General features: G+C 27.1%; 48 protein-coding genes, 2 tRNA genes and 1 pseudogene (1 of these 51 running past the window's edge). 15 read left to right on the top strand and 36 right to left on the bottom strand.

Annotation, left to right across the window (positions count from 1 at the left end; all coding sequences use genetic code 11):
• On the top strand, window positions 1-682 hold the 3' portion of the coding sequence (locus BFN48_RS04945; protein WP_069649800.1) for a DMT family transporter. Its footprint begins 176 nt before the window's first position; 682 of the gene's 858 nt are visible here — the last part of the coding sequence; the start codon falls outside the window, past its left edge; the stop codon is at window positions 680-682.
• A gap of 32 nt (window positions 683-714) precedes the next feature.
• Here BFN48_RS04945 and yihA read toward each other — a convergent pair whose 3' ends face one another.
• From yihA to BFN48_RS04910, 7 genes are all read right to left on the bottom strand, one after another.
• Complete coding sequence (gene yihA, locus BFN48_RS04940; RefSeq protein ID WP_069649799.1) at window positions 715-1,305, bottom strand: ribosome biogenesis GTP-binding protein YihA/YsxC; 591 nt, start codon at window positions 1,303-1,305, stop codon at window positions 715-717.
• Window positions 1,295-3,649 (bottom strand): endopeptidase La, encoded by a 2,355-nt coding sequence (gene lon, locus BFN48_RS04935; RefSeq protein ID WP_069649798.1) that lies wholly within the window; start codon window positions 3,647-3,649, stop codon window positions 1,295-1,297. The genes yihA and lon overlap by 11 nt, the downstream gene beginning before the upstream one ends.
• A 163-nt stretch (window positions 3,650-3,812) precedes the next feature.
• Window positions 3,813-4,640, bottom strand: a complete 828-nt coding sequence (locus BFN48_RS04930; protein WP_069649797.1) for a CPBP family intramembrane glutamic endopeptidase — start codon at window positions 4,638-4,640, stop codon at window positions 3,813-3,815.
• Window positions 4,641-4,762: 122 nt separating this feature from the next.
• Window positions 4,763-6,040: an ATP-dependent Clp protease ATP-binding subunit ClpX gene (gene clpX / locus BFN48_RS04925; protein ID WP_069649796.1), complete on the bottom strand. Its 1,278-nt coding sequence runs from the start codon at window positions 6,038-6,040 to the stop codon at window positions 4,763-4,765.
• Window positions 6,041-6,059: 19 nt separating this feature from the next.
• The gene (clpP, locus tag BFN48_RS04920) at window positions 6,060-6,644 is read right to left on the bottom strand and encodes an ATP-dependent Clp endopeptidase proteolytic subunit ClpP (protein WP_069649795.1); all 585 of its coding nucleotides are present in this window, start codon (window positions 6,642-6,644) and stop codon (window positions 6,060-6,062) included.
• A 24-nt stretch (window positions 6,645-6,668) separates the two neighbouring features.
• A complete protein-coding gene (gene tig / locus BFN48_RS04915) occupies window positions 6,669-7,955 on the bottom strand; it encodes a trigger factor (RefSeq protein ID WP_069649794.1) in 1,287 nt (428 codons plus the stop codon).
• Window positions 7,956-8,339: 384 nt separating this feature from the next.
• A tRNA-Leu gene (locus BFN48_RS04910) sits at window positions 8,340-8,423 on the bottom strand.
• 344 nt (window positions 8,424-8,767) lie between these two features.
• On the opposite strand from BFN48_RS04910, the gene BFN48_RS04905 reads away from it, so the two are divergent.
• Window positions 8,768-10,051, top strand: coding sequence for a NupC/NupG family nucleoside CNT transporter (locus BFN48_RS04905; protein ID WP_278287306.1), 1,284 nt, complete (start codon window positions 8,768-8,770; stop codon window positions 10,049-10,051).
• A gap of 198 nt (window positions 10,052-10,249) precedes the next feature.
• On the top strand, window positions 10,250-12,334 hold the full coding sequence (locus BFN48_RS04900) for an ATP-dependent helicase (RefSeq protein WP_141706121.1): 2,085 nt from the start codon (window positions 10,250-10,252) through the stop codon (window positions 12,332-12,334).
• 24 nt (window positions 12,335-12,358) lie between these two features.
• On the opposite strand, the gene BFN48_RS04895 is transcribed toward BFN48_RS04900, so the two are convergent.
• From BFN48_RS04895 to BFN48_RS04860, 8 genes are all read right to left on the bottom strand, one after another.
• The gene (locus BFN48_RS04895; protein ID WP_069649792.1) at window positions 12,359-13,324 is read right to left on the bottom strand and encodes an ABC transporter ATP-binding protein; all 966 of its coding nucleotides are present in this window, start codon (window positions 13,322-13,324) and stop codon (window positions 12,359-12,361) included.
• Complete coding sequence (locus tag BFN48_RS04890) at window positions 13,324-14,319, bottom strand: ABC transporter ATP-binding protein (protein WP_069649791.1); 996 nt, start codon at window positions 14,317-14,319, stop codon at window positions 13,324-13,326. The genes BFN48_RS04895 and BFN48_RS04890 overlap by 1 nt, the downstream gene beginning before the upstream one ends.
• A 19-nt stretch (window positions 14,320-14,338) precedes the next feature.
• Window positions 14,339-15,211, bottom strand: coding sequence for an ABC transporter permease (locus BFN48_RS04885; protein WP_069649790.1), 873 nt, complete (start codon window positions 15,209-15,211; stop codon window positions 14,339-14,341).
• Between the two features lie 32 nt (window positions 15,212-15,243).
• Window positions 15,244-16,170 carry a nickel ABC transporter permease gene (gene nikB / locus BFN48_RS04880; RefSeq protein ID WP_069649789.1) on the bottom strand — a complete coding sequence of 309 codons (927 nt, stop codon included), beginning with the start codon at window positions 16,168-16,170 and terminating at the stop codon, window positions 15,244-15,246.
• A gap of 133 nt (window positions 16,171-16,303) precedes the next feature.
• Window positions 16,304-17,833: a glutathione ABC transporter substrate-binding protein gene (locus BFN48_RS04875; RefSeq protein WP_069649788.1), complete on the bottom strand. Its 1,530-nt coding sequence runs from the start codon at window positions 17,831-17,833 to the stop codon at window positions 16,304-16,306.
• Between the two features lie 525 nt (window positions 17,834-18,358).
• Window positions 18,359-19,528, bottom strand: coding sequence for a class I SAM-dependent rRNA methyltransferase (locus BFN48_RS04870; RefSeq protein ID WP_069649787.1), 1,170 nt, complete (start codon window positions 19,526-19,528; stop codon window positions 18,359-18,361).
• A 162-nt stretch (window positions 19,529-19,690) separates the two neighbouring features.
• The gene (locus BFN48_RS04865) at window positions 19,691-20,923 is read right to left on the bottom strand and encodes a dicarboxylate/amino acid:cation symporter (protein ID WP_069649786.1); all 1,233 of its coding nucleotides are present in this window, start codon (window positions 20,921-20,923) and stop codon (window positions 19,691-19,693) included.
• 746 nt (window positions 20,924-21,669) lie between these two features.
• Window positions 21,670-22,377, bottom strand: a complete 708-nt coding sequence (locus BFN48_RS04860) for a DNA alkylation repair protein (protein WP_069649785.1) — start codon at window positions 22,375-22,377, stop codon at window positions 21,670-21,672.
• A 637-nt stretch (window positions 22,378-23,014) separates the two neighbouring features.
• Here BFN48_RS04860 and BFN48_RS04855 point away from each other — a divergent pair.
• Window positions 23,015-24,337 carry a hypothetical protein gene (locus BFN48_RS04855; RefSeq protein ID WP_176718818.1) on the top strand — a complete coding sequence of 441 codons (1,323 nt, stop codon included), beginning with the start codon at window positions 23,015-23,017 and terminating at the stop codon, window positions 24,335-24,337.
• Between the two features lie 59 nt (window positions 24,338-24,396).
• On the opposite strand, the gene BFN48_RS04850 is transcribed toward BFN48_RS04855, so the two are convergent.
• Both BFN48_RS04850 and BFN48_RS04845 read right to left on the bottom strand, forming a co-directional pair.
• Entirely contained in the window at window positions 24,397-25,260 is an 864-nt protein-coding gene (locus BFN48_RS04850) for a CPBP family intramembrane glutamic endopeptidase (RefSeq protein WP_069649783.1), read from the bottom strand.
• An 815-nt stretch (window positions 25,261-26,075) separates the two neighbouring features.
• Window positions 26,076-26,270: a hypothetical protein gene (locus tag BFN48_RS04845; RefSeq protein WP_069649782.1), complete on the bottom strand. Its 195-nt coding sequence runs from the start codon at window positions 26,268-26,270 to the stop codon at window positions 26,076-26,078.
• Between the two features lie 223 nt (window positions 26,271-26,493).
• Between BFN48_RS04845 and BFN48_RS04840 the strand changes: the two genes are divergently transcribed.
• Window positions 26,494-26,778 (top strand): hypothetical protein, encoded by a 285-nt coding sequence (locus BFN48_RS04840; protein ID WP_069649781.1) that lies wholly within the window; start codon window positions 26,494-26,496, stop codon window positions 26,776-26,778.
• A 48-nt stretch (window positions 26,779-26,826) separates the two neighbouring features.
• Here BFN48_RS04840 and BFN48_RS04835 read toward each other — a convergent pair whose 3' ends face one another.
• Window positions 26,827-27,585: a DUF1444 family protein gene (locus BFN48_RS04835; protein ID WP_069649780.1), complete on the bottom strand. Its 759-nt coding sequence runs from the start codon at window positions 27,583-27,585 to the stop codon at window positions 26,827-26,829.
• A 166-nt stretch (window positions 27,586-27,751) separates the two neighbouring features.
• Here BFN48_RS04835 and BFN48_RS04830 point away from each other — a divergent pair, with 166 nt between their 5' ends.
• Together BFN48_RS04830 and BFN48_RS04825 are read left to right on the top strand one after the other, a co-directional pair.
• Window positions 27,752-27,943 carry a hypothetical protein gene (locus BFN48_RS04830; protein ID WP_069649779.1) on the top strand — a complete coding sequence of 64 codons (192 nt, stop codon included), beginning with the start codon at window positions 27,752-27,754 and terminating at the stop codon, window positions 27,941-27,943.
• A gap of 823 nt (window positions 27,944-28,766) precedes the next feature.
• Window positions 28,767-29,045 carry a hypothetical protein gene (locus tag BFN48_RS04825; protein WP_069649778.1) on the top strand — a complete coding sequence of 93 codons (279 nt, stop codon included), beginning with the start codon at window positions 28,767-28,769 and terminating at the stop codon, window positions 29,043-29,045.
• A gap of 174 nt (window positions 29,046-29,219) precedes the next feature.
• Here BFN48_RS04825 and BFN48_RS04820 read toward each other — a convergent pair whose 3' ends face one another.
• From BFN48_RS04820 to BFN48_RS04805, 4 genes are all read right to left on the bottom strand, one after another.
• On the bottom strand, window positions 29,220-30,296 hold the full coding sequence (locus tag BFN48_RS04820; RefSeq protein WP_176718817.1) for a PD-(D/E)XK nuclease family protein: 1,077 nt from the start codon (window positions 30,294-30,296) through the stop codon (window positions 29,220-29,222).
• A 42-nt stretch (window positions 30,297-30,338) separates the two neighbouring features.
• A complete protein-coding gene (locus BFN48_RS04815; protein ID WP_069649776.1) occupies window positions 30,339-31,892 on the bottom strand; it encodes a tetratricopeptide repeat protein in 1,554 nt (517 codons plus the stop codon).
• 104 nt (window positions 31,893-31,996) lie between these two features.
• Window positions 31,997-32,323 carry a hypothetical protein gene (locus BFN48_RS04810; protein WP_069649775.1) on the bottom strand — a complete coding sequence of 109 codons (327 nt, stop codon included), beginning with the start codon at window positions 32,321-32,323 and terminating at the stop codon, window positions 31,997-31,999.
• Window positions 32,324-33,130: 807 nt separating this feature from the next.
• Window positions 33,131-34,717: an ATP-dependent nuclease gene (locus BFN48_RS04805; protein WP_069649774.1), complete on the bottom strand. Its 1,587-nt coding sequence runs from the start codon at window positions 34,715-34,717 to the stop codon at window positions 33,131-33,133.
• 325 nt (window positions 34,718-35,042) lie between these two features.
• Between BFN48_RS04805 and BFN48_RS04800 the strand changes: the two genes are divergently transcribed.
• Window positions 35,043-35,936, top strand: a complete 894-nt coding sequence (locus tag BFN48_RS04800; protein WP_069649773.1) for a tyrosine-type recombinase/integrase — start codon at window positions 35,043-35,045, stop codon at window positions 35,934-35,936.
• A gap of 106 nt (window positions 35,937-36,042) precedes the next feature.
• Here the strand turns inward: BFN48_RS04800 and BFN48_RS04795 are convergent, their stop codons facing one another.
• Window positions 36,043-37,845 carry a hypothetical protein gene (locus BFN48_RS04795; protein ID WP_069649772.1) on the bottom strand — a complete coding sequence of 601 codons (1,803 nt, stop codon included), beginning with the start codon at window positions 37,843-37,845 and terminating at the stop codon, window positions 36,043-36,045.
• Between the two features lie 1,101 nt (window positions 37,846-38,946).
• Window positions 38,947-41,322 carry a Spaf_1101 family AAA-like ATPase gene (locus BFN48_RS04790; RefSeq protein WP_069649771.1) on the bottom strand — a complete coding sequence of 792 codons (2,376 nt, stop codon included), beginning with the start codon at window positions 41,320-41,322 and terminating at the stop codon, window positions 38,947-38,949.
• Between the two features lie 386 nt (window positions 41,323-41,708).
• Here BFN48_RS04790 and BFN48_RS04785 point away from each other — a divergent pair, with 386 nt between their 5' ends.
• From BFN48_RS04785 to BFN48_RS12910, 3 genes are all read left to right on the top strand, one after another.
• Window positions 41,709-43,688 (top strand): hypothetical protein, encoded by a 1,980-nt coding sequence (locus tag BFN48_RS04785; RefSeq protein WP_069649770.1) that lies wholly within the window; start codon window positions 41,709-41,711, stop codon window positions 43,686-43,688.
• An 893-nt stretch (window positions 43,689-44,581) separates the two neighbouring features.
• Window positions 44,582-44,713 carry a hypothetical protein gene (locus BFN48_RS12770; protein ID WP_278287305.1) on the top strand — a complete coding sequence of 44 codons (132 nt, stop codon included), beginning with the start codon at window positions 44,582-44,584 and terminating at the stop codon, window positions 44,711-44,713.
• A 14-nt stretch (window positions 44,714-44,727) separates the two neighbouring features.
• A complete protein-coding gene (locus tag BFN48_RS12910; protein ID WP_242863225.1) occupies window positions 44,728-44,940 on the top strand; it encodes a DUF6262 family protein in 213 nt (70 codons plus the stop codon).
• 169 nt (window positions 44,941-45,109) lie between these two features.
• Here BFN48_RS12910 and BFN48_RS04775 read toward each other — a convergent pair whose 3' ends face one another.
• The 3 genes from BFN48_RS04775 to BFN48_RS04765 form a co-directional block, all read right to left on the bottom strand.
• Window positions 45,110-46,054: a hypothetical protein gene (locus tag BFN48_RS04775; protein ID WP_069649769.1), complete on the bottom strand. Its 945-nt coding sequence runs from the start codon at window positions 46,052-46,054 to the stop codon at window positions 45,110-45,112.
• A gap of 184 nt (window positions 46,055-46,238) precedes the next feature.
• Window positions 46,239-46,595, bottom strand: coding sequence for a hypothetical protein (locus BFN48_RS04770; protein ID WP_069649768.1), 357 nt, complete (start codon window positions 46,593-46,595; stop codon window positions 46,239-46,241).
• 84 nt (window positions 46,596-46,679) lie between these two features.
• The gene (locus BFN48_RS04765; protein WP_069649767.1) at window positions 46,680-47,021 is read right to left on the bottom strand and encodes a hypothetical protein; all 342 of its coding nucleotides are present in this window, start codon (window positions 47,019-47,021) and stop codon (window positions 46,680-46,682) included.
• Window positions 47,022-47,629: 608 nt separating this feature from the next.
• Between BFN48_RS04765 and BFN48_RS04760 the strand changes: the two genes are divergently transcribed.
• On the top strand, window positions 47,630-47,944 hold the full coding sequence (locus tag BFN48_RS04760; protein WP_069649766.1) for a hypothetical protein: 315 nt from the start codon (window positions 47,630-47,632) through the stop codon (window positions 47,942-47,944).
• A gap of 132 nt (window positions 47,945-48,076) precedes the next feature.
• Here the strand turns inward: BFN48_RS04760 and BFN48_RS04755 are convergent, their stop codons facing one another.
• The 3 genes from BFN48_RS04755 to BFN48_RS04745 form a co-directional block, all read right to left on the bottom strand.
• A complete protein-coding gene (locus BFN48_RS04755; protein WP_069649765.1) occupies window positions 48,077-48,373 on the bottom strand; it encodes a hypothetical protein in 297 nt (98 codons plus the stop codon).
• 1 nt (window position 48,374) lies between these two features.
• On the bottom strand, window positions 48,375-49,310 hold the full coding sequence (locus BFN48_RS04750) for a ParM/StbA family protein (RefSeq protein ID WP_069649764.1): 936 nt from the start codon (window positions 49,308-49,310) through the stop codon (window positions 48,375-48,377).
• A gap of 221 nt (window positions 49,311-49,531) precedes the next feature.
• Window positions 49,532-50,473, bottom strand: a complete 942-nt coding sequence (locus BFN48_RS04745) for an MORN repeat-containing protein (RefSeq protein WP_069649763.1) — start codon at window positions 50,471-50,473, stop codon at window positions 49,532-49,534.
• Window positions 50,474-50,855: 382 nt separating this feature from the next.
• Here BFN48_RS04745 and BFN48_RS04740 point away from each other — a divergent pair, with 382 nt between their 5' ends.
• Complete coding sequence (locus BFN48_RS04740) at window positions 50,856-51,149, top strand: hypothetical protein (protein WP_069649762.1); 294 nt, start codon at window positions 50,856-50,858, stop codon at window positions 51,147-51,149.
• Window positions 51,150-52,058: 909 nt separating this feature from the next.
• Window positions 52,059-52,895 (top strand): NYN domain-containing protein, encoded by an 837-nt coding sequence (locus BFN48_RS04735; RefSeq protein WP_069649761.1) that lies wholly within the window; start codon window positions 52,059-52,061, stop codon window positions 52,893-52,895.
• A 602-nt stretch (window positions 52,896-53,497) separates the two neighbouring features.
• On the opposite strand, the gene BFN48_RS04730 is transcribed toward BFN48_RS04735, so the two are convergent.
• The 6 genes and pseudogenes from BFN48_RS04730 to BFN48_RS04715 form a co-directional block, all read right to left on the bottom strand.
• Complete coding sequence (locus BFN48_RS04730; protein WP_242863216.1) at window positions 53,498-53,659, bottom strand: hypothetical protein; 162 nt, start codon at window positions 53,657-53,659, stop codon at window positions 53,498-53,500.
• 389 nt (window positions 53,660-54,048) lie between these two features.
• A pseudogene (locus tag BFN48_RS12090) lies at window positions 54,049-54,231 on the bottom strand (UPF0175 family protein); the annotation flags it as partial.
• A gap of 33 nt (window positions 54,232-54,264) precedes the next feature.
• Window positions 54,265-54,390: a hypothetical protein gene (locus tag BFN48_RS12765; protein ID WP_278287304.1), complete on the bottom strand. Its 126-nt coding sequence runs from the start codon at window positions 54,388-54,390 to the stop codon at window positions 54,265-54,267.
• A gap of 219 nt (window positions 54,391-54,609) precedes the next feature.
• Complete coding sequence (locus BFN48_RS04725) at window positions 54,610-54,945, bottom strand: hypothetical protein (protein ID WP_069649760.1); 336 nt, start codon at window positions 54,943-54,945, stop codon at window positions 54,610-54,612.
• Window positions 54,946-55,128: 183 nt separating this feature from the next.
• On the bottom strand, window positions 55,129-56,076 hold the full coding sequence (locus BFN48_RS04720; protein WP_242863215.1) for a tyrosine-type recombinase/integrase: 948 nt from the start codon (window positions 56,074-56,076) through the stop codon (window positions 55,129-55,131).
• 147 nt (window positions 56,077-56,223) lie between these two features.
• Window positions 56,224-56,300: transfer RNA gene (locus tag BFN48_RS04715), tRNA-Arg, on the bottom strand.
• A gap of 306 nt (window positions 56,301-56,606) precedes the next feature.
• Between BFN48_RS04715 and BFN48_RS04710 the strand changes: the two genes are divergently transcribed.
• The gene (locus tag BFN48_RS04710; RefSeq protein ID WP_069649759.1) at window positions 56,607-57,629 is read left to right on the top strand and encodes an asparaginase; all 1,023 of its coding nucleotides are present in this window, start codon (window positions 56,607-56,609) and stop codon (window positions 57,627-57,629) included.
• Window positions 57,630-57,671 lie beyond the last annotated feature (42 nt).

The following is a 57,671-nucleotide window of genomic DNA, read 5'->3' as shown; positions in this document are numbered from 1 at the left end:
ATTAAATAAAAAAACTTTATTTTTAGGTTCTATTATTGGCATAGTTCTATTTGCTGGTTATGCATTCCAAACTGTTGGTTTATTATATACAACAGCATCTAAATCTGGATTTATAACTGGTTTTTCTGTTGTATTAGTGCCAGTTTTTTCTGCAATTCTGCTAAAAAAAACACCAAATATATCAACTATAATTGGTATATTACTAGCAATACTAGGACTCGGATTTATGACTCTTAATACGAATTTATCTCTCAATATAGGAGACTTTTATACTTTAATATGCGCTTTTGCATTTGCTTTTCATATAATACTAGTTGGAAAATATACAACAGAGGTTGACTCAATAGCTTTAGCCGTTATACAAATAGGAATTGTCGGAATGTTAAGTTTAATTTTTTCTCTATCTACAGAAAACTTCATTATTCCTAAATCTACAGATGTATGGATAGCTATATTTATTACAGGTATTCTAGCTACATCTGGAGCATATATAATTCAAAATACTATGCAAAGATTTACATCGCCTACACATACTGCCTTAATATATACAGCAGAACCTGTTTTTTCTGCTATATTTGCCTATATACTTCTTCATGAAGTTATGACAGCTAAAGCAATTCTAGGGAGTATACTCATTCTTACAGGAATGATTCTTGGTGAAATAAAACTTAACAAAAGTTAAAGAGGGACAATTAAGTCCCTCTTAATTTCTATTTAAGATTCATTTAAAATGTTTTCAACAATCTCCCATATCTTATCTATATTCACCTTTTTAGTTGCAGAAAATGGTATTATCAAATTTCTATCTTCTACTCCTAACTCTTTTGCTATTATTGATATGTGTTTCATCCACTTACCCTTAGCAATTTTATCTGCTTTAGTAGCTATAATTATTCCCTTATAGCCAAAGGATTTTATCCAATTATACATCATCTTATCATGTTCCCCTGGAGCGTGTCTAATATCTAAAAGAAGAAAAACTTCTTTAAGTGATTTTCTACTTGTTAGATAATTTTCTATCATCTTACCCCATTTTTCTCTCTCTTTTACCGAAACCTTAGCATATCCATATCCAGGTAAATCCACTAATCTAAGCTCATCGTTTATACTGTAAAAGTTTATTGTCTGTGTTTTTCCGGGCTGAGAACTAGTCCTTGCAAAATTTCTTCTGTTAATCAATGCATTGATAAGTGAAGACTTTCCTACATTAGACCTTCCTGCTAAAGCTATTTCTGGTACTCCTTCACTTGGATACTGATCCTCATTTACTGCTGTAATTAGTAATTTTACATCTCTAATCTTCATCGCCATCATCCTTTTTCACTAATGCATTTTCTAATACTTCATCCATATTCTTAACCAATACAAATTCTAATTTTCTCTTAACTTTATCAGGTATTTCTTCCATATCCTTTTTATTATCCCAAGGCAATAAAACTTTTTTAATACCTGCTCTGTGTGCTGCTAAAACCTTCTCTTTTATTCCACCTACAGGTAGCACTCTACCTCTTAAAGTAATTTCACCAGTCATGGCTACATCACTTCTAACTGGGATATTTGATAAAGCAGATATTACAGCAGTAGCCATTGTTATACCCGCTGATGGTCCATCTTTAGGAATAGCTCCTTCCGGAACGTGAATGTGTATATCCTTTTCTTTATAAAAATCATCTTCTATGCCTAATTCGCTAACCTTCGACCTAATATAGCTTATACCTGCCATTGCCGATTCCTTCATTACATCTCCAAGCTGTCCTGTAAGCTGCAATTTACCTGTTCCATTCATACAATTAACTTCAATAGATAAAGTTTCTCCACCAAATGCAGTCCAAGCTAGACCTGTTGCTATTCCCACCTGATGCTCCTCGGCCGCTTTTTCATATCTAAATTTAGGAATACCCAAATATTTATGCAAGTTACTACTATTTATTCTTACAGTTTTTACATTATCCTCTACTATCTTTTTAGCGACTTTTCTGCATATATTCGCTATATTTCTTTCAAGATTTCTAACACCAGCTTCTCTTGTATATTTGTTTATAATATCTCTTATAGTATTTTCTGATATTATTATGTTTTCTTTTTTCAAGCCATGCTCTTTCATCTGTTTAGGTAACAGATACTTTACTGCTATCTGTACTTTTTCTTCTTCTGTATAACCAGATATTCTTATAACTTCCATTCTGTCAAGTAATGGTCTTGGAATTGTAGATGTTGTATTCGCTGTTGTTATAAACATAACCTTTGATAAATCAAAAGGTGCTTCTAAATAATGGTCAGTAAATGTACTATTCTGCTCAGGGTCTAAAACCTCCAATAATGCTGATGCTGGATCTCCTCTAAAATCACTACTTAATTTATCTATTTCATCGAATAAAAATACAGGATTTTTTGAACCTACTTTTCTCATTGAAGATATTATTCTACCTGGTATAGCTCCTACATATGTCCTTCTGTGCCCTCTGATTTCTGCTTCATCTCTTACTCCACCAAGAGACATTCTGACAAATTTTCTATTTAAAGACCTAGCTATAGATTTAGCAATTGAAGTCTTTCCAACTCCAGGAGGTCCAACCAAACATAAAATTGGCCCTTTCATATTTTTTGCTAACTGTCTTATAGCTAGATATTCAAGAATTCTCTCTTTAACATCTTTAAGACCATAATGGTCTTCATCCAATATTTCTCTAGATTTCTTAATATCAATTCTATCTTTAGTCTTCTTGTCCCAAGGAAGCTCAATAATCCACTCTAAATAATTTCTTATAACACCAGTCTCTGCTGATGCAGGAGATAATTTTAATAATCTGTCTGCTTCCTTCAATGCCTTTTCTTTTACTTCCTTTGGCATTTTTATTTTATTTATTTTCTCCTTATACTCTTCAACTTCAGCTTCTATTCCATCGTCTTCTCCTAATTCTTTTTGTATAGCCTTTAGCTGCTCTTTAAGATAATATTCCTTCTGCAATTTGTTTATTTGCTTTCTCACTCTTTGATATATCTTTTCTTCAATTTCTAATACTTCTATTTCTTCTTTCAAAATTATGTATAGAGTTTCCAATCTTTCATAAGGGTCAAAAGCTTCCAATATTTTTTGTTTATCCTCTGGTTTCAACTGAATATATGATGCTATAACATCTGCTAATCTTCCTGGTTCATCAATTTCAGAAACTGTAATCACTACATCTGGAGAAACTTTATTACCTACTTTAACATACTCCTCAAAGGCTTCTAATACAAGCCTCATCATAGCCTCTGTTTCTATATCTTTTTCCTTTTCAGTATCGTAAATAAATTCTTCTATCTCTACCTCAAAATATGGGTCTTCTTTTAAAATCTCAGTAATTTTACCTCTATTAATTCCTTCAACTAAAACTCTGATAGCATCTCCTGGAAGCTTTAACATCTGCTTAATCTTACATACTGTTCCTACATGATAAAAATCTTCTGTTGAAGGCATATCTACCTTAGCTTCTTTTTGAGATGTAAGGAAAATAAGTGAATTATTTACCATAGCCTGTTCTAAAGCATTAATAGATTTATCTCTACCAACATCAAAATGCATTACCATATATGGAAATACAGAAAGTCCTCTTAATGGTATAAGAGGTATTACTCTTTTTCTGTTTACTACCTTGTTTTCTTCCATAACATCAACTCCTTTAGGTGTACAAATCAGTAATGTATAACTTACATCTATCTAACTATATTCTTTCTTTTCTGCAAAATTTTTATAATCCATAGAAAATTATTATACCTTATTAAAATTGTAAATATTTAAAAATAATTTTCGTAATGGATTTCAATAAAATTTACCTTGATTTATTTAAATTGAAGATTTTGTTACTCCATAAGAATCTATTTTTCTTTTTCACATTATAGTTTATAACCAATATAGATAGTGAAACTAAAGATACTATAAAGAGATTTTTCCACTCTATATTAATACCTAACATTCCTAAAAATGAATATGTATTAAAAAGCATATGTAAAGTTACTGAACATAAATACCCATAAATATCATAAATAAAACATAATATTACACCTGTTACAAACGTATAAATATATGTTTTATAATCAAAATGAGTAAAAGCAAAAATAGCAGAAGAAAGTAATACTGCAACAATCTTTTTATTAAATAAGTCAGAAAGCCAATTATCGTATATCAATACTCTAAAAGTAAACTCTTCTACTACTGGGGCTATTATAGATGTTAATATAAAAAACGTTAAATAGTCAATAAGTTGTTTTTGATAAATTAAATTATTTCCACTGCTATCTAAAATAAAACTGGTTATCGCTTGGAGTATGAAAAATAAAAATGGTGATATGAAAACAACCTGCAAAATAAACTTAATATTTATATTAAACTTAAGTTTACTAATAGGATAAAAAGTCTTAAATGCCCTATTATCCAATATATTAAATCTATATATTAAAATTAAGAATACAACAACAGAAGGGAATAAGAAAAGCCCATCATAAAAAAGCAGAAGAAAAATTTCAAAAATAGGCAGTACATATTTAAGCAGTTTTCGATTTAATTTATCTAAAAAAATCCACATTTCTACATACTGCTTTAAAAGAATTACTATCAGAAATATTGTAAAAATAAACTTCACATACGATAATACTCCCACATTAATCCCCCCAATGGTATACAATAATATTTTATCAAAAATAATGCAACTTTCAATTAAAAATAAGTTTTATCATTTGGGAAGGGTTTAAAACATGAAAAATGTCCGCATAAGCGGACATTTTATGATACAGATTCTTTATTATCTTGCTTTTTTCTAGTCCTTCTCTTTTTCTTTTCTGCTAAAACAAAAGTAGGTTTAGATTTATTTAAAATAGTATCCTTAGTGATAATGCATTTTTTAATATCATTTCTAGAAGGTATATCATACATAATATCTAGCATGATTTCTTCTAGAATACCTCTTAAACCTCTAGCACCAGTTTTTCTTTCAATAGCTTTTTGAGCCACTACTTCTAATGCTTCTTCATCAAATTCAAGCTCAACATCATCCATTTTGAACAGCTCTTTATACTGCTTAACGATAGCATTTTTAGGCTTAGTAAGAATATCTTTCAAGGCTTCTTTATCAAGCTGTTCTAATGTAACTATAACTGGTATTCTTCCTACAAACTCTGGAATAAGTCCATATTTCAATAAATCTCCTGGCTCAATTTGTTTTAACAGCTCTCCTACATCTTTTACTTCCTTACTTTGTATTTCAGCTCCGAAGCCCATAGACTTCTTACCTATTCTTTTTTGAATTATCTTTTCTATACCGTCAAATGCTCCACCAACTATGAATAGGATGTTAGTAGTATCTATTTGAATAAACTCTTGATGAGGGTGTTTTCTTCCTCCTTGAGGTGGAACACTAGCAATTGTCCCTTCTAAAATTTTAAGAAGTGCTTGCTGAACACCTTCACCACTAACATCTCTAGTAATTGACGGATTATCAGATTTTCTTGCTATCTTATCAATCTCATCTATATAGATAATACCTTTTTCTGCTCTTTCGATATCGTAGTCTGCCGCTTGTATTAATTTAAGCAAAATATTTTCAACATCTTCTCCGACATATCCTGCTTCAGTTAAAGAAGTAGCGTCAGCTATAGCAAAAGGAACGTTTAAGATTTTAGCAAGAGTCTGAGCAAGCAGTGTCTTACCAGAACCTGTAGGACCAATTAGTACAATATTACTCTTTTGTAATTCAACGTCTTGGTCAGTAGTCTTTCTATTTATGCGTTTGTAATGATTATACACTGCAACAGCCAATGCTCTTTTTGCTCTGTCCTGCTTTATTACATACTGGTCTAATATTTCTTTTATTTCTTTTGGCTTAGGAAGTTCATTTAAATCAAACTCCATTATTTCTTCAAATTCTTCATCAATTATTTCTTGGCATAACTCAATACACTCGTCACAAATATACACATTAGGTCCTGCTATTAGTCTTCTAACTTGATCTTGAGTTTTTCCGCAAAAAGAACATTTAAGCTGTTTTTGTTCAAATCTTGACATTATGACACCTCTCTTAATGTTATTTCCTAAAAGTTATTACATCATCTATCAATCCGTATTCCTTTGCTTCATATGCTGACATAAAGAAATCTCTATCTGTATCTCTTGAAATTCTTTCATATGATTGACCTGTTCTTTCGCTTAAAATTTTATTTATCTTCTCTCTCATTTTAATTATTCTCTCAGCATGTATTCTGATATCTTCAGCCTGACCTCTAGTTCCTCCTAAAGGCTGATGTATCATAACTTCAGCATTAGGAAGCGCAAATCTCTTACCTTTAGCTCCAGCTGCAAGTAAGAATGCTCCCATGCTAGCTGCCATTCCTATACATATTGTTGAAACATCAGGCTTAATATACTGCATTGTATCATAAATTGCAAAACCTGCAGTTATAGAACCTCCTGGACTATTTATATAAAGTTGAATATCTTTATCAGGGTCCTCTGCTTCTAAGAATAACAACTGAGCTACTACTAAGCTCGCAGTTGTATCATTGATTTCATCAGTTATGAAAATAATTCTTTCTTTTAATAGTCTGGAATAAATATCGTATGATCTTTCACCTCTATTAGTCTGCTCAACAACAACTGGCACTAATGCCATAGATTATCCCTCCTGGTCAAAAGTTTACTGGAATTTAGCATTTTCTACTAAAAACTCAGCTGTTTTCCTTTTAATTATACCCTCTTTAATGTATTCTAACTCTTCTTCTCTTATGTTTTTCTTAAATTTCTCAAAATCTTGTCCGTATTGTGCAGCAATTTTCTTTAATTCTTCATCTAAATCTTCTTCAGTCTCTTTTATGTTTTCTTTCTTAGCTATTGCTTCTAAAACTAATTCTGTTTTTACTGTCTTTTCAGCTTCTGGTCTAAATTTTTCCTTTAAATCTTCTATCTTAGTATTTGTTAATTCTAAGTATTTATTTAAGTCTAATCCTTGATATCTTAAAGTAAACTCAAAATTTCTTACTTGATAATCTACTTCATTTTCAATCATTACTTCTGGTATATCTACTTCTGCTGCTTCTACAACTTTTTCTATTACCTTATTTTCTTTTTCAGCTTTTTCTCTATCTTTAGCTTGCTTTTCTAATCTTTTCTTAATATCTTCCTTTAATTCATCTAAAGTATCAAATTCACTAACATCTTTTGCAAATTCATCATCTAATTCAGGTAAATCTTTTTCTTTAATCTCATGTATTTTTATTTTGAATGTAGCGTCTTTACCAGCAAGGTTTTCTGCATGATATTCTTCTGGGAATTTAACATTTATTTCGAATTCTTCATCTTTATTCTTGCCAATTAATTGCTCTTCGAAACCAGGTATAAATCTGCCTGAACCAATTTCTAATATCTGATTATATGCTGTACCACCTTCAAATTTCTCTCCATCTACATATCCTTCATAATCAATTGTTAATATATCTCCTTCTTTTGCTGGTCTATCTGTTACTTCTACTAATCTAGCATTTCTTTCTTGCATTGATTTTAATTCATCTTCAACATCTTTTTCTGTAACATTATACTCTATCTTTTCGATTTCTATACCTTTATAGTCACCTAACTTAACTTCTGGCTTAACTATAACTTCTGCTGTAAATACTACAGGCTTACCTTTTTCAATTTGCTCTACGTCGATTACTGGTCTGTCTACTGGCTCTAAGTTGTGCTCTTTTATTGCTTCATTATATGCTTCAGGAAAAACAATGTTTATAGCGTCTTCATAAAATATTCCTTCTCCGTATCTCGCTTCTATAATTCTTCTTGGAGCTTTACCTTTTCTAAATCCTGGTATATTGAACTTATGTCTGTTCTTTAAATATGCTTTTTGAACTCCCTCTTCAAATTTCTTTTCATCAACTTCAATTTTCAAAGTTACATTATAATTTTCTTTTTTAATGATTTCTGAATTCATTTTCGCTCCTCCTCGTTTCTTTTAGTTGTTTAATATTTTTATGTAGTTTTCATTTTCTGTCTTCAATTAGTAATTATCGCCTTTTGATGCCATTTTTATAATCCATAGGAAATTATACTCCTTATTAATATTGTAGATAATTTTAAATATAATTTCCGTAATGGATTTCAACAGAATCTTCCTTACAATATTTGCTTAAATCGAAGATTTTGTTCTATTTACTGTACAAAAAACAATAAACTTATTTAATTGCAGTCTTGAACCACTATATTATATCATAAAAATTTTTTCAATGTCTATTATTGTCTTATTTTGTATAAAATACTTTTTTGAAAATACGAAAAAAACCAATGGTTCACCCATTGGCTTTTTACTTTATGTCAGTGGTGCGGGTGGAGGGACTCGAACCCCCACGCCGAAGGCACTAGATCCTAAGTCTAGCGCGTCTGCCAATTCCGCCACACCCGCGTAATCCATAAGCGTTTTGCCGACAAAAATAATTATACATATTATTATATGCGTTGTCAATAGTTTTTTCACTATTTAACTATTCGATGTTCGTCATTCGTTGTTCGATATTCAAAAAACAAAAAATGAATAGCCAGATAATTTTACATTTTCAATTTTACATTCTTCCACATCTAGTACCAAGTACTCAGTACCTAATCCCTATTTCCATAAATTACTTATTCCCTTTAGTAAAAACGTTTGCTATAATAATGTTTGTCGCTATTTTTAGTCTTTAATTTTAATTAAAAATTTTTATATATTTTAAAATTTTTTCTTTGCAAACCTATTAGGGTTATGCTATAATGGGAAAGCGTTTCTTGTTTTCTGGAAAATCAAAAGATAAAAAAATTAGAAAGGAGATACAAATGGAAAAATTAATAAGTTTTTTAGGTGTTTTCGTAATGATATTTATTGCTTACTTATTATCTGAGAACAAGAAAAAGATCAATTGGAGACTTGTAGTAATAGGTACTTCTATGCAACTTATCTTTGCACTTTTAGTTCTAAAGTGGACGCCTGGTCAAGTTGCTTTTACATTCTTAAGTGATTTAGTAACAAAATTACTTGATTTCACAAAAGAAGGAACTGCTTTCCTATTCGGTAATTTACTAAATGTAGAAAGCTTTGGATTCATATTTGCTTTACAAATATTACCTACAATAATATTCTTCTCATCACTTATGACTATTTTATATCACTTAGGCGTAATGCAAGTTGTGGTATCATTCTTAGCTAAAGTAATGCTTAAATTAATGGGTACAAGTGGTGCTGAATCTTTATCAGCAGCAGCAAATATATTTGTTGGACAAACAGAAGCTCCTCTTGTAATCAAGCCATATATCAAATCAATGACTAAGTCAGAGTTATTAACAGTTATGACAGGTGGTATGGCTACTGTTGCAGGTGGAGTTATGGCTGGATACGTTTCAATGGGTGTTGATGCAGGTCACTTAATAGCTGCTAGTATAATGTCTGCACCTGCCAGTCTTGTTATCGCTAAAATAATGATTCCAGAAACAGAAACGCCAGTAACTAAAGGAAAAGTTGATGTTAAATTAGAAGAATTAGATGCAAATGTTATAGACGCTGCTGCAAGAGGTGCTAGCGAAGGTTTATCATTAGCTTTAAATGTTGGAGCTATGTTACTTGCTTTTATAGCTATGGTTGCTTTATTAAACTCATTATTAAGCTGGTTTGGTGGTATAATAGGTCTTGATTTCTTAAGCTTAGAATGGATACTAGGTAGATTATTTGCTCCATTAGCATTCATCATGGGTGTACCTATGAGCGATGTAATTCAAGCAGGTAATCTATTAGGCCAAAAAATCGTTATAAACGAGTTCTTTGCTTACGCAAATCTATCAACTTTAATTAAAGATGGTGTATTAAGCCAAAGAACAATTATCATTTTAACTTACGCTCTTTGTGGTTTTGCTAACTTCAGTTCAATCGGAATTCAAATTGGTGGTATCGGTGGATTAGCACCTGAAAGACGTTCTGATATAGCTAAGTTAGGTATTAAAGCTTTAATAGGTGGTTCACTTGCTGCATTCATGACAGCTACAATTGCAGGTATATTAATCTAATATAGTATGTAAAGCCCTGGTTATCCAGGGCTTTATTTATTGTTTCCTATTTCTAATTTTACATTTTCAATTTTAAATTTTCTCTCTGTCCCCTGTCCCCTATCCTCTAATTCTAGTACTAAGTACCAAGCACCTAGTACCTAAATTATAAAATATGTTAAAATATGAAAGGTAATCTTATTTAAGGAGGAACTTCTGTTGCAAAATAGATTTTTTCAGCTTCTTGATAAAAAATTTGGAATATGTCTTACTAAGCAGCAAAAGGAAGCTGTTTTACATAAAGAAGGACCAGCAATCGTTCTAGCTGTTCCCGGTGCAGGTAAAACCACAGTCCTTATATGCAGAACTGCTAACTTAATATTAAATCATAGAGTTAATCCAAACAATATTCTAACAATTACATTCAGTAAAGCTGCTGCTTTAGATATGAAAAACAGATTTATATCAACTTTTGGCAACATATCAAATATAAAGCCTAATTTTTCTACTATACACAGCTTCTCTTATTCAGTTATAAGATATTTTTCAAAAATAAAAGGGATAAAATATGAACTTTTAGAAGGTAATGATTCTAAAATAAATAAAAGTTTATTATTGAAAGAAATCTACTATAAAATTAATAAAATACAAATTAATGAAGAAAAACTAGAAGATTTGATAAACACTATAAGCTATATAAAAAATATGATGATTAAACCAGAAGACATTAACAGTTTCAATAATTTTGGTATAAAAAATCTATACAATATATTTATAGAGTATGAAAACTATAAAAAAAGGGCAGGCTTTATCGATTTTGACGACATGCTTACCCTTTCTCTAAATATATTAGAAAATAACCCAGTTATTTTAGCACAATGCAGAAAAAGATATCCTTATATACAAGTAGATGAAGGACAAGATACATCAAAAATTCAAAACAGATTAATCAAACTACTTGCATATCCTAGAAATAATTTATTTGTAGTGGCTGATGATGACCAGTCTATTTATGGATTTAGAGGGGCTACACCTCATGAACTATTAAATTTTAAAAATATAGATTATCCTGATGCTAAAATGTTCTTTATGGAAGAAAACTTTCGTTCAACTAAAACTATCGTAGATATTAGTAATAAGTTTATACAATTAAATAAAATTAGATTTGAAAAAAACTTATATACAAGAAATGAAGAAAACGAACCAATAAAAATTATTAAATTAAATGATGAGTTTGACCAAATAGAATATATCATCAGGCAATTAAAAAAAATCGAGGATTTATCTACTACTGCTATACTTTTTAGAAACAATATATCTTCGGTAGGCTTAATAGACAAACTCGAAAGAAATAATATTTCGTTCTATATAAAGGATACAAAGAAATTATATGTGTTTAAACATTGGGTTTGTCAGGACATAATCTCTTTCTTGAAGCTTTCTTTAGACAATACTGATATAAACTCTTTCCAAAAAATCTACTATAAAATGAATGGTTATATTACTAAGAAAAGTGTTGAATATATAAAATCAACAAAGCCAAATGAAAACATTTTTGAAAGTTTAATAAATCTGCCAGAATTAAAAAACTTTCAAAAAAGAAATTACGTCAGATTGAAATCTGACTTCAAATACTTATCGAAACTAAAGGCTTATGATGCAATATCTTTTATAGAAAATGAACTGGAATATAGAGAATTTCTTATAAGTAATTCAAGAAAATATGGTAATTCATTCGAATATTCAAACGCTATAATATCAATATTAAAAATAATTGCAAAAGAAACTAATTCTATTAGCGAATTTTTAGCAAGACTAGATAGCCTAGCTGAAATGTTAGAGCATGCAAAATTTAATAGAAACAATGCAGTAACCCTTTCAACTATACATTCAGCTAAAGGATTAGAGTTTGAAAACGTATATATTATAGATCTAATAGATGGTGAATTCCCTTCGTCTAGCAGTATTGAAGCATTAGAATCGAATGTTATTAAGCCTTTCGAAGAAGAACGCAGACTATTTTATGTAGGAATCACTAGAGCCAAAAGAGATCTTAATTTGATAACTATAAACTTCAAAAATGGAGAAAGAGTACTTCCCTCAAGGTTTGTTCAGGAAATAGAAGTTATAGGGAGACCATTAAGACATGATTATAAAGTTGGTGCTACTGTAGAACATAAAAAATTTGGTAAAGGAATTATAAAATTTATAGATGATGAAAATATTATAATAGATTTTGAAAAAGCAGGAACAAAACAGTTATCTACAAGAATTTGTGTAGAAAGGAACTTACTAAAAACATAAAGCGGCATTTGCCGCTTTATGTTTTTAGATATTATTTATTTCTTTTACATAATGACATGCAACAAAATGTTCATTGCCTATATCTACTAATTTAGGCTCTTCATTGAAACACTTGTCCTTAGCATAAGGACATCTCTTTGCAAATCTACATCCTGGTGGAGGATTGATTGGTGAAGATACTTCTCCTTTAAGAATGATTCTTTCTCTTTTCTTCTTAATACTTGGTACTGGTATAGCAGATAATAAAGCTTTAGTATATGGGTGATATGGTCTATCAAATAATTCCTTACATTCTGCCTTCTCAACTAGCTTACCTAAATACATAACTGCAATATCATCAGAGAAATGTTTAACTACTGATAAGTCATGAGTTATGAACATATAAGTAAGCCCAAGCTCATCTTGTAAATCTTGCATTAGATTTAAAACCTGTGCTTGTATTGAAACGTCTAATGCTGAAACTGGCTCGTCACAAACTATGAATTTAGGATTTAACGCTAACGCTCTTGCTATACCAATTCTTTGTCTTCTACCACCATCTAATTCGTGTGGATATGCATTAACTAGTCTTTCTGCAAGACCAACTGTTTCCATTAACTTTGAAACTTTCTTATCTAATTCAGCTCTGTTTTTAGTAATTTTGTGTATAATAAGCGGTTCTGCTATTATTTCACTTACTGTCATCCTTGGGTTAAGTGATGCAAATGGGTCTTGGAAGATAATTTGCATCTCTTCTCTTAGTTTTCTAAGCTGTTTTTTATTGAAATTTCTTATATTTTGACCTTCAAATAATATTTCACCGTCTGTAGCTTCTAATAGTCTTAAAACTAATCTACCTGTTGTAGACTTACCACAACCAGACTCTCCAACTACTCCAAGAGTCTTTCCTCTTTCTATATAGAAATTAACGCCATCTACAGCGTGTAATAATCCTTTAGGAGTCTTAAAGTATTTCTTAAGATTCTTAACCTCTAAAATTCTATCTGCCATTATTTCACCTCCTCAACATCTACTAATCCCTCGTATATCAAACATTTAACCTTGTGTCCATTTTCAATCTCTGTAACCTTTGGTTCTTGCTTTGCACAAATATCTTTTGCATAAGGACATCTTGGATGGAATTTACATCCTGATGGAAGATTTGTTGGGTCTGGCATTAATCCTTTTATTGGTTTTAATCTATCTACTTCTTCGTCTAATTTTGGAATTGAACCGAATAATCCAAGTGTATAAGGATGTTTTGGATTTTCAAATAATTGCTCTAATGAAGCTGTTTCAACTATTTCCCCTGCATACATAATAGCTACTTTATCACAAACCTCTGCAACAACTCCAAGGTCATGTGTTATTAGTATCATTGCTGTATGGAATTCATTTTTCAAATTGTTCATTAAATCTAATACTTGAGCTTGAATAGTAACGTCAAGAGCTGTTGTAGGCTCATCCGCTATTAGTAATTGTGGATTACAAGCTAATGCGATAGCTATAATAACCCTTTGTTTCATACCACCTGAGAATTGATGTGGATAATCATTAAGTCTAGCTTTCGGTATTCCAACTAGCTCAAGCATTTCTCCTGCTTTTTCCATTGCTTCTTGTTTTGAAACATTCTGATGTATTTCAATAACCTCAGCTATCTGCTCTCCAACTGTCATTACTGGGTTTAAAGATGTCATTGGGTCTTGGAATATCATTGATATTTTGTTACCTCTGATATTTCTCATTTCTTCTTCTGAAATTTTTAGTAAATCACGACCCTCAAACTCTATTACACCATCTAGTATTTTTCCAGGAGGATTTGGAACTAATCTCATTATACCTAAAGCAGTAGTAGTTTTACCTGCTCCTGTTTCACCAACTAAGCCTAATGTTTCACCTTTATTAAGCTTTATATCTATACCGTTAACAGCTCTAACTGTTCCATCATCAGTTATATAATGTATAACTAAGTTCTTTATATTCAATAGTTCTCTATTTTCCTTCATCCATAACACTCCCTTCTTACTACTGTTTTAGCCTTGGGTCTAAAGCATCTCTTAATCCGTCACCTAAGAAGTTTAATGCTAATATTATAATCATTATAGCTAAACCTGGGAAAGTAGTTACGTGCCAAGCGTATCTTAAATAAGCTCTACCACCTGCTAACATAGCTCCCCATTCTGGTGCTGGCGGCTGTATACCTAAACCGATAAAGCTTAGACCTGCAGTTGAAAGAATAGCACCTGCAACCCCTAATGTACCTTGAACTATAACTGGTGCTAATGCGTTAGGAATAATGTGCTTTAATATTATTCTTAAGTCATTCGCACCTATAGCCTTTGCAGCTTCTATAAACTCTTGGTCACGAATTGATAATACTGAAGCTCTAACTATTCTTGCGTAAGAAGGAACAGATGAAATACCAACAGCAATCATTAAGTTCATTAAGCTTGGACCAAGAGCTGATACTATAGCAATTGCTAATAATATACTTGGTATAGCTAAAAATATATCCATTGCTCTCATTATGATATTATCAACTAATCCACCGTAATAACCTGCTATTGAACCTAATATACCTCCGATAATTATAGATATACCTACCGCTATAATACCTACTTTTAAAGAAACTCTAGCACCATGTATTAATCTTGCAAAAATATCTCTACCAAATTCGTCAGTTCCTAACCAGTGTTTTGCACTAGGTCCTTGTAATCTTTCTTTTAAGTTTTGTTTTATAACAACATTATCATAATCAGCTATAAAATCAGCAAATACAGCCATTAAAACTATTATTGTTAAAATAGCAAGTCCTACCATTGCCATTTTATTTTTCTTAAGCCTTCTCCAAACTTCTGCCCATTGGCTTCTTTTCTTATTTTTCTTAGCCGCTGCCATCCTTTAACCTCCTTCACATTGCGAATTGAAAATTATTTATACTGTGACTTTATTCTTGGGTCTACGTATGCATATAGGATATCAACCATCAAGTTCACAAAACTGAATGTTACTGATACGAAAACAACTGAAGCCAATACCATTGGAGTATCTTTTTGTCTTATTGCATCAACTAATAATCTACCTACTCCAGGCCATGAGAATACTGTCTCTGTTAAAACAGCACCACCTAGTAGATAACCAAATTGTAAACCTACAACTGTTATAATTGGAATTAATGCGTTTTTCAAAGCGTGTTTGTTAATTACTTTTTTCTCTAAAACACCTTTAGCTCTTGCTGTTCTGATATAGTCTTGTCTTATAACTTCAAGCATTGAAGAACGTGTCATACGAGTAATTAATGCTGCTGCACTTGTACCTAATGTTATTGCTGGAAGTACTAAACTTGACAAGCCGTTGTCTCCACCTGAAGGAAACCATCCTAGCATAACTGAGAATACAAGAACTAACATTAATCCAAACCAAAAGTTAGGCATTGAAACACCAAGTAATGCACCAATCATACTAACATTGTCAAATAGTGAATACTGCCTAGTTGCTGAAATAATACCTACAGGAATACCTATTATTATTGCAACTAAAACTCCTGCTATAGTAAGCTTTAAAGTTGCTGGGAATCTTGCAAATATCTCTGAGAAAACAGGTCTTCTAGTAGAATATGATCTACCAAAATCACCTTTTAAACCATTTTTTACAAATCTAAAATATTGTACAATAAATGGATCGTTAAGTCCCATTTCTTCTCTTAATTGTGCAACCTTTTCAGGTGGCGCACTTTCTCCAAGGATAATTTGAGCTGGATCTCCAGGTGTTAAATACATTATTGAGAATACTATGAAAGTTACACCTAAAATAACAGGTATAAGCAGAAGTAATCTGCGAAGTATATACTTATGCATTGTATTCCTCCTTCCGAAATATCATTGCAATTGTCGTTATTGTTTGATTTGTCGCAAAATTTTGTATTATTCCTTTTGAAAGTAAAAGCAGGACCGAAACTTGGTCCCACTTTTTATTTTCTAAAGTTAATTTTTACTCAAAATATACATTGTATAGCTTGTGATGTCCTGCTGGATGAAGCTTAAATCCTTTTATGAATTTTTGTGTTCCAGCATTTTGAACTTTGTAGAATAATGGGAATATTGGAGCATCGTCCATAATTAACTCTTGAGCTTTTTTGTATATTTCTGCTCTCTTTTCAACATCTGCTGTAACTTTACCTTGTTCTAATAACTTGTCAACTTCTGGATTTCCATAGAATGATCTGTTACCTGCTGAACCTTTTGCTGAGCTGTGGAATAATGGATATAAACCATAGTCAGCATCTGCAGTAACTGTTCCCCATCCTAGGAAGAACATTTCTTGTTCTCCTTTAGCAGTTTTATCTATATAAGTTCCCCACTCTAAAGATTCAATACTTACATCTATACCTACTTCTTTTAATTGAGCTTGTACAATTTGTGCTATTTGGTTAGCTAATGAACCACTTATCCAAAGTTTAGTTTTAAATCCGTTTTCATATCCTGCTTCTTTAAGTAATTCTTTTGCTTTTTCTGGATTGTATTGATATCTGTTTAATTCATCATTATGTCCAAATACTCCTGGAGCAATTGGTGAATTAGCTTTAAATCCTGAACCGCTTAAAACAGCTTCGATTATATCATCTGGATTTATAGCATAGCTTATAGCTTGTCTTACAAGTTTATTGTCATATGGAGCTTTTTCACAGTTAAATCCGATATAGTACATAGCTAATGATGGTGCTTCGATTAATTGTAATTTTTCGTGATTTGCTACTCTATCCTTATCGATTGGCTCTATACCATATGCAATATCAATTTCTCCTGTTTCTAATCCTATTGTTCTGTTTGTTCCTTCTGGAACTACTCTAAATACTATGTTTTTGATTTTAGCAGGTCCTCTGAAGTAATCATCGAATCTTTCTAAAGTTATTTTATCTCCTGCTTCCCAGCTTACGAATTTAAACGGACCAGTACCAACTGGATTTTGTCCGTAATTCTCACCTGCTTCTTTTACAGCTTTCTCATTTAATATTGATGCTGCACTGTGAGCTAAGTGTGCTAATAATGGGCTGAATGGTTCTTTAGTTTTTATAACAACTTTATAATCGTCAACTACCTCTACTGAATCAATTGCTTCTACTATATGACTAACTTTGCTTGATTGCATCATTCTATCTAATGTAAACTTAACATCGCTTGCCTTTAATTCCTCACCGTTGTGGAATTTAACACCTTTTCTAAGATTAAATTCCCATGTTGTTTCATCTACTTGGTTCCAACTTTCAGCTAATCCTGGTTGTAATTCCATATCTTCTGTAGCGTAAACTAATGTGTCATAAATTTGAGTCATTACATTTGCTGATGTTGAATCGTTTGTTGCATGTGGATCTAATGATTTTGCATCTGCACTTTGTGCAACTACTATCGTATCTTTTTGTACCTTAGCATCTTCAGCTGGTTTTTGTCCGCATCCAGCTAAAGCAAGGGCTAATACTAAAATTGAAGTTACTACTAAAACTAGTTTTTTGTTTCTTAGCATAACGTTTTCCTCCTTTATTTTTATAAATTTTTCATCGAGGGCTCCCTCGCTTTAGAGACAAAGTCTAAAACACATTTTGTTATGACACAATGAAAATCGGAACCTTTAATTTTTTTAAGAAGCTAAATTTTCAAACAATTAAGATTACAGAGGTGTTAACAAATTCGGCAAGGTTGGTATTAAATCGACAATTAACATGGTACAATATGCTTATTTATTTTTCAATGGTTTTTTTTGCCATGTTTTTTGGATTGTTTTACGAAAATGTGTATTTTTACAGATTCATAGGTTATTTTTAAAAATATTTAACATTTAATTTGTTAACTTTATTTAATTTTTCACAAAATTTGAATAATATTGAATTTACAACAAAAAGCAACCAAAAGCCGCTTGAATTTGTTTTTTCAATCATTATAGTTTTATTTTGTATACAGCCTGAATCAACCAAAAGCCACTTAGTTATTCGCTATTCCTCTTTCGAGTCTCATTAAATAATATTAAGCCAACGAACTGGGTTCGTTGGCTCTACATAACCTGTACAATTACACATTTTAAATATAATGACTCGTCTGAACCTAATAGAATTGGATGGTCTTTTGCCTGAGTACGCACTTCTATCTGTCTTAATGTCTTTTTAGCATCTTTTGCTGCATCTTGAATCATCTCCATAAATAGCTCAGGTGTCATATAATGAGAGCATGAACAAGTAACTAAAAATCCACCTGGTTTAATTATCTTCATTGCTCTTAAATTAATTTCTTTATATCCTCGATATGCTCCTTCTAAAGCAGAACGGGACTTACAAAATGCTGGTGGATCCAATATTACTACATCAAATTTTTCTTTATTTTTATGATACTCCCTTAATACATCAAAAACATTGCCTACAACACCTTGGATTTTATCTTCAAATCCATTTAATTTTGCGTTTTGTTTTACATAGTCTATCGCATGTTCTGAAATATCAACAGCTATTACCTCTTTAGCACCATAATGTGCTGCATGTAATGCAAATCCTCCTGTATGTGTAAAAGTATCTAATACTCTAGCATCCTTAACAATAGGCTTGATAGCAGCTCTATTCTCTCTTTGGTCTAAGAAATATCCAGTTTTTTGTCCATTTTCTACATCAACAATCATTTTTATTCCATTTTCAACGATTTCAACTTTAGTATCAAATGGTCCCTTTAAAAATCCCTTTTTCTGCTCTAATCCTTCTAGTTCCCTTACTGGAACGTCATTTCTTTCAAATATCCCCTTTGGTTTGATAATTTCATCAAGAAGCTCAACAATCATATCTTTATATTTATCTATGCCTAATGCAAGAGTTTGAATTACTAAATAATCGCTAAACTTATCAACTATAAGAGCTGGAATAAAATCAGCTTCTCCAAATATAACACGACAGCTAGATGTATCAACCAATTTTTTTCTATACTCCCAAGCTTGCTCAATTCTCTTTTTGAAAAATTCTCTATTTATTTCTTCTTGTTTGCGTGTCATAATACGCACTCGTATTTTAGACTTTGGATTTATGTAACCTCTTCCTAAAAATTTATCTCTGCTATTGTATACGTCTACAATATCACCTGGTTCGTAATCTCCTTCAATTCGTTCAATTTCATTATCAAAAACCCATAAATGACCATTTAATATTCTCTTGTCTCTATGTTTTTTCAAAATTACTTTTGCCATTTTCAGTCCTCCATTAACTTTAATTTAGAACATTTCTATCATATATTATTTAACGATAGTTGTAAATATATTAACTTCTAGCTCACAGAAAACAATAAGCAAGACACAGATAAAAAAACTGAGGCATCAAATTAAATTCGCTGCCTCAGTTTAGCTTATTATCTATTTACCATCAGTTGTATCTTTAACTAAATTATCAACTATAACCGCACAAGTTGCATCTCCAGTAACATTGACTGCTGTTCTCAACATGTCAAATATACGATCGACACCAAATAATAAAGGCAATCCAACTACAGGAATATTAGCTGATAGAAGAACTGCAACAACAAGTAATGAAGGACCAGGTACTCCTGCTTGTCCAATGGATCCTATTGTAGCTGTCAATATTATAGCGACGTAATCAAAAATTCCTAAATCTATATTAAACATCTGAGCAAAGAACATTGCTACTAAAGCGTAGTAAATAGCTCCACCATCCATATTTATAGTTGCTCCTAATGGTAAAACAAAAGAAGTAGTACTGTTTGTTACATCTAACTCTTCTTCACATACTTCAAAAGTTACAGGTAATGTACCCATAGAAGAAGCTGTTGACAGAGCTACTATTTGAGCTTTTTTTACTTTTGATAGAAATTTCTTTGGTGAAACTTCTGTAAAAATCTTTACTAATAAAGGATATAGTCCAAATGTCTGTAAACCTAATGCTAATATATATACTAACAGAAGCTTTAATACTAAATAAAGCGTTGTATATCCAAATGTACCAACTGCATCAGCCATTAGACCAAATACCCCTATTGGTGCTATATAAATAACTTTTTCAACCATCCAAATTAGAGCTTCTGATAAGTAGTCAAATATGTTTATCAATGCTTCCTTTTTAGATTTCTCCAAAGTAGAAATCCCAAATCCTAAAAATAAGCTAAAAAATAAGATTTGCAGTATATTGCCCTCAATTAAGGCTTTAAAAGGGTTTACTGGTATTATTCCTAAAACTGTTTCCCAAAAACCTGGTGTTGACCCTCTACTAGCATATTCATCTGAAAACATAGATTTAATAGTTAAAATATCTAATCCTAGTCCAGGTTTAAAAATATTACCTAATATAAGTCCTATAATTACAGCAATTATAGTAGTACCCATAAAATACACAAAAGTAGTTATGCCTATTTTCCCTGCTGACTTGGTGTTTCCTAGAGAAGCAGCCCCTGAAATAATTGATACAGTTATTAAAGGTAATACAAGCATCTTTATTAACTGCATAAACAATTGACCTAACGGAGCAAAATATGAAGCCTTTTCTCCCATTATAACCCCTACAACAATTCCTAAGAACATAGCTAAAATAATCAGATTAGATGTTTTTTTCAATATTTTCTTAATTTTCTTCATAGACTTCCCCCTTTAATAGTATGTTCTTTATAATCCATATTCCTTGTTCCAAAATCTTCCCGGGAAAATTTTTGTCGGACTTAAATGTGTATTAATCTATATTATACTTTATCGCTTTATTTAAGTAAAGTGTCGAAAACGATTTTTGTAGAAAGTTGTTTATGTAATTTTTTCATCAATTGGAATAAAATTTTCTTAAAAAATCTAAATTTATGTTTAAGATATATTTTTATTGGTATATATAGAATAAGAAGAATATAATTAAATATTCTTCTTTAAAGAATAGAATCTAGTAGCTTATAGCAACTTACAACAAAAGTATAAAGTTTAAATTTTATTTAATTAAGATTCTATTTTAACTTCAAGAAAAAATTTTTTAAATAAAGTTTGAACAAAATCTTCGATTTAAATAAATCAAGGTAGATTTTGTTGAAATCCATTACGGAAATTATATTTAAAATTATCCCCAAATCAATGCAGTTTATAACGACTCTGGCATGTAAACATGCCAGACAAAGTTTCAATAAAATCAACATTAAATTTTAAAATATAAGATTTTATTATAATTTCCTATGGATTATAAGAAGTTTAAATTCTAGAAGTTATATGGAAGGGCAGGTTGAAAATTTGGCTGAAAAAACTCCACCAAAGTCATTACAAAGTTGTTATAACTACTTCAGATTCTATTCATAAAAAGCCGGGCAATCAATTAAAAGATTGATTACCCGGCTTTATTAACTCTAACGCTATATCTCACCTTTTAAATATTTATTTCTTTCCTCTTTATCAAATTTTTCTATTGCATATCTCAACATAGTTCTTGGCATTTTTTTATAATATCTTTTTAAAAATTCTACTTCAACTTCTTTATCTCTATTACCTATCTCTCTTAACATCCAACCTACAGCCTTATGAATTAAATCATGCTTATGGTCTAATAGTAATTTTGAAATTTTTAATGTGTCTTCATATTCCCCATTCTTAATGAAATAGTAAGTAGTAACAATCGAAATCCTCTGTTTCCAGAGATGATCTGTTTTTGCAAAATCATATAGTAAAGCCTTATCTTTATCTATTAAATATGGACCTAAAATTTTATAAGCTGTTGAATCAACCAAATCCCAATTATTTACTCTATTAATATTTTTTATATAGAAATCCACTATTTCTTTTTTCCCTGTGTTATCACTTTTCTCAAATTTATGAACTAATATAAACAATGCCGTTAATCTATATTCATGTATATCTTCATTTAATAGCTTCTGTATTTCATTCAAAGATAAATCTTTAAACTTTTTTGCTATTTTTCTTTGATTTGGCACAGCTACTCCTATAAATTTATCCCCTTCGCCATATCCCCCTGGGAAAGCTTTAAAAAAATTGGGTAGATACTTTGCTTTTTCTTCATCAATATACTTTGACAACTCATTTTTAATAGCTTTAACTCTATCCATATAATCCTCCTATTTATAACATATTTTTACCTATCTACATAAAATACAAATCATTAATATTACCTATATTCTAGATTTGATACCTAATACCTTTAACAACTCAAGTAATCTGCATATCTTATCACTCAAACCTTACATAATATAATTGCTAACCTAGTCCAGTTATAAAGAAAATTTTATGTATTATTTCCATAACAATCAATTCTTATAATTAATGAATTTTTAATTAAAGTATTGATTTAACTTGATCTCATCTAATTTTTATATTATTACATTTATTAATTTAAGTTTAATAAAGTGAAGGTATAATAATTACTAATAAGGGTATTTTGTTAGATAGTAAGATTTTTGTAATTTCTTGTTTAATTTTGGAGGTTATAGAAATATGAATAAAATCATCAATAGAACAAAATCTTCAATTAAAATAATTAATAAATTAAAGAAGATTTTGCCTATATCCATAAACAGAAATTATATTTTAAATTATCCAAAATTCAATAAGGTTATAACGACTCTGGCATGTAAACATGCCAGACAAAGTTTCAATAAAATCAACATTAATTTTTTTAATATAAGATTTTATTATAATTTCCTATGGATTATAAAACATAAGCCTATTTTATTGCTTTTAATATTAATGATTATACTTCAACTTATTTCATGCCAAAACAAAAATATTTTAAAACAGCAAAATGATATTGAGCAAAAACAAAACAATATAGATAATGATGACAACGAAATAACCAATAGCGAAAAATTTCAAGAACTAAAAAAACTGCTTCCTGAAAGAGAAAATTATAGATGGGTATACAGTGGATTTGCAGAATATGGCCATCAAATGGTCTTAAAGGACATTATAAACTTGAATAACAAAATTATTTATTCTGTAAAAGGTAATGTATTTGATGTTTCAAATGGAGAAGCTAAAGGAAATTTTGGTCTAGAAATAATATATACTATTGAAGAGGGAAAGCTGATTCAGAGAAAAACAGGAGAAAAAATAATGGATTCTATATTTAATGAGTTGATACTCATTAAAACACCTCTTGAAAAAGGTAATGAATGGAATCAAAAATTAAAGGATAAAGAGGGTAATCTACATCACCTAAAGTGTTATATCGAAAATATCAATGAAGAAAAAGGAGTCAAAACATACTCTGTAATATATAAAGATTTAGATAGTAATTACTATGAAAAAAGAGAAATACAAGAGGGAGTAGGTATAGTAACTTTCGAAAGACCGTATAACCAAAATGAAGATTCTTTTACAATAGGATATTCGTTATATAAGAAAGCTAGTGGATATGTGAATTACTTAGAAATGAAAAAATATCTCCCTCCTTTGGAAAAAATATTAATATACCATGGACTAGCTGAATACGGACATTCTGGAGTACTAAGAAAGGTTTCAGAAGATGCAGAAAAAGCTGTATATGAGTTTTCTGGAAGTTTTGAAGACGGCACAGGATTAGGTGGTCAATTTAGAGTTTCATATATATTTAACTTTCAAGATGGTACAATTACCGAAAAAGTCACAGAAAACACACGGACTAACAAAAGAACAGTTAATTCAATTCTAAAAGATTTAATAATTCTTAAGTTACCTATAGAAACTGGGAACAGATGGACTCAGCCTGTAGAAATTAATGGCAAAATATATAGAATGGAAGCAAGAATAATAAGTATTTCTTACGAAAACCAACCTTATTATCCAATTGAAAAGATTGATATGAATAATCCTACAGTAAAGGTAAGATATATTGTAAAAGGCATAAAAGGTTATTTTAACAATACATACATTGAAGAAAGGAAATTTCAACTTGGTAGAGGAATGATAGCCTTCTCAAATCTAATGAAAGGAGACCTACGCCTATCAGGAAAAGAACTAGACGATATTTATAAAGTAAATAGGGAAATATCAAATAATATGTTTGGATATAGTTTATCTTTTATAGAGTAAACCATAAGAGATAAAATTTAAAATAGAGATGAATATTTCATCTCTATTTTAAATTTAACTTAAGCAATAGCCGTAACTTCATTTGTTTCATCATATTTTCCAATGTAATCTTTTCTGATTTTATATAGTATAATCAAAATAAATGCAATACTGATTACTGAAGTAATAATAATACCAACTGTACTATTCTCAACTAATGGCAATATAAAGTTCACAACATAATTAGCAGAGTTAAAAGTTATGTGTATAATAATTGGTGCCCATATTGACTTTACCCAATGATAAGTTAATGCCAATATAATCCCTAATACAAACGTATATAATCCTTGTATTAAATTAAAATGAGTTAATCCAAACAAAATAGCTTGTATAATTATAGCTACCCATATATTAATATCTTCAACCAATCTTTTATATATTAACCCTCTATATAGAATTTCTTCAAAAATAGGTACCAAAATCCCAATTATTAAAAGAACAGTTATAATATTACCATCCATTAAAAAACCTACATTTTCAGCATAATTAGAAAAAACTTCTTGAATATCTGATGAATTCATAAATGTTTTACTCGTTTGAATTAACATAAGTATTAAACTGATAAAAATATTTAACAAAAATCCAATAAGCACGGCGAATGTAGTATTTTTAAAGCTAATTGGTGTAAAATCACAGTTTCTAATTTTATCTTTCATCTTACTATATCCAATAAAGAATATTAGTGTAGAAATCACTATTCCTAAAAGCATTGCATATTGAATATTTGCATTGATCATCTGTTGTAAAAAAGCTGGATCTTGAGCTTTTTCAATATTATTAAGTGCAATAACCACCCCTAATACAGCTCCTGCAATAAATTGAGGTATAACATATAAACTTATTAATAATAAAACACTGCCAAACATTCTTAAATATTTTTTCATTTAATTGACCCCCAAACATAATAAAATGGTAAAATATTAAACTTAATCTATATTCTATTAAAAATATATATCAAATGTCAATTTTTTAAAAAACAAAATTTTCGATTTAAATAAATTAAGGAAGATTTTGTTGAAATCCATAAACAGAAATTATATTTAAAATTATCCACAGTTTAACAAGAAGTATAATTTTCTATGGATTATAAAAAAATAGCTCATCTGAACAGATAAAACCAGATGAGCTGTTTTAAGCAAAATTCAACTTTCCTTAATGAAATGGTTTAATTATTCTGGTGCGCCCTGAGGGACTCGAACCCCCGACCAACTGATTCGAAGTCACAACAAATTGATGACATGCCTGAATCCCAGTTATTTAGCCATTTTACAAAAATTTTGTTTGTATAGTCCACCTGATTTTAATCATATACACTCACAAATTAACACACTTCTATTAAAATGTCAATTTACATATCCATTTAATCCATTTAGTTTTCAAAACAATATTTCATTTTATTTTTCTGCATATATCTATACTAATTTCTATTAGTAGTTAAACACAATTATTCAATATTGTCATTCAGGCTATATATCAATATTTTTTAAATTAAATATTTCTTATAAGCGTCTCTTATTCAAAAATTTTTTAAACAACAAATTAAGTTTTTTATCTTATCCCGACTTTTTAAAAACTTTTTAACCTTTCTTATTTAACTATAACGTTCTTTTACCAACCTAACAACCCCATCAATTGCTAATAAAGTAAAATTCCCCTGCCATTAAACAGGAGAAATCTATACTTATGCACTGACTTTTTATTACTGATATTTTAAATAATTTTTTATTCCTTTATAATCTTCAAATATTAAATATGCAATTAATGCTGTGAATGGTATTAAATAATATTTTTCTAGTAAAGGAACATTTAAGTATATTCCTGCTTTATACATCAAATAAAATACAACTAGTCCAGCAATATTTGCAATTAAAAGACTTGCTATTCTTTTTAGCATTTTTATCCCTCCTATTTAAATAGGTTTTTTCTCAATTTTTATTAATGTATTTTTATACTAACACAAAAAAATCATTTTGTGTTTAACATTGGACTTTTTTAATATAACTGTAATAATCTGTAAACAAAACTTTTAAACATAATTTTTTTAAAAAACAGCATAAAAATTTGAAAATACATATAAATGTGTTTATAATGCTGGAAATTAAATGGAGGTGATCTACATGATACAACTAGAAGTTCTTAAACTAGAAATAAATTATTTCTTGCATATCATTAAAAATAATTTTGGATATGAAGACAAATCTCTTGCTAAAGAAGCGATGAACTTGTTAATTAACCACTTTCTATTTGGACACAATAAAGAAATTTGTTCATCATATATTAGCAGAATTAATTACTATATCAGTATAATAGAAAAACTAGATAATATTGAATACAATAATTTAAAATTCAATATCCCAAATATTATAAAATTATTAAACACAATAAAGTTAGAACTTTCATAAAAAAAGGTTCCCTTTGTTTGCAGCAAAGGGAACCTTTTAATTATTTTGTTATTTTATTATTTTTAAAATTCTTCTTTTAGTCGCATATTCTATTTTATTATCTTCATATTTATATACACTGTCAGATATTTTATCAATTTCTTGTATCATTTTTATTAATTCATTTAAATAATCTATATATTTGTCATTATTCTCTGCAACTACTAAAGTACCATTAAAAGGTATTGCAAATAAAAAACTCTTTCCAACCTTCCTATAAATCTGTTTTATAAAGTTTTTTGATAAAATCATTGAGCTCCCTAGATCTGTTGTAAAGCCTAATGTGTAAACTGATAATTCTTCATCTAATTTTACTAAGACATTATATATTTTGTTTATATTATTTATTGCTGATTTTTTTAATAATTCTATATCTACATTATCATGTTTAGTCACAAATCTGTAAATATCCCCCATGTCTACTGCATATAAAATATCTAAATCATCTGTAAATTCTTCTCTTATAAAATTTATTTCTTTATCTGATCCAAAATCTTTAGGTTTTATAATTGGAAAAACTTTATTATAATTCACCTTAAATCTCGTCTCTTCTATAATTTCTTTTACAGCATTTAAGCAGTGTTTTTTGACTGTATTATAGTTGTTTTTTGATTTCCCATACAATTTATACATATCTTTAGTATCAATTATAACTTCTAGTGTTCCAAATTCAAAAGTAATGAGTTCTTTATTTAGTTCAGCATTTTCATATACTTTTTTTATATCATTTAATAATTTAAATTTAAATTGTTCTTTATCAAGTTTCAATTTAATTCCTCCTTATATGCCTTAATATCAATTTCTAAACTAGATGCATTTTAATTAAAAAGTATTTATGTTTTCAAGTATTTATTTAAAAAAAATAAAAATTTGACTTGAAACTTAATTGTAAGATTATATAAAAATTAGAAAAACATAATAAGGAGGTATATCAATGTTATTATTTAAATCTTTAAGAAGGTTAATAGTATGTAATATTATACTTGCTTTACTTAATATTATAATTGAAAATAGTTTTGTAAAAATAGTTATAACAACATACATAATAGCCTCATTTATTCAACTATTTAATTTTGTCAACACAATTGAAAAAAAGTTTTTTTATAAAGATAATGTCAATTCTTAAAACAACCTTTTATTGATATTATTTTTTATATTTTAATATAAAAATTTGACTTTTAATTTTTTTATAATTAAAATACCCTCAACCGCTCAAATATATAGAAAAATTCCCTTTGTACTAACCCAAAGGGAATTTCTTATTATCTATTTTAAAATTCTGTTTTGGCTTAGCATATCAAATGTCACTGTATTTACATCTGTAAACTCTATTTGATATCTTCTTCTCATCTAATGTTGTCTTAATCAATAATTGTAGTAATTCAATATATTTATAACTATCTTTAGCAATTGTTAAATTTATGAAAATATAGTAAACAAAAACTCTTTCCTAATTTTTTATAAACCTGTTTCATAAACTTGTCTGACAATAACATTGAAACCCCTAAATTGGATGTAAACCCTAGTATATAAACCTATAATTTTTATCTAATTCTACTAGAACATTATAGATTTTATTGATATTATTCTTTGTTGCTTTTTTAGTTCTTTTCTTTTATATCTATATTATCATGTTTGGTTATAAACCTGTAAATATTCCCTATATTTACTACATATAAAATATCTAAATCATTCGTAAATTCTTCTCTTATAAAACCTATATCTTCATCTACTGTAAAATCCTTAGATTCTATTATAGGAAAACTTTATCAAGTTTCAATTCAATTCTTCCTATATGCCTTAATAACATCAATTTCCAAACTTGATAGATTCTAATTAAAAAATATTTATATTTTCAAGTATTTATTTATAAAAAAATAAAAATTTAACTTGAAATTTAATTGTAAGATTATATAAAAATTAGAAAAACAATAAGGAGGAATTAAAAAATGATAGGCAATTATTTAAGAATTATTTTTACATGTTTGGCTATTTACTGTGTTGCATTCAATCTTTTAATGTTTATTGTAGAAGATTATATGACTGAAAAAGTAAAAAAAATAATTAAAAGGATTTATTTTTCGGCATGGCTAGTACCTACAGGTATTTACATTTATATACTATCAAATAGCACTTATGCAGAACATTATTTTTTTAGAAACCTCTTTGCAGGTATAATACTCCATGTCATGATGGCGTATTTTGGCTATCGTGCTACATTAGAATAATATTTAATTAATAAAAAAATAATTAAATCTAATAATATAATTTGAAAATATACTAATATTTTTTGGCAAAATACCCTTTTAAATAGATATGGGCAGTTTAAAACTGCCCATATCTATTTACTAATCAATCTTATAATTTAAGTTCTCTACATTTTAAATTAGTAAACTATATTTCTAGCCCCAGTTTATTTCAGGATTTTTAACTTTAAACTCCACTAATTTACTAAGGCCTTCAATAAAAAATTTTTCTATTGCTTTTATATGATCTTCCTCTATCATAAATTCAATTAATGGTTTTTCACAGTATAGAAATCCCCATTCATTTTCATCTTCCAAATAAGCAATTTCAAATTCTGGATTTTTGCCAATGAATTCTTTTGCAGCCTTTAATATCACGTTTCTTTGCTGATTTTTAGGTGAAACCTCTAAAGCAACACTACATAAAGGATATATTTCATCGGTCAACTGAATTCCTACATATATACCTAAGTTCCCTTTTGATAATGATACAGATTTTACATATCTATCATGATATCTAAGTTGTGTAAATCTATTACTTATTTGAAATGGTCGCCCAAAATTATTATTGAATATTTCATCAATTTTACCATCTAATATTTCATCAATCATTTGGAATAACCTTCTGCTGTTTTGAAGTGCATAGATATCTTGAGGTAAAAACTTTCTTGACTTATCCATTCCCATCTCCTCCATATATTCTAATAAACAATCTTTTAACATATTGTTAAATGGTATTTCTCTTAACCACTCATAAACTTGATACCATCTATACTGCAAAAACTCACATGTTTTACCATTCGTAAAAATATTTTTTTCATTTTTAGGATCAAAACTTTCTGTTAAATATAAAAGATAAGTCTCAGCAAAATATTCATTCTTTATTCTACCAAGGTGTTCAGCATATCTTTGCAACTGCTTGTCCCCTTCTATTGCTGACAACTTAGATTCAACAAAAATTGTATAAATTTTTGTTGATTTTCTATCTTTAAATTGAATAACTATATCAGGTCTACTGTCCATATTATGATTGACAAGTTTGCTATATGTTTTTTGGGTTTCTATATTTACTTGTCTCAACTCTATAATGCTTAATCCAATAAATTTCTCAACAAAATCAATAAGTATATTTCTATCTTTTAATACTTCTGCAAATATTTCTGAAAGGTAATCCTCTCTTACATTTGAAGAAGAACTTTTAAGTAAATCATATAATCTTCCAAACAGACTCATAACTTCAACTCCAAACATTAACTATAAAATATTTTTAACACCTCAATTAATTTTGGCTGACCTTATTATACTATATTTCCCTATTTCTAAAATATCTGAAGATTGCCTATTGTTTAGATGAAACTCATAATTTTCTTTCGTTTGCTCATTTGGAATAATCTTATATGCCATATAGTAAGACTCTAGACATTTATTATAATCAATGCTTATATAATACGTTCCTCTTGTTTGATAATAATGACATAAATGCCATTTATGAACTTTACTTAATTCAAAATCATTAGCATCTTCTAAAATTCTTTCTACTTTATCAATATATCTCTTTGCATTTTCATCATCATTTCTTAATAAATACGATTCAATTAATTCTGTATAACACTGAATTCTCAAACTTATATCTTCTAATAGATTACTTGATAAAATAAAAAATTCAATTGCTTGATTAAGATTTCCTAACATTCTCTCAATTATCGCTAAATTGAAACAGCACTGTTCTAAATATTTCTTTTTATTTTTTACAATATAAAAATATTCTTTCGCTTCTCTTATATATTCTTCTATAAACGCAAAGCCATCTTGTCTTATAATAATAGATTGATTAAACTTACTAAGGCCCATATTAAATATTGCTTCAATAAAATTTTCATCAATATCTTTAGCATTTTTAAATTGCTGAAATGCTTCAGCATATCTCTTCGTATTTAAAAGACTGTCTCCATAATAAAAATATAAATACTTCTTCATTTTATCGGTATATTTATTTAATTGACCATTTGTGAAAATTCTAGTTTCGTAAATTTGAATTGCTTTATCATACTCTTTTTCCTTATAAAGAGAATTAGCATAAAAGTAATTAAAAATATGATTGTCTTTTAAAATATCATTATATTTTTTTAGAATATTTAATGCATTTCTATATGCTTCATGTGAGTACCATTCAAATGCAAGTTCTAAATCATATTTAATCTTGTCTGTAATGCCAATTGATATAGATTGCTGTAATAGATTATCTAATTCTTCATTTTTATGAACTAATTTTTTTAGTTTTTCATGTTCAAGTAACAATCTATTATATTCTTGCTGAGCCTTTGTAAATTCTTTTTTATAATACTCTCTCTCATTAATGATATTTTCTAACACTCTTTTATCGTTTTTGAGTTCTTCTATTTCTTCTCTAATAGTATCAAGTTGTATTTTATTATATTCCCTAAATCCATATTCATTATTAATAATTTCTATTTTAACTTTGTTCTGAATAAACTTATAAAATAACTTTGTATAATTAATTATTTCTTCTTCATTAAGATATCTATCTTTTGCTTCAAACATAACAATTCCATTGTTTATTAAAGTATTTACAAATATCTCTTGTCTATCTTTTTCATTTAATGAATGAAATTTTGTAATAATAAATAAATTCTGTATTTTCTCCTTAAATAATTTCTGATCAAAATAAATTTTTATATCGTAAATATGCATCATGTCTTTTTTGGCTTTTTTTGCAGATTTGATATAAATCTTTAATAACACATCATTTATTTTTATATTCTTCTTAACTATATACTTAACCCCATCAACAAAAATCGTTTCCCACATTGTTATCGCCTCTTATTATTCTATCATTAAAAATTTAATAAAAAAATTGACAATTATTATACGACTAAAATCGCATTTTTTTACGCACTATGTATATTTAAATTCTAATCTAAAATATATTCATCTTTATCAACCAAATGTATCATGGCCCAAAGTGGTGAATAAATACGCCTCTTAATTACTTTTTCAATTTCTTTTCTAAAATTTTCAACATTATAATCATAAATATTTGGTTTTTCTAGTAGGATTTTTACCACTTCTTCTATTTCATCTTTTTTTATTTCATCTTCCGTTCCTTTTTCTCTTAAAATTCTTACTCCTTTTTCTGTACTTTCGACAAGTTCAAATTTATTTCTTTTTCCTTGTGCAAATCCTTGTTCGCTTAGTTTTTGTAATATTTTTTCTACAATATAATTTTGTTTATTATTCATAATTATCACCTCTATTTCAATAGATAATTTACTTAAACTTTTTTAAACTAACAGCATATTGAATATATTTAATATATTAACCTTCTTATCAGATAATTTATAAATACTTATATAATCCTTTATCGTTACATTTAACTCTTTATTTGCACCATACTTTTCTTAATAATAGCACATTTATCAATCTATACTTTTTGTCATATAGGTATCCTAGTGCTATTTATTTGATAATATTCATAATATTATTGATCAAAATCTTCATTTTATAAACTTAGATTATAATCACTACCCAAACACCTTATCATAAAATTTCTTGCTTATTTATATGGGTAATCCTTTCTCTTAAATTTCTGTAATTTCTAAAGTTATAAACACAAAAACTACTCTATATAAATCTCTTAATTTAAAAATTTGTTCTACTATGATTTCACTTTAAATACTACTATGTTATCACTTTTAAAATGTTTCTTTTCTTCTTTTGTCGGTTTCCTAAAACATTCATCACTAATTCTATAAGGTATATGTTTTTCTAATAAAGAGTCTTTTTCTTTTGAATATCTTATTAATATGAATATACTGTATAATTTTTATTTGAATACTTATTATTTAACTGCGAAAATTACTGCTCATTCTTTTCATAATATTACAATCAAAACTCTTTAAAATTTTACATATTTTTCGTTTTCAATGTTATATCTACTGTTAAAAAATTATATACTTTGATACTTGGAAAATAGATTATCAACTATCAATCTTTTTGTTATCGAATTTGTAATAAAAAATACTAAAATATTTATTTCAAAAGTATTACTAATCGTTTAATAATATTTTTAATCTTTCTAATAAAGGACTTAGTTTTTCTGGAAATTCTTTAACATTACTAACTAAAAACTCACACAATTCTACTTTTTTTAAATCATCATCTTCTTGTATTATACCTTTTTCTCTTAAATATTTTTTAGCAAATCTTCCCCAACACATTTTAGAATAATGTTCTTTTTGAGACTTAAACTTATCCATATCTTCAATTGTAATAGAATTTCCATTATATATTTTTCTTAAACCTTCAACTAATAAATTTACATCAAAAACATCTTCAAAAGCAATATCTTTTTTTCTACTATCTTTATTACATAAACTAATTATATTCTCTAGAGGTATTATACTATTATCTCTTAACTTCTTATAGGCTTGATCCCCTTGATTATCACCATCTAATAAAACAACTATTTTAGTAGGTAAATCCTTAACATAATCTAATATATAAGGTATATTACTTGCACCATTACAATCAATAAAATTTATATCTGATATTTTAATATCTGTAAATTTTTCTAACAGTCTAGGTATAAATAACTTCTCACATATTCCTTCAACAAGAACTGTAACTTTACCAATTATCAATGAATCACTTGGTAACATTCCTAAAGCATATCTTAGTTTTTTCCAATTTTCATTATAAGGCTTATGATTTATTAATGTTCTTCCTCTTTCGCTTTTCTCAAACAACAAAATTTTATTATTACTTCCTTCGTTAACTATTACTGGAGAATGAGTAGTAATAATAAAATAAATATCCTTGTATTCTTTAGTTATGTCATTAACTAATTTTACAAAATCTCTCTGTGCTTGTGGATGCATCATTCTTTCTGGTTCTTCAATCATAATAATATTTCTTTTATTATTCTTACTTTTTACTACTTTAATAATACTCATTAAATAATATAAAAAAGTTTGAAAGCCAGTACCCCTGTCACATAAATTAACCCTAATTCTATTTTTATCCCTCGCATGACACACAAATTTACCTTCTGTTTCATTAACTAGAAAAATTTCACTTTGTTTATCTGAATTCCAATACTTAAGTATATATTCGTTTATTAAATATTCATAGTTAGAATTTATATTTTGTTGATCAATTAAAATTTTCAGAATTTCACTTTGGATATCATCCCAAACATTAAATAAATCAAAAGACTTATATAATTTAGCAATATCAATATAGTATATTTCTGGAATAACATCCTCTGCCACTTTATCCACTTTATTTTTCAGATTATTTAGGTTTATTTTTTGATCCTCTGTATAACACCAATAATTATCATTTTCTTTACTTATATACTTTAATTTTAGATTATTATTGTTTAGAATCTTTTTTATTTTATTACTTTCAGTAATATTTAGATTAAATGAAACACATGTTTTTTTATTGTTATCGGACATAAATATCGGCCTATCACTTTCTTTTAAGGTTTGTTTAACATTAAAAAAGTAATATAATGCTCTAAATAAATTACTTTTTCCACTATCATTTTTACCTACAATAATAGTTACATTATCAAGAGCAAGAGTAACATCTTCAAAAGATCTGAAGTTCTGTATACTTAAATTAATCATAATATCCCCCTTTCTCAAACTATATTTTTTCTTTTTTGACATCAATTGTTATTTTTCCTTCTTATTTTTTCTTATTCTATAAAATTTTTCAACATAACTACAATTCTTTTTCCAATTTGCTATCTCTCGAAAAATTTTTATTCCCTCAAAAGTAGATATCTAGCAATTGTAAAATTTATACATTAAAAAATAATGCTAAAAAATTGGAAACAAAACTTTTTTGCCTACATTTTTATTAAATTATATATACATAAAACTAAATTTTTCTTGAAACTAATTTAAATAAATTTATATACTTCCAAAAAAATATGGAGGTATATTAGATATGAAAAAAAGGGATTTGTATATGGACAAGTATTATTTAGATGAGTTTAAAAAATATATGCAAAATCTTGATAAGACAGAATTAACTATTAATACTTATATTAATAATATCATTAGTTTTATAGAATGGTTTAATGATTCAAATTCAGACCCATTTGATCCAAAAATTGTTACAACAATAGACATACGAGATTTTAAATCATACCTAATCAATATAAAAAATGCAAAAGCAAATACAGTAAATTTAAAAATTATGAGCCTAAAGAATTATTTTTCTTTCCTCTATTCATACAACTATATTAAAGAAGATATATCAAAAAATATAAAGAAAGTAAAAATTCAAAATATTCCAGAGCCTAAATGGATTAATGAAAAAACTTTCAGGAAATTAAGAAGAGAAATATATAGAAGTGGCTATAAACATCATATTGTAATGATTGAATTATTCAGACATGCACTTAGAATTTCAGAAATTATAAATTTAAAAATTGATAATATCATACTTCGTGAAAAAGGTTCTTGTCTGTTAATTTATGGAAAACACAGTAAATATAGAAAAGTTCCTATAAACTCTGATTGTAAAAAAGCCATACAAGATTATTTAAAAATAAGAGAAAAAATAAAAACTAATTATAACAATCTTCTATTATCAGAAAGAAAAAAACCTTATACCAGATCAGCAATTTGGAAAATTATAAATAAATACAGCAAACGACTAGGTATCCATATTTCTCCTCACCAACTAAGGCACTACGCTATTAAAAAAATGGTAGATGAAGGAGTTCCTTTAACTGTTGTTGCAGATTTGGTTGGTCATTCAGGAACTCAATTGATTTCTCAAGTTTACGCAGTACCATCTGATGAAGATAAAGAAAAGGCTGTAGAAAAATTGTAATTTAACAAAAAAATAATAGTTACACTAGTTATAAGTAACTAGTGTAACTATTATAACTATTTTATAATAAGTAATACTATAATATTTTATATTTAGAAAAACTTATTTATATAAAATTACTAATATCGACTCTTTCTTTTAGTTTTTCAATATCTAATATATATGCCTTTGCTATATTTACTTTATCTCCTCTAATAAACCTAACTGTTTTATAGTCTACAAAATATTCTTTTAACCTTAGTTGTTTTGTAAATTCTCTTGATGATAGAAGGTCAAAATCCTTTAAATTCTGATCTTTAATATGTTTTAAGAACTTACCATAGAAGTTTTTAATATGAAGTGCTAACTCTGAGCCATTATTAATTATTTGATAATCTATTCCATGTTTTAATTTGCCTAATTCAGCCATATCATTAAATAATTCTATTGACTTGTCAATTACTCCTTTTGTAGAATTTCCACCTTCAAGCACAACTTCTAATACATTGTTATATATCGCATTAAATAGTTCCTCTATTGAATATCCTGTGGCACAATTAAAATCTAATTGTAGTAAAGTAAATACATCTTTTAGAAGTTCAATTCCCAACATACAGTTGCTTATTGAATTTTTTACTCTATCTGGCACTTCATGACTTATTTTTTGTTCCCAATATTCTTTACGCTGTAATAATGTATATGAATCAATATTAAGTGCTTGTTCTAATAAACTTCTTCCTAGTTTATTTAAGATTTGACTATTCCTTTTCAAAAATCTAAAACTACGTTGTTTTTCTACATCTTTAATTTTTGACTTTGAAAATAATAATGATAAACTTCTTTCAACAATTGCAGTTTCATCTGTACCCATTTCCCCTACTAATATAATTGGAGATAGTGGCTTATACTCAACTAATTCTTGCTTAGCAGTTCCTCTAAATGCTGAAGTTGTATCCCAACTGCTTCTCAAAAGTGCAGAAATTTCATTGATTTGATTATTCTTTAACTTTGATGTTTTATATTCCTCTATTATAAATGGGATTGTATTGCTACTTGTAGACATTTTAGCATTTACAAATCTGGTACACTGATCTGCACTAGTTGATGTAGTAGTACCAAAGATTTTCATAACTATATGCCTAATAGTATCAGTTTTACCTGAACCAGCCTCACCAGTTATCAATAAATGGTTAAGTTTTATTTCCTGTGCATCCCATAATTTTTGCTTTAAAAAACAACTTGAACAGAATCCTAAAATAGTTGAAGTTATACTAATATCATTAAAGTTAAATAAGTGTTTTGATATTTTTTGTAATTCTTCTTTAGATATTGAATCAATATCACAAAGATTTGTATCAATCATTTTGTATTGTTCTAATAAAGTAATGTTATTTATTTTGTTGCCATATTTATCAATACAGCCATTCTCAGAGACAAAAATATATTCATTACCATTTTTTATAAATCCAATGTATTTTACCCCTTTAATTACCTTGTAAGTTTTATTTGCTATTATGTTTTTTATATCTTCTAGATTATCATTATTCCCCTTAAATATTAATCCAAAGCAATTTTGATTTAATATACTTTTAAATCTTGAAACAGATGAAAAATCTGAAGTTCTCAATATCTTAGTAAAAACTTTATTGTTGGTAGTATGAAATTGTACTTTAAACTCTGCTATATTTTCTCCCTCGATAAGTTCTACAGGTTTTATAACGAAATTGCTAATTACTTTAATCCCACTTGAAGATCTATATAAATATTGATTATTTTCTTCATAAACATTTGAAAAGCCAAATACATCATTAATGTTATTATTTTCTATGATTGGATCTGTCAAAACATTTTCTTTAACATCTCTAACATGGCTTAATTTCTCTCTGTTAAAAGATTTTTTATATTTATTTAAGTCAATTATTTTCTTCATAATAACTCTCCTCCCATAGTAAATTTTTATATGTTTTATGTGTTTTTTCTTTTATTTCTTATAGATCTGGAGCCTTATTTTATAGCCCCTATGTATTTTTATCTAAGAGGAGAGTAATGTTCTTACAAAACATCCTTCTCGGTAAAGCGACTCCTATACTTATCAGTCGGCCTCTACCAATTAATCCCCAACTATTAGTTGGATTGATAGAGGTAAGCCGTTATTTCACCGCCTCCGACTGTCCACTTTACCTAATTGTCAAGGTTCAATGTTGCCAATTAAAAAACCTAGGTGAGATACATTGAGTATTATTACATTCCATCATACTAGTTTACTGGTGGAATCTAATAATACTCAATTTTGTATCTACCTAGGTAGTTTTTTAGACATGTTATTATTTTGTTACTATTATAATCTAGCATATAATACCAAATAAGTCAACATATTTTTTTAAAAATTATTATAAACTTTTTTAAAAATATATTTAATATATTTTTTAATTGTTATTAATTCATAATACATATAAATATTTGTGCAAACACATATAAAAATTAATATTCTAAATATAAGAATTATGCATACTATTAATTTTATAGTTATTTTAGTTACTTTGGTTACTATTTCTTTTCTTGCTATATCATGATTACATATAAATACAATTGTAGTTAATATTCGAGTGTATTAATATATTCAACAAACACCATTTTCTTTTATTTACATATACCCTCCAAAACTAAAAAATATATCAAAACTACAAGAAGATTTGTTTCAATAATAATAACATATAAATATTTGATATGCATTAAGTATATAAATAAGTATTTACATATATTTTAATTTCTTATAAACTAATTATCTATCCAACTATAATTTTTACGGATAAATATATATTAAAAATAGTAATCAAACCAATTAAATTTTTAATACAAATAAATATATTTAAAGAATCTCGCATTTATTCAAAGTTCAGTTAAGTATTTAAATAGTTTTTATACACATATAAAACCATTAGAAAAATACCATGCCATTAATTCAATAATTTAATGAATTTTTCAAGTTTTTATATCTTATCTCTTGATATTTATATATTAGTATATATTCTTATTTAAACGGCGGATATTTCATATTTCTCAAGTCTAATGCTTGTCTACCTCCTTCAAGTATATTTAGTACTTTTTCGCTTATTCCAACTTTATCAATAGAACCAGAACAACTAATATAACCATTCTCTCCAGTAGATTCAAGGATAATTATGTTTTCTGCATCTCCCGATATTGGAATATTAGGATTATGAGTTGCAAATATTAACTGCCTACTATTTTTTATTTTTCTAAACTCTTTTACTAAACTTGAATAAATATAAATGTTATCCAAGTCATCTTCTGGTTGATCTATTATTAAGGGTCTATTATCACCTAAGTCATGTGCAGCAGTAACAATCATTAATAGCATAGCCACTGATTTCTGTCCCATAGAAAGCCTAGTTCTTGGAAGAAACCTTTGTTTTTTGCTTATACCTGTGTTTACATTGTACGCATATTCAATTTTATCTTCTGGAAAAATAGTAAAAATCCATTTTTTAAACACAGGTCTTACCCATTCAATTAACTGTTTAGCATCACTTTCATCAAAATCATAACATTTAGCCAATTTGTTTGGCTTATTATTTAAAATATATATAGGAAAAAGCCATTCTTCATTTTCTAAAGTCACCTTTTTAACTATTTGCTTCAACCATTCTCTCAAAAGTATTTGTTTTTCATACGTTATATTAAACTTATATCTACACTGTTTCACAGTTTCATCGATAATTCTTTTTTTGTCATTTTGCGAAAAATATCTATTCAACCTTAATCTTACTTGTCCATCTAAAATTTCATTTACTCTTTCAATTATTTTCCCTCTTAAATTAAACAATTGCCTTCTTCTTTCTAAGATTTCAATAAATGGCCTTGTTATTTCCTGCATATCTTGCTCATTAATATGACAATTATTACTAATATAATCTCTCCACTCAAAATTATGGCACTTTTGTAGTGCCGTTTTCATAGATTCATAATTTTTCCTTATTGCTCTAAGCAAAATAATATATTCTTCTTTATTGTTTATAAGCAAAAGGTTATTTACAACTTCTATAGGCCCTCTTTCATCTTGAGCATAATTTAATATGGCTCTCTGCTTATAAGCAACTGATGAAAAATTTTGTAATTCATTATAAACTTCTTTGCTTTTTTTGCTACTATAAAAATTTCCATTTTTACTCAACTTATAAATGCTAGGCTTCTTTTTCACATTTATCAATTCTTCAGTATAACTGTCAAAGTCAATTTTGGGTTCACAAACAAAAGCATATACTTTCCCAAAATAATTTAAAAAGACAACAGAAGTATCAAATTTTAATGCAACTTCATCATCACTTACTTTAGGGAAAAGTGTATATTGGACTACATCTAATAACGTTGACTTTCCAGTCCCTCTTGCTCCAATAACACAGTTTAGTGATTTGTTAAATCTAAAAATTTGGAACCCATTGTCGCTGTTACTACTTCCTAAATATCCACCCTTAATAGCAACACCTTCTATATAAGGATGAGTTATTTGTGGTATTTCATCGTATATTCTTACTTCTGGATCCAATAGTGCAGTTTTTAACCCATGAAATGTCAATTCTGATAATTTTATGTATGAATACCTTTCCCCTATAGGTCTACCATCCGCTTCATACTTTCCTTCAATATTCCTTGTTCCATGACTATCAGAACAATACACTATTGCTATACTTTTTTCTCTTCTATAGTGTTTATTGTTAAGAATATCTTTTAAAAGTTTATCTTTTAATTTTTTATCGTTAAGACTAATACCATAAAGATATTCAGACTTTATAATAGATGCTAGACTTTTACCCTTATGTATCCAAGAATCATCTCCATTTTTATTAGTATGAAGAAGTTTTTCCAACATACCTTTTGATGAATCAGCATGGGCTAAAATAGTTATACCACCTATTTCACTTATTTTTTTCATCAATTGTATAGGAGTTACTTTATAAGCATCTGCATCTTCATCACCTTGCTCATTAACATCTATGCCTATATTGTACAAAAATGTGTTTAATTCATCCTGAGTTTTTTCAGGTGGAAAAATTGCTAGGATGTGCTTTCCAAAATTAGATATTTCAACACCTGGAAGAATCAACATGTTTGCATATTTACTATATTTTTGCTTATCAGCCTTCATATAATCCATCATTTCATAATACCCTTTAACAGTATTATGGTCAGTTATTGCGATAATACTAATTCCATTTTTAAAGGCTTCATCAAGTATCCTAATATACTCTTCCTCATTACTTGAATATATTTTTTTATAACACTTTGACATAGGAGTATGTATATGTAAGTCCATTTTATAATACTCACAACCGTATTTTTTTCTACACACTTTATTATAAAGTTGCTTTAATAAAGTTGTATTCATAAGTTCCACACTCCCTTAAATCATCATTTTAATTGTTTATTACTTTACATACATTATATACCTAAATTTTGGTATTTTCCATAAACTCCCTTATTAAATGTTACATTCTTTCTAATATCTACTCTTTCTAAAAAGAGAAACAATAAGACCCCACATCCACAGTTAGGTTCTTATTGTTTCTCTTTTCTTATAAAAAAATCTACACAAAAATTTGATTTTAATCATCAAGTAAATATAATACCTATACTTGAAATTATACTGGAGCCGCTAATTAAAGCGGAAAAAGCCTTATTCTTAAAGCGTAAAATAGTAGAGTTATTACGGAGAACATTATAATAAAGCAGAAAAAAATGTTTGGTGGCTCCTTCTGAAAAGGAGGAGTTATAATGAGTTTAAACATTAATTATCAAAATCGTCAGTCAGTACCTATCACAGATTTTGAATTTTTATCTTTATTTAAAACAACAAATGAAAGAATTTATTTTAGGTTTATTCATGAAAAAAAGCATTTTGCTAAAAAAGACGACTGCATATTAACTTTACAAGATGATTTTGAGTATCCACTTATGCAGAAAATTTTTCAGAAATATCAAAAACAAGGTTATGGAATCTATTTTGTAGTAAACAGTGGAGGGCATACAAAAGATTCTATCAAACGTATAAATGCTCACTTCATTGACATGGACTTTGGGAAAGTTCCTAAAGTCGCTAACGGAAAAATTGTCAAAGACTCTCAAGGGAAAACTGTATATGTATACAGAAATAGAGAAGAAATAGAGTATTACAAAATTGCTTTTTTAAAGAAATTGAAAAAGTTTGAACTTTGCCCTAATATTATTGTAGAAACCAAAAACGGATTTCATGTATACTGGCTACTTGATCTTGATAAACCACAACAGTTGGAAATTTTTACTGCACTTCAAGAAAAATTAATTGAATATTTTGCTTCAATTGAAGAAAAAAAAGAACATGCTGACAAAAGCGTAAAAGATATTAACAGAGTTTTAAGACTCATTAATTATAATCATCTGAAAAATCCAAACGAACCATTCAAAATAAAGTGTATATTTTTAGATGAATCAATAAAATACACTCAAGAAAATATTGCCTCTGCTATTGGGTTCAGTATTACTGAATTAATTAAAAGCATTAAAAACACTAAAACAAAACCTGAATCCACAAAGAGCGAAGGCGATGTTTTACAAAACAAAATTGGAAAGGTGTATTATTCTACAGATATACAGTATGAAGATTTAATTCCATTTTTAAAACAGCAGGATCTAACAAGGTTCTTAGGAATCAATGTAAACCCTAATGTTAATTTCAAATGTATTTTTCACAATGATAGTAACCCTAGTGCTGTTATAAGTGATAAAAACGGCTACTATAGATATTTCTGCAATTCTCCTGCCTGTATTTGCCACAATAACAGTAAAGGTGTTGATATTATTGATATAGTGAAAATTAAAGAAAATTGCAGTACTTCATCTGCTCTAAAAAAGTTGATTAAATACTATAAAATTAACTTAAAAGACTCAACTTGGATAAATAGAGAGAATAAAAGAATTGAAACTAATATTCTACTTTTGAGTCAACTCAATAGTAGAAAAGAACAATTTCCAAATCTAAATCGTATCATCAGATTCGGATATCCTTTACTAATTGCTATTCTTGAAATTTGCAAAGAAAATATTACAAATAGGTTTTTTAGTATAGATGGTGAAAGTATCTTTTTCTTTTCTAATAGATATCTAGCAAAAAAAACAAATAAAAGTGTTGTAAATATAAATAAATATATTAATTTATTCTGTACTCTAGGATTACTTAAAAAAATTCCATACGAAAAAGTAAATGAGAATTTAAAGGCAACTGCCATTGAGATTTCTAAAAATAATGGTTATAACAACGGTATTTCCTTCTACACTGTTCCTAATTATGATAGAATATTTAAAACAGCAGATGAAAGAGCAGCAGTAATGCTGAAATATCGATTCAGTATTAATGGTATGAGTAAAAAATATTTAGAAGGATGCTTTGGAAAAGAATTTGCTAATCAAATCTATCTTGTAAATGTTAAGGATAGTGAGAGAAGCAGAAAAATCAGGAATGCTATAGAAATCTTTATATTAAAACAGATTAAAACTTATGGCTACTGCACAAAGGATATGATTATGGATTATCAACTAAAAATAAACAATAATTATATTAAGCGTGGAGTAAAAGAATATGAGTTTAGAAAAGTTTTACCTGATATTATTCAAAAATATGATTTAGTATATATAAAAGCAAACAAAAATATAAATAAAAGGCTTAATATAGAAACTAAAAAATATTTAATTATACAAAGTAGTTTATTAGAACAATAATCATCAAAAAGAGAAACAATAAGAACCTAACTGCAGATGTGGGGGTCTTATTGTTTCTCCTTTCTAATTAAATTTATATAAGTAAATTAAAAAATAAACAGACTCTTTAATAGTTTGATAATAAATTATATGCCTACTTAAACCGTATAACTATGCTTACTTTAATATAATTTTCAATCAATTTAATGTTTAAGTATGATTTTCAATATATTATCAGTATTAATATAATGTATGCTTTTGTATTCTATATTTACATGATTTTTAAAACTTAGTTTCATACCAATTGTTTTATATGTTATGGTAAATATCATATATAAAATATTATTTATATAATAATCAGTCTATTACTCCTTAACTTCGTTAATCCTTGTTATCATAAAATACAGTCATATATTTACTATTAAATAACATGTATTTCACAGTCGAAAAACCCCCCATTTTTCAATCGAAAATTCCCCAGTAAATAAATAACAAATATGAAATCTATATTAATGAATTAACATAGAACCTCTGCAGATATGGTATATATGCCTTTCCGGCAAACTAATAAATAAAAGGCTTAGCCAACTTCAATAGGTTACCATACCTGCCTCTCCATGTAAATTCTACTGGAATTAAAATAACGATACTTTTTCCTTAAGTAGGGGAATTTTCAATTAATATCGTGGAGATTTTTCGATTAACATAAATAATTTTTATATAATAAATAATATATATTTTTTTTATTTAAATTCTATAAAAACACTTATTAAACAGGCTAAAGAATATAACGGACCAGAAATGTTTAAAGAAACGATGAATTATTAAAAATATATGAAAAAATATATAACACTACTAAAAATGAAAATATCATTTATGGTAGAATAGGTAAATTAATGAAGTAGGTAATATATATGTCTAATTTTAATCGAAAAGATTTTTTTAAAGAATTACATGACCAAAGAAAGACTGAAACAAGATGGAAAGTAGATGAAGCAATAAAAGGCTTTCAAAAGCAAATAAAACCTTTAATTTTAATAGTGTAGTTAGTAGGGCTGGTATATCTAAAAAGACTTTATATAATAATCCAGATATTAAAGAAAGAATTGAAACTTTTAGATTCCAACAATCACAAGTACCAACTCATGCTCAAATTAAGTGTGAAATGTATAAAAATAATAAAGATGCTTTAATATCATCTCTAAAACGTAAAATTAAAAAACTTGAAGAACAAAACAAACAGTTAAGAGCAGTTGAAGATTGCTCATACTGATGTTTATAAAAAAAATTAAATACTACAATTGTCAAAATAAAAGAAAGAAGGAATATATTATACATATGCAATATATTCCTTCTCTTTTTTTATTTATGTGACAATATATCAGCAGGGTTTCCTTCAACCGTATTATTTGCTTTTTTAACTAAAATCCTAAGTTCAACTATTATCTGACTTCTTTTAATTTTAAATTGATATCATATCTCTTATTAAAAATAAAAGTAATTATTGTTTCATATAAACTTAATTGTTTCTTACTTAATTCACCTTTACTTAATGCTTTACTTAAATTTTCAATATGTTCAATAGCATCAGATATAGTATGAATATCTCGATAAGGAACACAGTCAACAGATATTCTTGTTATCTTTACTTCTAAATTACATATATCATATAACGATTCTCTATTCCCACAAGGCTCGAAATGCACTATAATCTTACTGCCGCATGTGCCTTGAATAACAATTACATTATCCTTTTCATTAATACCTTTTCTTACTATATCATAATAACTTATATACTCCCCTTGCATAATTCTTTCTACAATATAATCTTTACTTAATCGATATATTATATTTGAAATAGTATCCACAGTTCCCCTATATTTTTCCTTCATAATATTTTTATACTTATCAGTTTCATCTTCCATTATTATAAATCCTGTTTTTTCTTTCAACCTATCGGCAAAATAATTATCGTTGGTTGCAACATAAAACACTTCATCTATATCGTCTTCAACATAATGCAATTCCATATTATCAAGAACTTTCATAAGTAGTTCTTTTGAATCTTCTTCGATGTCGTCATAATCATATTCATCTTCTATATTAAAACCTGAATTCATTAATTCTAACTTTAATTCATATCCAGAAACAACTTCTGCTCCTGCCTTTAAAGCATCATTTACTTGTTTTTCTGTACATCTTTTTAGCACATCTTCATAACGAGCAAGAGATATAAAATCATCCAAAACATAATGTGGAGCATCATCTCCTAACAATCCAAGTTGATAACTGTCCAAATATTCTCCAAAAGTTGTTATACCTCTTACTAATTTTAAATCTGTTAATTTAAAAAGTTTTATTCTCTTAACATATATTATTTTAAACATAGCCCTTCTCCCCTTTTTTTAACATTTAAGATGCAGTAGTTCATATAATAATTCTGTTTTTCTTGTAAAAACAATAGTTTAATTTAATAATTTGTTTAAGTATCAACTTGGCTAAGTTCCCAATATTTTATGAAAACCTAGCCAGATTGACATTAATTATTCATCTCTTACTTCTTTTATTTCTTTACATTGTTTCTGAATTTTCCCTTGCCATACTTAACATTGAAATACAAGTAGCAATTGATTTAGTTTCATATTTCGCAACTATATTTAGTGTAAATTCTACAAGATCTATATCAGTTAAAGTTTCTAACTGCTGTTCGCTTAACTTCTTATGTTCATAAAGCACATATAAATACATTATAGCATCACTAATTATATCTAATAATTCTCCTGCCTTCTCACAACGTCTTAATCTAATGATTGGAAAAGTATTACCTTTTTTATAATTAGTTCTTACTATTTTGACTACTTTCTTTATCATACTTTCATTATATAATTGTACTAGACTATCCTCTTCTTTTAATTGTGTGTTGTTCATAAAAACCACCCTTTCTTTTTAATATTAATGTAGTTATATAATGGCTTTAAAAAAACTTTGATAATTTTTATATTATAAATTATCTTAATCTTCTATTAAACAATAAGATTCTAAACATATTTTAACTAAATCAAAATAACCTTCTTTATTTGAAATTTCTATTAAAGCCTTTAAATCGTTTATGCTTAATTCTATTAATTCTTCCTCAGCCATTTCTCCACGTTTAATTAAAAAATCAAGATGTTGTATTGAGTATAAGATAAGATTTATTATGTCTGCTACATTTTTACAATCACTAACTTTGCTTAACCAATCATCTGCCTTTCTTCTTTCTAAATACAAAAGGCGTCCTATTTTTTTAATTACTTTATTGTCATAAATTTCATTTAAAATTGATGCTTGATTTTGTGATACTGTTTTTGACATATGAATCAGCCTCCTCATTTTTTATTTTTGAATTATTTTTATTAATAATTTTTTAACTTAATAAGTTATTGTTTTTTATAACATAACACATAAAATTTACATCTTATTTACCTGCCTATTTGCATATAGACTATTCTTTAAAATTTTTATATAGCATCATTTTTCTTTTGTGCTTTTAACATAACACATGTTTAAAATAAAACTTTTAAATATAATTTTTAGATTTATTAAAAATGATTTGTTCTTTGTTTTTTAACATAACACATGAATTTATATAAGTTTTTGATGTAATTTAATCCCCTTATTTTTTTCTTGTTTAACATAACACATGTTTTTAACTTATTACTTGTGTATTGATAACATAACACATACAATCAAAATTTAAGTTTTAAGCAAAAAAATCAAATAATTGAATTCTAGAAATTCATTTTATTTTTTCTATTTATTTTTCTATATAAGAATCTTGATTCTAAAATCCATTTTTAAATTTCTTAATTCAACTTTTATATTTTCATAAAAAAATTTCTTGTGAATTTTTAATTTTTTCTTGACTTTTAAATTAATGTTTCAATATAATTCCTTAAAATTAAATAGAAAGGATGATAATTATGATAAAAATAGATATTAAAAAATTTAAAAGTATTTCATTTGAAGACTGTATAAATTACTATATTGACCAAGAAATTGATGCTTATATTAAACGAGTTACATCTGAAATAATTACTAATGCAAAAAAGAAACTTGCATTTAACAAAATGTCAGAAAATGAACAAATTGAATATTTCCTAAAATGCTCATTACTAAAAATCGTGCCTTCTAGACAATGGCAAGAATTCAGCAGAAATAAAGACTATTCTGCTGATGCACTTTACATTACCTTGAAACGCCATTATTTTCTAGCAACAAATAATTTCCCAAATTAACAGTTGATTAAGTAGAGCCAATATGGCTCTATTTTTTTATTTATTGAATAGTTCTAATTCGTTCTTGTATATATTTGCTAGTTCTTAATAGAACTAATATAAATAAAAAATAAGAGCAGTATAAACTGCCCTTTAAATGTTGTCTATTATGTTAAAAATATCCGCTGGAATATCAATATCTTCAGTAATTTTCTCTTTATTTTTAGTATCTTTAAAAACAATATGAGTTTGATTAAGTACTTCTTCAAAAATATTTCTCAAAGTATCTTTATCTACTGTTACAACGCTACTTTCTAATTCCTTGTTTTTTAATATTACATCAACTACATATGCAGTTTTATTTCGTTTACTTTTCAGCAAATTATATACTTCTCTGTCTTCAGATCTTCTCATATCAAAACATAAATTAATTCGTCTTATTTTACTCATCTTACTCCCCCTCTTTCATAGATAGGGCTTTTCTTGCTAATAATTGATATCCTCTACAGTTTGCATACTGATCAAGAAATTCTACATAACCTACTTTATTTGATTTCTCAATGAACTTTCTTAAAAGCATAGCCCCTCCACCAATGAAAAGCATTGGATTTATTTTCGTTTCATAGCCCATTTCTCTTATTTCGTCTAACAAGTCTTCAATATATTGTTCTGCTTTTTGCTGTATTAAATTTATAATTTTTTCATCAAATACAATTGGAGCATTTTCTTTTAAAGTTTCTTCTATCTGTTCTTCACTAATTCTAATATCCTGTTTTAATAATTCTTGCTGAATGTCTCTAAAAAAGGTTATAACTCCCTTATTGATAGAAGTAGCAGAACCTACATCTAATTTCCCGCCTTTATTTACTGTAAAAATGTCTGCTGTATAACCTCCTATATCGCAGCATACAACTTGTACATCTTTAAAATCTTTAAAGACTGTAAGGAAAGCAGAGTACCCTTGAGGGAAGACAAAACAATTTTTAATAGATATTTTATAATCTTGTCCATTAAAACTAAACTGTACATTATCTCGTACAAAATACTGCTGAAATTTTTTCTTCAAATTACCAAAACTTACTATTGGCAGCCCAACTGTTAACATTACATTTGCATTTTTAATTTGATAATGATTTAATACACTTGCAATTCCTGCTAAACTTAAAATAAAAAACTTTTCGTTTGTACTTTTATCAAAAATAACAGAAAACCTGCTATTTCCGATTGAATAATATTTATTACAGTAACAAAGTAAGTTGTCCACAGATATTGGTTCTACACTAGATTCCACATATCCAGAAGAAAAACACACATTTTCACCATTTTCTCCTAATATTTTCATATTCTTATTCCCATGATCTATACTTATTAATATCTGATTGTTCATGATAATTCCTCCTTTTTTTTGAAATATTAGTATTTTAAAATTCCTTCATTTACTTTTTAACTGTCCTTTGCTTGTTGCGAATTTTATAGAACCTTATTTTATAATTTCAAGTCTTTTTTTATTTTTATACTTAATTTTTTATGAATAGGCTTAAATAAAAAAGAGTCACAATAATTTTTAATAATTAAATCATTGCGACTCTTTTACTTCATACAATATTTTTATTCATCTTCTTTTACTTGTCTAATAGGCTTTCCTTCATCATCAACTACATATAATTTATCATCAATATATCTAACTTTAGTTCCATCTTCTAAACGAAATATTTTTCCATCAATAGCATATCCTTCGTCCCATTCTCCGTCATATTCAAGACTTCCATCTTCATAATATGATATCCCATATCCGTGAGGCATACCATCTTTATAATAACCATCATAACAAATTTGTCCATTTTCATAGTAAGTAACTACTTTTCCATCCAATATTCCATTTTTCCAGTTGCCTATTTGCGATACCCCTCCTGTTAAAAAATATGATTTGCCAACCCCTGTAACTTCTCCTTCTTTAAATTCTCCCTCATACAACAGAGTACCATCTTCCCAATAAAGTTTACCTTTTCCATGTGGCAGCCCATCCTTCATTTCTCCACTATAATATACTTTACTATCGTAATAATTACTCTCGTATTTATTATGATATCCTTCTATACATTCTAATTTTTGTGCTGTATTTCTTATAATGCATTGTAATTCTCCAGTATATCTTAACCTGCCGTCTTTTTCTAGAATAATAATATCTAATTCATTTTGATTTTTACCATAATTTGTTCTCATATCTTTTATATCATATGTTAGTTTAAACTCATTATTAAAAAAGATACTTTGAAAATCAATATTTATTATCAGTATTTCGTTTATTGAATTATAACTTAAAGCGATATTTTTAACATACTTATTAAATCCATTTTCTGAAAAATATTGCTCCAAATTATATTTTATGTTTTCTCTATCCAAATGGCTGATATTAAATTCCCTTATTAGCAGATATCTTTTAACTATAGAATTTGTGCAATGATAAACCATAATTGCTTTATCAATTGAAAAAATTTTATCTCTCTTTCTTTTTATGATATTTAGTACTTTATTTGCTAATTTTATCATTATTAAAATCCTCCTTATCTTTTATATTTCACTATGACTAATTCATTAAATCACTACCTAAGATCTGCAATAATGCCACTTCTCTTTACACCTGCAGTCGCTGCAGATCTTCCTTATTAAGTTGCCAAGGTACATTTTCTAGGCAACAAAAAAACTGATGCCTTAGAAATATTAGAATTTACAAATAGACACACTTATAGTGGGTCTATAATTCTAATAATTTCTAAAACATCAGTTTTAATTTTCTTATTTAATTTTACATTCAAAGTATATAACAAAATATAAATTAATGCAATAGTTTTTTTATAATTTTATTTTTACTTGAAAACACTTATATCTTTGTATATTATGACTGAACCGAATAGACATAAGGAGGTCTGTTATGAAAGTATTTAAATTTGAAGTAGTTATAGGCAAAAACAATGAAATTCATTTTATTACAACAACAGCAAACAAAATAACAACTAAAAAACTCATAATCCAATGGTATTTATTTAAAAAGATATTTTCGAAAGAAATATGTTTAGAAGATTTCTTTGAAAAGAAAGGTTATTTATTAAAGGATTTTTCAAATAATAACGGTTTAATATACAAAATGTTAAAAGAGAACAAATATGAGGTTATAGATTTAACTAATATAGATATGTATATATTGAATCTATTTCATACAAATTAAATGTCTTTATATTATAGCAACTACTTAGTAAAAAAGTAGTTGCTATATTTTTAGTTATATCTCTAAATCTTTTGTGTTTACTTAAACATATCTTATTTTTAAACATCAAGAATGAATATTCCAAAAATAATTAGCAAATACATTAATTTTTTTACTTCATTTTTTGAAATCAAAATTTTTGTATATATAATGTATAAAAAATATATAAGAAAGGATGATTCTATGAGTATAGATGTTGCAATACTAAATGTCAGAGATTTCAGGAATTTAAAAGTTTATCAGAAAGCACGAGATTTAATAAATGATATTTGCGATATTACAGAAAAATACCTGGAATAAGATTTAAGAAATTCGGCTTAAAATTTAAGTTTTGTTTTTTATTTTTTAGTTCTTATTCCTTATTTCTTATTCCTTAATTAAGATAATTAAGATGTTATATATTTTTAATAAAAACTAAAATTTCTCGTAAGATTTTATGTAAAAGTGATTATATGTATTGGTAAATTGTTTAATTATTTAATGAAAACACAATACAAAATATTAAAAACATTTATTAAGAGATAACATTTTTAATTAATTAAAACGTTTTAAAAATTATATCTATTTTTACAAAAATTTTTATATATAGTATTTTTGAACTTAATTCCACAATATGGTACACTATATGTATGTAAATAAGTATTTATATATTTTAAATATTAAAATGGATATAAAAATAAGTTATTAAAAAATTAAAAAAAGTAATAAAAGAATACAGTAAAAGTTTAATTAAACATCGTAAATTAAAATTTATAGAAGTAAATATAAAAATAGTTACTATTAATACAATCATATTCTTTGAAAAATCTTTATTATTACAAAGTGTATAATAGATAAAAAATGTTAAAGTATAAGGGGGAATCATTTATAATGACTAATGAAAAAATAATTGAAATAAAAGAAAAAGTAAAAGAGCAAAATGTTCAAAATGTAGGAATATTTGTTGATTTTGATAATATTTATTATGGGCTAAGAGATTTTGCAATTAATTTAAATGACGAAAACTATTGTATATTTAAAATGTTAAATGATATTTATGAAAAAGATAGAATAAGAACTATGAGAGCATATGCTGATTTTGATCAAGTAAATGGAATAAAATTAAAATCATTACAAGAAAAAAGAGTTCAAATTAGAAATGTATATGGAAATGGTAGAGAAGAAAAATATCGAAAAAATGCATCTGATATCGAATTATCAATAGATGCAATAGAAACTTATTATAAAAATGAAAATATTGATACTTATGTATTCGTAACTGCTGATAGTGATATGATACCAATAATGAGTAGAATGATGTATAAAGGAAAAAAAGTTCATTTATATTATATTGATGAAAATAGATCACAATATCAAAATATTACAAACTATGCTCATTTAAGTGAAGATATATTAACAATTTTTAATATCTCTTTAGAAAGGAAAAAACCAGAATATTGGTTAGATGATGTTATAAATATAATTAATCAATGGTATAATAATCCCAAAAATAATAATAAGTTATTAGGTGGTAAATGGTTAAATCAAGAACTTCAAGAAAAATTATTTATGTCACATAACTTAGCATCAAATGTTATACAATATTTAGAAGAAAATGAATATATAAAGAAAGTTTCAAGAGTTTTAAATGATAAAAATATAGAAGGCTACATTTTAAATAGTAAAAATAACGAAAATGTAATTAAAATGAATGAAAAAGCAGTATAATTTTAAAAAGTTTTACATATTATATTACTAGAAATACAAATAAATTTAATATTGACATACAAAATTTAAGAGTATATAATATTACTATAGATTTATGGTTCGATATAATTTAATTTCGATTAATTTTAGTTTCGCTTAATTTAGTTTCGGTCAATTTAGTTTCGCAATCTTTATGCTAAACAAAGGGCTTACACTTTTATAAGTGTAGGTCCTTTGTTTTTGTTTTTTAACTTTATATTTTTTAAATTTATTTTTTAATTATTTCTTCCTTAACACTTAACTACTTAACATTTAATTACTTAATACTATATATAATATATAATATAATATATGTTATATAGTAAAATCACAGTTTTACTGTATTTTTTCAATACTTTCAACTGATTTTAAAGCGACAAAATAAAAATCAAACCTAACAATTATTCCTTAATACTTAACACTTATTATTTGTCACTTATTACTTACCACCTACTCCTTAACACTTAAATTTCTTTTAAAATCCTTTTAAAAATTCTTGATTTTAGATAAAAAATTTGTATAATACAATTAAACTTGTAATTGGTAATTTCAGATTCATAGAGAGGTATATCTTCGTACTATACTTACTTTACTGACTTTAAAACTTTTAATGTTATTTCTTGATTTTCAACTTTATATGCTAATTTATCTAGTTTTTCTTCTATTTCTGTTATTTTTTCAATACTTTGTTTATATCCATCATAAAGGGCTTTATGAGTTTTATCCATTTTGTTTTCGAATTTCACTATTTTTGTTTAACTCTTGCTATGTCTTGTTTTATAGCCATATTTTTTCATTTCTTGTATTTCAACATACATTTTTTCTAATAAATTAAATATTTTTTCAGTGTTAGTATTTAAATTAGTTCAAAATTCCCCTATTTCAAGAAAAAGTACCATTATTTTAATTCCAGTAGAATTCACATGGAAAAGCAGGTATGGTAACCTATTGAAAATGGTTAAGCCTTTTGTTTACTAGTTTACTGACAAGGCATATATACCATACCTGTAAGGACTCCATGTTTGTTTACTAATAATAGATTCTATGTTTGTTATTTATTTGCTTGATAATTTTCAACTGTGAAATACAATAGATTTCTACTTGCTTTTCATTCTCCTAATATAAACGAATTATACTATGCATTTTTAATATCTTCTAACAATTCCTTTTCTGAATCAAAATTAAATATAGAGATCTTCTGTTTCCCTAAATATTTAATAAAATCTGACTCACTCATTTCTGCTAATTTCGCACATTGACCTAAAGATAATTTTTTATTTTTATAACATTTTACTGCTAATGCCTTCTTTATTTCATATGTTGTTTTATCTTTTTTATCAACCGATTCTTCTCATTGTTTGAATAAATTTACCAAAGATTTAAATTCTTTATTCCCTTTTTTATATTTTCCAATTTCTTTAGATAATTCTTGTATAAAGTCTGGTACAGCAGTAACTCTTTCAGAGTTTTGTTTCATTTCAATCACCCTTGTCCTCTTATATACTTTCTTCTTATATTCATATTCCTATTATAAATATCTCAAGACATGTATCTCTCATTCTTATTATGATATACAATTATCTCTTCGTTAATATCAACAATTTAATATTCTTTTACTTTAAACTACTCATATATCTCCAATTTCAACTCTTTGTCCCTTTGTTTTGATGAATAAATTCCTTTTTAAAATTAAATTTTATATCCAATATTGTATTCCTAAAAGTAAATTTATTAATTTTAACTGTTCATCAACAATTTCTTTTGGAAAAGAATCATCTTTTTCACTTCTAAAATCTAAAGCCCAAAGTTCCCAAGAAAATGTATCAAAACGTATATATTTATTTTTATTTATTTCATATACCAAATTATTTACTTCTTTATACAAAACATCCTCTTTTTTTAGTTTCTTGTATTTTTCTACATCTGCTAAAAATAATAAAGGCCTTGTAATTCTTAATCTAAATTCATTAAAATTTCCTGCTTTATTTATCTCTAAATAATTTTTTAAGTTTTGACAATACAATCTATACATGTATAAACCTCTCCCTACTTTTTTAAGTTTCTCTCGAATGTTATTTTTTTCTTTATTACTTAAAAAACATTATTTTAGCACAAATATAATATTACTAATTTTTATATTTAAAATGAATTTATTTCAAAAATCGTTTTTATTGTAAGCATTTTGCTATACCAGATAAATTTAAATTATATTATATTATCTTATTTTAATTTTATTTCGACTATTCCCCTTGATTTGCTCTAATGCATTGAATTTTTCAAATTTATCCTGCAAATCATCCGTAAACATATTAACATACTCTTTCACAATATCTAAAGACTTATGATTAAGAATTTTCTGTAGTCTAAATATATCTCCTCCTGCTAATATCCATTTTTTCGCAAAAGTATGCCTAAACAAATGTATAGATGTTTTCATAACACCTCTTTTTTGATTATATTTTCTTATTGCTGTTGAAAGTGCATTAGTAGTTAATTTTTGTCCATAAATATTACAAAATAAATAATCATCTGGTTCTCCTCTTCTAATTTTAATATATTCTAATAGAATTCTTTCTAAAGTCTTTGAAAGAGGAATAACTTGTTGCCTTCTATTTTTACTTTTTTCAATTTTTATTAATCCATTTTCAAAATCTATATCTTTAATTTTTAAGTTTACTACTGTTGACAATCTATTCCCAGTACCTAGTAAATAATTTATAATAACCCAATTTCTATACTCTGCAAAACTACAACTATTCATATTTGGCTTTTTTAACAAAAGTTCCAATTCTTTATCAGAATATGTTTCTTTAACCTTTTTTTCTGATTTAATTAATTTAATCTTAAATTCATCTAAATAACCTAATTTCATAAAATAATATAAAATTACTCGTAGACCTCGTAAACGAGTATTTATTGATATCGAATTACAGTTTGTCTGATTTTGCAGATAGATTATATAATCATATATTACTTTTTGTGAAATAACTTCAATTCTATTATCACTAGGAAAAAATTCAGTAAACACTCTATAACACTCTTCATAATAATCTAGTGTTGCCTCTGACAAATTTTTAACTCTGCAATATCTATAAAATTCTTTAAATCCCTCTTCCAAAGTCTTTTTTCTGTTTTCTTCATTTTTGGACATTTTTATTCTCACTACTAACCCCCCTTTCTGCAATCTTTCCATTTAAAAATCAAAAAAAATCAGTCCATCTGATTAGTAATTTTACCTTAAAAAATCAGATGGACTGATTTAAATATTAAAATCAAAAGAAACCTGATTTTATCAGGTTTCTACCACTTCTGGTGCGCCCTGAGGGACTCGAACCCCCGACCAACTGATTCGAAGTCAGCGACTCTATCCAACTGAGCTAAGGGCGCAGGAAATCAATTTTAAATTTTAAATGTTAAATGGTAAATATTTAAATCTATTAACAAATAATATTTTACAAAAAACCAAGTGATATTACAATAATATATTAACCATATTTATGCAAATATATTAGAACAAAATCTTCGATTCAAATAAATTGAGGAAGATTTTGCCTATATCCATTACGGAAATTATATGCAAAATTATCCACAATTAACGAGGTATAATAATTTCCTATGGATTATAAAAAAAGCAAAACACAAAATAAATGTGATACAATTAAAGTATATTGGATATATAAAGGGGGGCTACAAATGTCAATAATAGCAAAAACTTATAGGGGGAATATAGTAGACCTTACTCATATAGGTCATATTGCAGTAGTTGATTATACAGGAAAAATACTTTACTATTACGGTGACCCTAAAAGAGTAACATTTGCTCGTTCGTCTGCTAAACCTATACAAGCTATACCTGTTTTAGAAAGTGGTGCAGTCAAAGAATATGGAATAACAGATAAGGAAATAGCTATATTTTGTGCATCTCACAGCGGTGAAAGTTTTCATGTCAATACTGTGAGAAGTATTTTAAAAAAAGCAGGTTTAAATGAAGAATATCTTCAATGTGGTTCACACTATCCTTTAGCTGATTATGCTGCAGAAGAATTGAAAAGCAAAGGATTAAAACCAGAAAATATACATTGCAATTGTTCAGGCAAGCATGCTGGTATGCTTATCACAGCTAAATACTATGGAGAAGATTTAGATTCATATTTTAAACCTGAACATCCTGTACAAAAAAGAATAATGAAAACTATAGCTGAAATATGTGAATATGATGAAGATAAGATAATAACAGCTATAGATGGATGTGGTGTTCCTGTTCATGCTATGCCATTATATAAATTTGCTCATGGCTTTGCCAGATTATCTAAACCTGAAATTTTTGATTCTGCTAGAGAAAATGTTGTTAGAAAAATTATAAATGCAATGACTCAGTATCCTGAAATGGTAGGAGGAACAAACAGAATTTGTACTGATTTGATGAAAGTTTGTGGAGACAGGCTATTTGCTAAATCAGGAGCTTCTGCTTACTATGCGATTGGATTAAAAAATAAAGGAATAGGAATAACATTTAAAATCGAAGATGGGAATTCAAAACTCATGCCAGCAGTAGTATTAGAAACGTTAAAACAGTTAGATATTATAACAAATGAAGAACTAAAGCAACTTGAAAAATACTATGTTTTAAGAATCAAGAATCATAAGCAAGAAATAGTCGGTGAAACAAAGGTAGAATTTAATTTGATTAGAAATGAAAAAAAGTTGGCTTTTTAGCCAACTTTTTTTATGGAGCGGAAGACGGGATTCGAACCCGCG

Source organism: Caloranaerobacter ferrireducens, assembly GCF_001730685.1.
In the GTDB taxonomy this organism is placed as follows: Bacteria; Bacillota; Clostridia; order Tissierellales; family Thermohalobacteraceae; genus Caloranaerobacter; species Caloranaerobacter ferrireducens.
The sequence above is the reverse complement of the archived record's forward strand: the minus strand, read 5'-3'. Positions and strand labels throughout refer to the sequence as shown.

What these genes read in the sequence shown, in the direction of transcription:
- yihA (WP_069649799.1), bottom strand. Translation starts at nt 1,305, where the DNA reads ATGAAGATTAGAGATGTAAAATTACTAATTACAGCAGTAAATGAGGAT.
- lon (WP_069649798.1), bottom strand. Translation starts at nt 3,649, where the DNA reads ATGGAAGAAAACAAGGTAGTAAACAGAAAAAGAGTAATACCTCTTATA.
- clpX (WP_069649796.1), bottom strand. Translation starts at nt 6,040, where the DNA reads ATGTCAAGATTTGAACAAAAACAGCTTAAATGTTCTTTTTGCGGAAAA.
- clpP (WP_069649795.1), bottom strand. Translation starts at nt 6,644, where the DNA reads ATGGCATTAGTGCCAGTTGTTGTTGAGCAGACTAATAGAGGTGAAAGA.
- tig (WP_069649794.1), bottom strand. Translation starts at nt 7,955, where the DNA reads ATGAATTCAGAAATCATTAAAAAAGAAAATTATAATGTAACTTTGAAA.
- BFN48_RS04905 (WP_278287306.1), top strand. Translation starts at nt 8,768, where the DNA reads ATGGGAAAGCGTTTCTTGTTTTCTGGAAAATCAAAAGATAAAAAAATT.
- BFN48_RS04895 (WP_069649792.1), bottom strand. Translation starts at nt 13,324, where the DNA reads ATGGCAGATAGAATTTTAGAGGTTAAGAATCTTAAGAAATACTTTAAG.
- BFN48_RS04890 (WP_069649791.1), bottom strand. Translation starts at nt 14,319, where the DNA reads ATGAAGGAAAATAGAGAACTATTGAATATAAAGAACTTAGTTATACAT.
- BFN48_RS04885 (WP_069649790.1), bottom strand. Translation starts at nt 15,211, where the DNA reads ATGGCAGCGGCTAAGAAAAATAAGAAAAGAAGCCAATGGGCAGAAGTT.
- nikB (WP_069649789.1), bottom strand. Translation starts at nt 16,170, where the DNA reads ATGCATAAGTATATACTTCGCAGATTACTTCTGCTTATACCTGTTATT.
- BFN48_RS04875 (WP_069649788.1), bottom strand. Translation starts at nt 17,833, where the DNA reads ATGCTAAGAAACAAAAAACTAGTTTTAGTAGTAACTTCAATTTTAGTA.
- BFN48_RS04870 (WP_069649787.1), bottom strand. Translation starts at nt 19,528, where the DNA reads ATGGCAAAAGTAATTTTGAAAAAACATAGAGACAAGAGAATATTAAAT.
- BFN48_RS04865 (WP_069649786.1), bottom strand. Translation starts at nt 20,923, where the DNA reads ATGAAGAAAATTAAGAAAATATTGAAAAAAACATCTAATCTGATTATT.
- BFN48_RS04860 (WP_069649785.1), bottom strand. Translation starts at nt 22,377, where the DNA reads ATGGATAGAGTTAAAGCTATTAAAAATGAGTTGTCAAAGTATATTGAT.
- BFN48_RS04855 (WP_176718818.1), top strand. Translation starts at nt 23,015, where the DNA reads ATGATTATACTTCAACTTATTTCATGCCAAAACAAAAATATTTTAAAA.
- BFN48_RS04850 (WP_069649783.1), bottom strand. Translation starts at nt 25,260, where the DNA reads ATGAAAAAATATTTAAGAATGTTTGGCAGTGTTTTATTATTAATAAGT.
- BFN48_RS04845 (WP_069649782.1), bottom strand. Translation starts at nt 26,270, where the DNA reads ATGCTAAAAAGAATAGCAAGTCTTTTAATTGCAAATATTGCTGGACTA.
- BFN48_RS04840 (WP_069649781.1), top strand. Translation starts at nt 26,494, where the DNA reads ATGATACAACTAGAAGTTCTTAAACTAGAAATAAATTATTTCTTGCAT.
- BFN48_RS04830 (WP_069649779.1), top strand. Translation starts at nt 27,752, where the DNA reads ATGTTATTATTTAAATCTTTAAGAAGGTTAATAGTATGTAATATTATA.
- BFN48_RS04825 (WP_069649778.1), top strand. Translation starts at nt 28,767, where the DNA reads ATGATAGGCAATTATTTAAGAATTATTTTTACATGTTTGGCTATTTAC.
- BFN48_RS04820 (WP_176718817.1), bottom strand. Translation starts at nt 30,296, where the DNA reads ATGAGTCTGTTTGGAAGATTATATGATTTACTTAAAAGTTCTTCTTCA.
- BFN48_RS04815 (WP_069649776.1), bottom strand. Translation starts at nt 31,892, where the DNA reads ATGTGGGAAACGATTTTTGTTGATGGGGTTAAGTATATAGTTAAGAAG.
- BFN48_RS04810 (WP_069649775.1), bottom strand. Translation starts at nt 32,323, where the DNA reads ATGAATAATAAACAAAATTATATTGTAGAAAAAATATTACAAAAACTA.
- BFN48_RS04805 (WP_069649774.1), bottom strand. Translation starts at nt 34,717, where the DNA reads ATGATTAATTTAAGTATACAGAACTTCAGATCTTTTGAAGATGTTACT.
- BFN48_RS04800 (WP_069649773.1), top strand. Translation starts at nt 35,043, where the DNA reads ATGAAAAAAAGGGATTTGTATATGGACAAGTATTATTTAGATGAGTTT.
- BFN48_RS04795 (WP_069649772.1), bottom strand. Translation starts at nt 37,845, where the DNA reads ATGAAGAAAATAATTGACTTAAATAAATATAAAAAATCTTTTAACAGA.
- BFN48_RS04790 (WP_069649771.1), bottom strand. Translation starts at nt 41,322, where the DNA reads ATGAATACAACTTTATTAAAGCAACTTTATAATAAAGTGTGTAGAAAA.
- BFN48_RS04785 (WP_069649770.1), top strand. Translation starts at nt 41,709, where the DNA reads ATGAGTTTAAACATTAATTATCAAAATCGTCAGTCAGTACCTATCACA.
- BFN48_RS12770 (WP_278287305.1), top strand. Translation starts at nt 44,582, where the DNA reads ATGTCTAATTTTAATCGAAAAGATTTTTTTAAAGAATTACATGACCAA.
- BFN48_RS04775 (WP_069649769.1), bottom strand. Translation starts at nt 46,054, where the DNA reads ATGTTTAAAATAATATATGTTAAGAGAATAAAACTTTTTAAATTAACA.
- BFN48_RS04770 (WP_069649768.1), bottom strand. Translation starts at nt 46,595, where the DNA reads ATGAACAACACACAATTAAAAGAAGAGGATAGTCTAGTACAATTATAT.
- BFN48_RS04765 (WP_069649767.1), bottom strand. Translation starts at nt 47,021, where the DNA reads ATGTCAAAAACAGTATCACAAAATCAAGCATCAATTTTAAATGAAATT.
- BFN48_RS04760 (WP_069649766.1), top strand. Translation starts at nt 47,630, where the DNA reads ATGATAAAAATAGATATTAAAAAATTTAAAAGTATTTCATTTGAAGAC.
- BFN48_RS04755 (WP_069649765.1), bottom strand. Translation starts at nt 48,373, where the DNA reads ATGAGTAAAATAAGACGAATTAATTTATGTTTTGATATGAGAAGATCT.
- BFN48_RS04750 (WP_069649764.1), bottom strand. Translation starts at nt 49,310, where the DNA reads ATGAACAATCAGATATTAATAAGTATAGATCATGGGAATAAGAATATG.
- BFN48_RS04745 (WP_069649763.1), bottom strand. Translation starts at nt 50,473, where the DNA reads ATGATAAAATTAGCAAATAAAGTACTAAATATCATAAAAAGAAAGAGA.
- BFN48_RS04740 (WP_069649762.1), top strand. Translation starts at nt 50,856, where the DNA reads ATGAAAGTATTTAAATTTGAAGTAGTTATAGGCAAAAACAATGAAATT.
- BFN48_RS04735 (WP_069649761.1), top strand. Translation starts at nt 52,059, where the DNA reads ATGACTAATGAAAAAATAATTGAAATAAAAGAAAAAGTAAAAGAGCAA.
- BFN48_RS12765 (WP_278287304.1), bottom strand. Translation starts at nt 54,390, where the DNA reads ATGAAACAAAACTCTGAAAGAGTTACTGCTGTACCAGACTTTATACAA.
- BFN48_RS04725 (WP_069649760.1), bottom strand. Translation starts at nt 54,945, where the DNA reads ATGTATAGATTGTATTGTCAAAACTTAAAAAATTATTTAGAGATAAAT.
- BFN48_RS04710 (WP_069649759.1), top strand. Translation starts at nt 56,607, where the DNA reads ATGTCAATAATAGCAAAAACTTATAGGGGGAATATAGTAGACCTTACT.